We start from the raw sequence: 57,671 nt of genomic DNA, 5'->3' as shown, positions 1-57,671 counted from the left end.
TGTCCAGGGACCGCCCGGTGTGCAGCTGGACGTCGACCACCATGAACGGCTCGAGCCGCGCGCCGAACCGCGACGACGTGCGCCGCACCCCCCGCCCGACGGCGCGCACCTTGCCGTGCTCGCGCGTGAGGAACGTGACGATGCGGTCGGCCTCGCCCAGCTTGTGGGTGCGCAGCACGATCGCGTCGTCTCGGTACAGGGGCACGGGTCCATTATCGGCCATCCCGCCGACAGGGCGGGCTTCGGCGCGACACGGCTCGGGGATGTCGCCGCCGGAGGGGTTGTCGGAATACCTAGCGGGGGTATAGGTTGACGGAACCAGTTACCCCCAGGGGGTATTCGAGCGACGAGGAGATCACGATGAGCACGAGCGAGTTCCAGGTCACCGGCATGACGTGCGGCCACTGCGAGCTGTCCGTCCGCGAGGAGGTCGGCCAGGTCCCCGGCGTCGAGGAGATCGAGGTCAGCGCCCAGACCGGCAGGCTCGTCGTCTCCGGGTCGGAGACCGTCGAGGTGTCCAAGGTCCTGGCGGCCGTGGACGAGGCCGGCTATTCGGCGGTGCGAGTCGGATGAACGCCGCAGGACGACTGACCGCCTACGGGGCGGGCCTCGCCGTGGCGTTCGCGGGGGCGTTCGTCGCCGCGGGGGCCGTCGTCCCCGACGGCGCGGCCCAGCCACAGCAGGCGGCCCAGCCACAGCAGGCGGCCCAGCCACAGCAGGAGGTCGGAGGAGAGCAGATGGAGGATCACGAGGCCATGAGCGAGGACCAGGCAGGGCAGAGCCCGAGCACCGAGAGCCCGCACGGAACGGCGATCGCCCAGGACGGGTTCCAGCTGTCGCCCGTGCACGCCCCCGGGTCCGTCGACGAGGCCGGCGACCTGCGCTTCCAGGTCCTGGACGCGACCGGCGATCCGGTAACCCGCTTCCGGACGGCCCACGACAAGGACCTGCACCTGATCGTCGTCCGCTCGGACGGCAGCGAGTTCCGCCACGTGCACCCCGACCTCGATGCGGCAACGGGCACGTGGAGCATCCCCTGGGAGTGGGCCGAGGCCGGCACCTACCGGGCGTACGTCGACTTCGTCCCCGCCGCGGGCGACGACGGCCAGAGCGTCACGCTGACCCGCACGGTCCAGGTCGCGGGCGACTTCTCGCCCGTGACGCCCGAGCCCACCGCGACCGACGAGGTCGACGGCTTCACGGTCGAGCTCGCGGGGGACCTCGCGGCGGGCACGACCAGCGACCTCACCCTCTCCGTGAGCCGCGACGGTGAGCCCGTGACGACCTTGGAGCCCTACCTCGGGGCGTTCGGGCACCTCGTCGCCCTGCGCGAGGGCGACCTGGCCTACCTGCACGTCCACGCCGCCGGTGCCGACCCGGCCGAGGGCGACACCGCCGGCCCGGAGATTGCGTTCGCGGCCGAGGCACCCACAGCCGGCCGATACCTCCTGTACCTCGACTTCCAGGTCGAGGGCCAGGTCCACACCGCCCAGCTCGTGCTGGACGCCGGTCGCGGCCGCGCCGCACTCGACGCCACCGGCCACTCCGGTCACTGACCCCGCTGCCACGGCGCGACGACAGCACGACCCCGAGTGCGCCGACGCCGGGCACGCAGAGAGAAGGAAGACTCGAATGAGGACATCCGCACCCCCGGTCGGGGGACCCAGCGTCGAGCTGAACATCGGCGGGATGACCTGCGCCTCCTGCGCGATGCGGATCGAGAAGAAGCTCAACAAGCTCGAGGGCGTCTCCGCCACGGTCAACTACGCCACCGAGAAGGCGAAGGTCACCGTGCCCGACGGGTACGACCCGTCGCTGCTGATCGCCGAGGTCGAGAAGACCGGGTACACCGCGGCCCTGCCGCAGCCCACGCGGACCGGGAAGGAGTCGCGGGGATCCGGGGACGACCCAGAGGCCGACGCCGAGCTCACCTCGCTCCGTCAGCGCCTCGTCGGCTCGGTCGTGCTCACCCTCCCGGTGATCGCGATGGCCATGATCCCGGCGCTGCAGTTCACGTACTGGCAGTGGCTCTCGCTCGCGCTCGCCGCGCCGGTCGTCGTGTGGGCCGCGTGGCCGTTCCACAAGGCCGCGTGGACCAACCTCAAGCACGGCACCGCGACGATGGACACGCTCATCTCGATGGGGACGTCCGCCGCGTTCCTGTGGTCGCTGTACGCGCTGTTCCTCGGCACGGCCGGCACGCCCGGCATGACCCACCCCTTCGAGCTCACGATCGCGCCCTCGGACGGTGCAGCGAACCTCTACCTCGAGGTCGGCGCGGGCGTCACGATGTTCATCCTGGCCGGGCGCTACTTCGAGAAGCGGTCCAAGCGTCAGGCCGGGGCGGCGCTGCGCGCGCTCCTCGAGCTCGGCGCCAAGGAGGTCGCGGTGCTGCGCGGCGGCGTCGAGACGAAGATCGCGGTCGACGACCTGCAGGTCGGCGACGAGTTCGTCGTGCGCCCGGGCGAGAAGATCGCGACCGACGGCGTGGTCGTCTCCGGCACGTCCGCCGTCGACGCCTCGATGCTGACCGGCGAGTCGGTGCCGGTCGAGGTCGCCGAGGGTGACGCCGTCACGGGCGCCACGGTCAACGCCGGCGGCCGGCTCGTGGTCCGCGCCACGCGGATCGGGTCCGACACGCAGCTGGCCCAGATGGCCAGGCTCGTCGAGGACGCGCAGACCGGCAAGGCCGAGGTGCAGCGCCTGGCCGACAGGATCTCCGGCATCTTCGTCCCGATCGTCATCGCGGTCGCCGTCGTCACGCTCGGCGCCTGGCTGGGGGCGGGATTCTCCGCGACGGCGGCGTTCACGGCCGCGGTCGCCGTCCTCGTCATCGCGTGCCCCTGCGCCCTGGGCCTGGCGACCCCGACCGCACTGCTGGTCGGCACGGGTCGCGGCGCCCAGATGGGCATCCTGATCAAGGGGCCCGAGGTCCTGGAGTCGACCCGCAAGGTCGACACCGTCGTGCTGGACAAGACCGGCACCGTCACGACCGGCAGGATGACGCTGGTCGACGTGGTCACCGAACCGGGCACGGACCGGGCCGAGCTGTTGCGGCTGGCCGGCGCGCTGGAGGACGCCTCCGAGCACCCGATCGCGCAGGCGATCGCCAAGGGCGCCACGCAGGAGACCGGCGCCCTGCCGGCTCCCGAGGACTTCGCCAACATCGAGGGCCAGGGAGTCCAGGGCGTCGTCGACGGGCACGGCGTGCTGGTGGGCCGCGAGTCGCTGCTGGCCGAGTGGTCGCAGCACCTCAGCGACGACCTGGCCCGGGCGAAGGCCCGCGCCGAGAGCGAGGGCAAGACGGTCGTGGCCGCCGGGTGGGACGGCCGTGCTCGCGGCATCCTCGTGGTCGCCGACACCGTCAAGCCCACCAGCGCACAGGCGGTCGCCGAGCTCAAGGAGCTCGGGCTGACGCCGGTGCTGCTGACCGGTGACAACGAGGCCGTCGCACGGCAGATCGCCGCCGAGGTCGGCATCGACGAGGTCATCGCCGAGGTGATGCCCCGGGACAAGTCCGACGTCGTCCGGCGGCTGCAGGACCAGGGCAGGGTCGTGGCGATGGTCGGAGACGGCGTCAACGACGCCCCGGCCCTCGCCCAGGCCGACCTCGGCCTGGCGATGGGGACCGGGACCGACGTCGCCATCGAGGCGTCCGACATCACCCTGGTCCGGGGCGACCTACGCAGTGCCGTCGACGCGATCCGCCTGTCACGCAAGACCCTGAGCACGATCAAGACCAACCTGTTCTGGGCCTTCGCCTACAACACGGCGGCGATCCCGGTCGCCGCGCTCGGCATGCTCAACCCCATGCTCGCCGGCGCGGCGATGGCGTTCTCCAGCGTCTTCGTCGTCGGCAACAGCCTGCGGCTGCGCGGGTTCAGGAGCGTCGCCACCCGATGACGACGAGAGCCCCCGGGGACCTCCCCGGGGGGCTCTCGTCGTCGGTCCGCTGCCGTCAGGCGCGCGCGGCGCGGTTCACCGCGGAGACGATCGCCTTGAGGGACGCGGTGGTGATCGACGAGTCGATGCCCACGCCCCACAGCACGTCGTCGCCCACCTGGCACTCGACGTAGGCCGCGGCGGAGGCGTCGCCGCCCTCGGACAGGGCGTGCTCGGCATAGTCCAGCACCCGCACGTCGACGCCGTCCTTGCCGATAGCGTCGACGAAGGCCGCGAGCGGGCCGTTGCCCGTGCCCTCGAGGGTCACCTCGGAGCCGCGGTCCACGACGTCGACGGACAGCGTGGTCGCGCCGCCCTCGGACGCCGTCGTGCGCGTCTCGCGGAGCGTGAAGCGCCCCCAGTGCTCCAGCCCGCGGGCGTCCCCGGGGGCCACGGGCAGGTACTCGTCGCTGAACATCCGCCAGATGTCGGCGCCCGTGACCTCGCTGCCCTCGGCGTCGGTGTGCCGCTGCACGACGCCGGAGAACTCGATCTGCAGCCGCCGCGGCAGGTCCAGCGAGTGCTCCGTGGACAGCAGGTAGGCGATCCCGCCCTTGCCGGACTGGGAGTTGACCCGGATCACGGCCTCGTACGAGCGGCCGACGTCCTTCGGGTCGATCGGCAGGTAGGGCACGCCCCAGGTCAGGGCGTCGACGGGCTTGCCCTCGGCCTCCGCGCGCGCAGCCAGGTGCTCGAAGCCCTTCTTGATCGCGTCCTGGTGCGACCCCGAGAACGCCGTGAACACCAGGTCGCCGACGTACGGGTGCCGCTCGTGCACCGGCAGCTGGTTGCAGTGCTCCACGGTGCGGCGGATCGCGTCGATGTCGCTGAAGTCGATCTGCGGGTCGACGCCCTGGCTGAACAGGTTCATGCCCAGGGTCACCAGGTCGACGTTGCCGGTGCGCTCGCCGTTGCCGAACAGGCAGCCCTCGATGCGGTCGGCGCCGGCCTGGTAGCCCAGCTCGGCCGCGGCGACCGCCGTGCCCCGGTCGTTGTGCGGGTGCAGCGAGAGCACCACGTTCTCGCGGTGCTTCAGGTGCCGGTTCATCCACTCGATCGAGTCGGCGTACACGTTGGGCGTGGCCATCTCGACCGTGGCCGGCAGGTTGACGATCACCGGGCGCTCGGGCGTCGGCTCCATGACGTCCAGCACCTCGTTGCAGATGCGGACCGCGAACTCGAGCTCCGTGCCGGTGTACGACTCCGGCGAGTACTCGTAGTAGACCGTCGTCTCGGGGATCGTCTCCTCGAGCTTGCGGCACAGCCGAGCGCCCTGCAGGGCGATGTCGACGATGCCGTCCATGTCGGTGCGGAACACGACCTCGCGCTGCAGGATCGACGTCGAGTTGTAGAGGTGCACGATCGCCTGCTTGGCGCCGCGGATCGCGTCGTAGGTGCGCTCGATGAGGTGGTCGCGGCACTGGGTCAGCACCTGGATGACGACGTCGTCGGGGATGCGGTTCGTCTCGATGAGCATCCGCACGAAGTCGTAGTCGGTCTGCGACGCCGACGGGAAGCCGACCTCGATCTCCTTGTAGCCCATGCGTACGAGCAGGTCGAACATGCGCAGCTTGCGCTCGGCGTCCATCGGCTCGATCAGCGCCTGGTTGCCGTCGCGCAGGTCGACGGCGCACCAGCGCGGGGCCTTCGTGATCCGCTTGTCCGGCCACGTCCGGTCGGGGACGGAGACCTGGATCTGCTCATGGAACGGGGCGTAGCGGGTGTAAGGCATCCCGGAGGGGCGCTGCGGGTTGGCGCCGGCGATGCCGTGGGGGTGCGGGGAGGTCTGCATGGTGATGCGTCCTTCGGTGGGGCTCGGTGACCGCGTCCCGGATCGGTCCGACGGTCGTGACCTGTCGGCCGGCACACCAAAGCCTCCGCGGCGGGGTGACCGGCCTCTAGAGAGCCCCGCCGCGGCACCGAAGGAGAAGGCTCACCGCGCGATGCACGCTGTCACCGTACACCTTCGGGCCGGGGCGACACCCGGCGTCCGGGATGCGGCGCGCGCGCACAAGCGGGCCGGTTCGGCGGGCCGCGGACGGTCCCGCGGCTCGTCAGCGCCGGGCGCGCAGCGCGGCGTCGACGGCCGGGTCGCCGAGCGCCCCGAGCCAGTCCAGCAGGGCGGGGTACGTCGACGGGTTGGACGCCACGTGCGGCCGCAGGTGCGGCGACTCCTGGACGATCCGCGCCAGGTCGGCCAGCGGGGTCGTCGGGTCGAGCGCCTGCGCCGCGGACCACGGCGAGCCGGGGACGTCCGCCACCGGCGGCAGCACCTGCGTCGAGTCGCCGCCCGACCGACCGCCGGGCACCGCGCCCCACGAGGCGTCGCGCACCGGCTCGATCCGCTGGGTCGCATCCATCGGCGCGGCGGTCGCGTACGGCGTCTGCTGCGGCGAGGTCTGCTGCGGCGAGGTCTGCTCGTACGGCGCGGAGACCGTCCAGGGCTGGTCGACCTGGGCGAGCGCGCCGGTCGGCGTCTCCTCGACCTCGGCGGGCTCGTCGGGCTCGTCGGGCGCCTCCGGCTCGCTCGCGACCAGCTCGCGCACCGACGCGGGCACGAGCAGCGCGCCGAGGGCGACACCCGGCAGGGCGAACGTCACGAGCAGCTCCTCGACGTTCGCCTCCCACCCCCGCCCGGCCCGGGCGACGACGATCACCAGGCCCAGGACCACCAGGACGCACGCCGCACCGACCGCGGTGGTGTGCCCGCTGCGCGGGTCGCGGACCAGAGCCCGGCGCGCCACGAGCGCGACCACGACCATCAGCACGCCGACGATGAGGCGCAGCACGAGGCTGACCCCGAAGCTGCCCGAGGCGAGCCGCACCATGGCGACGAGCGCCACGAACGCCGCCACGAGCATCACGAGGTCGAGGCAGCGCACGGCGACGGACACCCAGCGCGCGGCGCGCACGTCCTGCGGATCGTCCGCGACCGCCGCGAGGTCGTCCAGCACCCGGCGCGCGCCGCACGCGGCGACGACGGGCAGGAGGAGGAGGCCGAGCCGCTGCCCGTGCACGCTCTCGAACCACGGGGACTCCTCGCCGCCGGCGAAGAGCACGAGCTCGACGGACACGGCCGCGCCCACCGCGAGCAGCACCACGCCGGCGACCAGGTCGCCGCGCAGGTACGACGCGGCGGTCAGCCACAGCACGCCGATCACCAGGACGGCGTTGAGCGCCCCGACCACGACCGCCGGCCACGCGTCGCCGGTGGCCAGGGCCATGACGGGTGTCGCCAGCGCACCCAGCCCCACCAGGGCGGCGACGACGGGCAAGGTCGGGCGCCACGTCGGCGCCAGGGCGAGCGTCGCGCCGGCGAGACCGAGCACCACGCCGGCCCCGACCTGACCCTCGCCGGCGTCGGGGCGCACGGCGTCGAGCACGAGGTAGGCGAGCGCCACCAGGAGGTAGGGGACACAGCCGATCGTCCGCCCCCGCGGCGTCGTCAGCGCGTCCCAGGACGGCGCGCCGAGCCCGGCACGACGCAGGTAGGGCACGGCGAGGACCAGCAGGGTCAGCACGGTCGCGAGGACGACCTCGATCCGGTCGCTGCCACGGTGGGTGAGGTCCCACGGCATCGGCAGCGCCACCAGCAGGGCGAGCGCGGCCACCACGTCGCGCACGACCTCCCGGGTCGCCGCGCCGGCGAACGGCGAGCGCGGTGCGTCGGGGGTGGCGTCGTCAGTCATGCGTGGGGTCTCCTCGGCTCGGGACGGTGGGCTCGGGTGCGCCCGCATCGTTTCTACCCGACGCGACCCCCGCACGACACGCGGGGCGCGCGCACGTCGGTCACACCGCGCGGGATCGGCGTCGCACGGGACGTCGACCCGGGCATCGACCGGGTCAGATCCCGAGCTGGTACACGCCCCAGTAGGCGAGCGTGAGCAGGAGGGCGAGCGACCCGGCGACGACGCACCAGAACGTGAGGTGCGCGGGCCAGCCGCGCGCGACGACGACCCCCGTGACCTCCTGGGCGCCGGCTCCGGCGGCACCGCCCGCGGTGGCTGCCTCGGCCTGGCGGGCCGACCGCGCGTCCGCGATCCGGCGCACGACGAGCGCACCCGCCACCGCCGTCGCGACCCCGAGGAGCCGCACCCCGACCCAGCCGCCCTGGACGACGAGGTCGTCGCGCTCGTAGTCGAGCGCGAGCCGTGCGACCGCGAGGAGGTAGGCGACGAGGGCGACCATGGTGGCGACGGAGCCCACGCCGAGCCCCGCCAGCGCCGGGCCCAGGCCGCGGGCGAGCCGTGGGGCCGGCGCGAGCGAGCGCGGGCGCACCAGCCGCCGCACCACCGCGTGCACCGCCCACACCAGCGGCCCGAGCACGAGCAGCCCCAGGCCGGCGAGCACCGCGCCCACGACGATGTCGCCGTTGCCCCACCACCGCGGCTGCGGCACGGCGGAGGCGAGGTACAGCTGGTTCGGCCGGTCGCCGGCGACCCGCGGGTCCGCGTCCGCTGTGCCGGGCATGCCCTGCACCCAGGTCGCGGCGTCGCGGGCGAAGTCGGGGTGCAGGTGGTACTCGGTCCCGCCGTCGGCGACGGGCGTCGGCACGTTGATGCCGTGGTTGGCTCCCGCGTAGAAGCGCACGGTCGTCGGCGCCTGGTCGCCGCCGACGGCGGTGTCGGCGATGATCTCGCGCGCCCCCTGCTCGACGGGCATCGACGGGTCCGCGGTGCCGTACACGACGAGCACCGGCGCGGTCTGCTGCTCGAGCCAGGGCCGGACGTCGAAGTCCGCGTACTCGAAGCCGCCGCCCGGAAGCTGCATCCCGACCGCGCGCGGGATGGCGCGGAAGACCTGCTCGGGCACGCCGGTGTTGCGCAGGTAGCTGTCGACGGCGAACGCCGCCTGCTGGCGCGGCGGGACCACCGGCGCCGAGACGAGGATCGTGAACGCGATGCCCGGGTCCTGGGCCTGCATCACGGGGACGATCCAGGTGCCCTCGGACTCGCCGTACACCCCGACGTGCTGCGGGTCCACGCCGTCGATCGTGCGCAGCAGGTCGACCGAACGCCCGTAGTCGCCGGCCATCGCGACGTAGTCACGGTCGCGCGTCGTGTAGGTGTCCAGGCGCTTGTCGGGCACCAGGGTGACGACGCCGGCACTGGCCAGCGCGGTGGCCGACTCCCTGAAGGCCTGGGTCGACTTGCCGGTCCCCGCGCCGTGCACGTAGACGACGCCGGGCCGGTCGGCCAGGATCTCGCCGCGGGCGTCGACCGGCTGGCGCAGCAGCCCGCCGACCTGGGTCCCGTCGAGCGGGACCGTGACCGGCGTCTCGCGCACCTCGTACTGCCCGACATCGCCGATCTGGTCGGCCACCGCGGGGTCGACGCCGTGGATCGACGTGTCGGCGGTCGCGGGCACCAGATGGTCGGACACCGGGACCGGGTCCCACTGCGGGCCGGCCACGGCGCCGGTCAGCGCCAGCCCCACGAGAATCGCCGCAGTCGTCGCAATCGTCCGGAACACCACGAAGAGCGATGCTACTCGGGCCCACGGACGCCGGCGCCGGGGCGTTCCCCCGCGTCACCCGGGGGAACGCCTCCGCACCGCGCCGGCGCAGGGTCGTCAGGGCCGGTCAGAACCCCAGTCGCTGCAGCTGCTTGGGGTCGCGCTGCCAGTCCTTGGCCACCTTCACGTGCAGGTCGAGGTAGACCCGCGTCCCGAGCAGCTTCTCGATCCCGCGACGCGCCGTCGTGCCGACCTCGCGCAGGCGCGAGCCGCCCTTGCCGATGACGATCGCCTTCTGGCTCTCGCGCTCGACGAACAGGTTGACGCGCACGTCCAGCAGCGGCGGGCGGCCCTTCGCCTCGTCGCCGGAGCCCTCGCGCTCGACGATCTCGTCGACGACGACCGCGAGCGAGTGCGGCAGCTCGTCGCGCACGCCCTCGAGCGCCGCCTCGCGCACGAGCTCGGCGACCATGACCTGCTCGGGCTCGTCGGTGAGCTCGCCCCCGGGGTAGAGCTCGGGCCCCTCGGGCAGGTGCGAGACGAGGACGTCGGTGAGCTCGCCCACCTGGTACCCGTCCTTCGCGGACACGGGCACGATCGCCGTCCACTCGCGGTCCAGGGACCGGGCCAGCTGGTCGACGGCGATCAGGTGCTCCGCGAGCCGGCCGCGGTCGACCAGGTCGGCCTTGGTGACGACCGCGACGACGGGCACCGCGCGGCGCCCCGACATCAGCGGGGCGAGCCGGTCGGCGATGAACTTGTCGCCCGGCCCGATCTTCTGGTCGGCGGGCAGGCAGAACGCGACCACGTCCACCTCGCTCAGGGTCTCGGCGACGAGGTCGTTCAGCCGCTGCCCGAGCAGCGTCCGCGGCCGGTGCAGACCCGGCGTGTCCACCAGCACGAGCTGGGCGTCGTCGCGGTGCACGATGCCGCGGATCGTGTGCCGCGTGGTCTGCGGGCGCGCCGACATGATGGCGACCTTCTCGCCCACGAGCGCGTTGGTGAGCGTCGACTTGCCGACGTTCGGCCGGCCGACGAGGCAGGCGAAGCCGGAGCGGTGCTCGGGCGCGGGGCCGGAGGTGGCGGGTCCCGAGGAGGTGGGGGTCATGCGTGTGCTTCCTTCTGGTCTGGCGGGACGACGGCGTCGCCCGCTGCTGGGTGGTCGGCGGTCGCCGGGGCGATCCGGCGCGCCAGGAGGGTCGCGAGCTTCTTGCGGCGGCCCTCCACGTGCTCGGCCTCGAGGTGCAGCCCGCCGACGTCGGCCGCCGAGCCGGTGAGCGGCACCTTGCCGAGCGCCTTGGCGAGCAGTCCGCCCGCAGTGTCCACGTCGTCGTCGTCGAGCCGCAGGTCGAAGAGGTCGCCCAGCTCGTCGACGGGCAGGCGTGCCGGCACGCGGAACGTGCCGTCGCCGAGGTCCTCGGGCTCGTCCTCACGGGCGGTGTCGTGCTCGTCGGTGAGCTCGCCGACGAGCTCCTCGATGACGTCCTCGACGGTCACCAGGCCCGCGATGCCGCCGTACTCGTCCACGACGACGGCGATGTGCGACCGGGACGCCTGCATGTCGCGCAGCAGGTCGTCGGCGGGCTTCGACTCGGGGACGAACACGGCGTCGCGCGCCACCTCGGCCACCGGCCGGCCGACGGCGCCGGGGTCGGCCTCCAGGACGCGGGCGACGTCCTTGAGGTAGGCGACGCCCACCAGGTCGTCGACGTCGTCGCCCACGACGGGCACCCGCGAGTACCCCGAGCGCAGGAAGAGCCGCATCGCCTTGCGCAGCGGCGTGGCGGCGGCGACCGTGACCATGTCGGTGCGCGGCACCATGACCTCGCGGGTCAGCGTGCCGCCGAGCTCGACGACGGAGCGGATGAGCTCCCGCTCGGCGTCCTCGATCGCGGCGTTGTCCCGGACGCGCTCCGCTACCTCGCGCAGCGCGTCCTCGCCGGGCGGCTGCTCCGCCTCGCGGTCACCGGTACGCACGGTGAGCCAGGCGGAGCCGCGGTGCACGACCGTCAGCGGCCCGGCGAGCGACACCAGCACCGCCAGCGGCCGTCGCAGCCCGAGCGCGCGCGGGCTGAGCCGCACGAAGACGACGCCGGCCGCGAGCCCCGCCACGCCCGCGCCGAGCAGCACCTGCCACCACGCGTCGAGCCAGTCGACGAGCAGCAGCGTCACCGACGCGAGGGCCACCGTCTCCGCGACGACCCGCACCAGGGCGAACGTCGCGACGGCGGCGGGCGGGTCCTCGACGAGCGCCTGCACGGACCGCAGCCGTGCCAGGCGCGTGCGCCGGGCGGTGTCGGTGAGGCCGGGCGACGTCTCCGCGTCGGCGAGCGCGTCCGCGACGGCCGACCGCGTGACGCGCAGCGCGGCCGCCTCGCCGGCCGAGAGCATGCCCGCCAGCGCCAGCGCGACGAGGCCGACGACGGTGAGGAGCAGGTCCGGGGCGTCCATGACGCCGCTCAACGGCCGGCGAGGAACGTGAGCAGGAGGCGGCGCTGCAGCGCGAACATCTCCTTCTCCTCCTCCGGCTCCGCATGGTCGTACCCCAGCAGGTGCAGGATCCCGTGGGTGGTCAGGAGCAACAGCTCCTCCACGGTGGAGTGGCCCGCCACGACGGCCTGCTCGGCGGCCACCTCGGGGCAGAGCACGATGTCGCCGAGCGTGCCGGCCGGGGTCTCGTCGCCCTCGCGGCCGGGCCGCAGCTCGTCCATCGGGAACGACAGCACGTCCGTCGGACCGGGCTCGTCCATCCACTGCACGTGCAGCTCGGACATCACCGTCGTGTCCACGAACAGGATGGACAGCTCGCTCTGCGGGTGCACGTGCATCGCGTCGAGCACGTAGCGGCCGAGCGCGGCGAACTCCGCCTCGTCGACCTCCACCCCCGACTCGTTCGCAATCTCGATGCTCATTCGGCGATCACCGACGTCCTCCTCGCTCGTGCTGCCCGCGGCCCTGCCGGCGCTGCTCCGGCCGGGCGGTGGCGACGTCCCAGCGGCCGTAGGCGTCGATGATGTCGCTGACCAGGCGGTGCCGCACGACGTCGGCTGACGTGAGCCGGCAGAACTCGACGTCGTCGACGCCGGTGAGGATGTCCTCGACGACGCGCAGGCCGGACGTCGTCCCGCCGGGCAGGTCGACCTGCGTCGCGTCGCCGGTGATGACCATCGTGGAGCCGAATCCTAGGCGCGTGAGGAACATCTTCATCTGCTCGGCGGAGGTGTTCTGCGCCTCGTCAAGAATAATAAAAGAATCGTTCAAACTTCTTCCCCGCATGAACGCCAGCGGCGCCACCTCGATCGTCCCGGCCTCGACGAGCTTGGGGATCGCGTCGGGGTCCATCATGTCGTGCAGCGCGTCGTACAGCGGCCGCAGGTACGGGTCGATCTTCTCCGTCAGCGTGCCGGGCAGATACCCGAGCCGTTCCCCCGCCTCCACCGCGGGCCGCGTGAGGATGATCCGGTTGACCCGCTTCGCCTGCAGCGCCTGCACGGCCTTGGCCATCGCCAGGTACGTCTTGCCGGTGCCGGCCGGGCCGATGCCGAACGTGATGGTGTTCGCGTCGATCGCCTCGACGTAGCGCTTCTGGCCGAGCGTCTTGGGGCGGATCGTGCGGCCGCGGCTCGACAGGATGTTGAACGTCAGCACCTCGGCCGGGCGCTGCGCCGTCGCCGCCGTGAGCATGCGCACCGAGCGGGTGACGACGTCCGGCGTGAGCGGCGTGCCCGCCTCGACGACCTCGACCAGCTCGTCGAGCAGCCGCGCGACGAGCGCGACCTCGCCCGCCGGGCCGCGCACCGCGATCTCGTTACCACGGGCGTGCACGTCGACCCCGGGGAACCCTCCCTCGACGGCCCTGAGCACCGAGTCCCCGCTGCCGAGCAGCGCCACCATCGGCACGTGCGCCGGCACCACGATGCGATGCTCGCTGGAACGCTCGCTGGGCTGTGCGCTGCTGTGCTCCGGAGGGGGCGAGGCGTGCGGTGTGGATGTCATGAGCCGGCTCGCGCCTCGGCACTCCTTCTCGGGCAGGTGGTGGGTCTCGCGGGCGCTCGATCGCCCGGTGCCCAGTCTATCGACGGCCTCAGGCGGGGCTCCACCCCAATTGCGTCCCCGCGAGGACGTGCCCGTGCACGTGGAAGACGCTCTGCCCGGCGCGGGGGCCGGAGTTGAAGATGAACCGGTACTGGCCGTCGGCGAGGTCCTGCGCCACGCGGTCGGCCACCTCGACGACCTCCGCGAGGAGCTCCGGGTCCGCGGCCGCCAGGACGGAGACGTCGCCGTGGTGCTCCCTCGGCACGACCAGCACGTGCACGGGCGCCTTGGGGTCGATGTCCCGGAAGGCGATGATCCGCTCGGTGCTGGCGACGACGTCGGCGGGGACGTCGCCCGCCACGATCTTGCAGAACAGGCAGTCGGCGGCGGCGTCGTTCCCGGGGCTGGTCATGCAGGCACCGTACCGCCCCGGGTGGCCGGGTTCAGCCCCAGCGGCCGAGGCGCTGGCTGAGCAGCGCGATCGCCACGGGCCCGGCGGTCGACGTGCGCAGCACGTGCGGGCCCAGTCGAGCCGGGACGGCCCCCGCCCCGGCGAGGGCGGCGACCTCCGCGTCGGAGATCCCGCCCTCGGGCCCGACGACGACGAGCAGCTCGGGTGCCGCGGCGGGCCCGGAGGTCCCGGCGGGCTCGACCGGCGAAGCGGGCAGCGCGACGTCCGCGAGCGGAGTCGTCGCGTCCTCGTGCAGCACGACGACGGCGCCGCCGCCCGCGACCACCGCGCGCGTGCGGTCGGTGAGCTGCCGGCTGGTGAGCGGTTCGGCGACGGGCGGCAGGCACGCGCGCCGCGCCTGCTTGACGGCGGAGCGGACCGTGGCCACCCATTTCGCGCGCGACTTCGCCGCGCGCTGCCCCCGCCAGATCACCACCGACCGCTCCGCCTGCCACGGCACGACGGCGTCGACCCCCACCTCGACGGCGGCCTCGACCGCGAGCTCGTCACGGTCGCCCTTGGCGAGCGCCTGGACCAGCGTGAGCACGACGGCCGGCGCGGGCTCGACGACCACCTCGTCGACGCGCAGGTGCACCTCGGAGCCCACGACCGACTCGACGACGCAGCACAGCCGCAGGCCGGCCCCGTCCACGACGTCGATCCGCTCCCCCGGGGCGCGCCGCTGGACCACCCCGGCGTGCCGACCCTCCGCGCCGTCGAGCACGTAGCGTGCTCCGGGCGCGAGCGCGCCCAGGTCGCCGCCCTCCGCGAGGAAGACGGGGGCGCTCATCGCGTCGCCCCGGGGAGCGTCGACCCGCCGGAGCTCACCGGCCGCTCAGCTTGTCCCGCAGCCGCGTGAACACGCCCGGGTGCGCCGACGCCAGGCGCGGCTCTGGCCGCTCCTCGCCGCGCAGGGTGGCGAGCGAGCGCAGCAGCTCGGTCTGCTCCTCGTCCAGGGCCGTCGGGACCTGGACGTCGACGTGCACGTTGAGGTCGCCGCGGCCGCCCGCGTGCAGGTGCCCGACGCCGAGCCCCTTCAGCGTCACGACCTGCCCCGGCTGGGTGCCGGGCCGCAGGTCGATCTCCTGCGGGCCGTCGAGCGTCTCCAGGTCGAGCACCGTGCCGAGCGCGGCGGCCGTCATCGGGACGGGCAGCGTGCAGTGCAGGTCGTCGCCGCGCCGCACGAACACCTCGTGCGGCTTCTCGCGGATCTCGACGTACAGATCGCCCGCGGGGCCCCCGCCGGGGCCGACCTCGCCCTGCGCGGTGAGCTTGATGCGCGTGCCGGTGTCGACGCCCGCGGGGACGTTGACGGTCAGCGTCCGGCGGGAGCGGACGCGGCCCTCGCCCGAGCAGTCGGGGCACGGCTCCGGGATGACGGTGCCGAAGCCCTGGCACGCCGCGCAGGGGGCCGTCGTCATGACCTGGCCGAGGAACGACCGGGCGACGCGCTGCACGTTGCCGCGACCCTGGCAGACCTCGCAGGTCTTGGGCGAGGTGCCCGGGCGGCAGCCGTCGCCGGCGCAGGTGCCGCAGACCACGGCCGTGTCGACCTGGAGCTCGCGCTTGGCGCCGAACGTGGCCTCGGCGAGGTCGACGTCCATGCGCACCAGGGCGTCCTGGCCGCGTCGCGCGCGCGGCACGGGCCCGCTGGGCGCGCCCCCGCCGCCGAAGAACGTCTCGAAGATGTCTTGGAAGCCGAAGCCGTTGCCGAACCCGCCGCCGGCGCCGCCGCCGGGCGCGGTGGGGTCCACTCCCATGTCGTACTGCTGGCGCTTGTCCGGGTGGGACAGCACCTCGTAGGCGCGGGCGACGTCCTTGAACCTCTCCTCGCCGGCCTCGCCGGCGACGTCGGGGTGCAGCTCGCGGGCGAGCTTGCGGTACGCCTTCTTGATCTGCTCGGCCGAGGCGTCGCGCGGGACGCCGAGGGTCTCGTAGTAGTCGGTCACAGGTCTCTCTTGGTCAGGTGGTCGGTAGAGGTCAGTTCGGCAGCACGCGGGACAGATAGCGGGCCACCGCGCGCACGGACGCGATCGTGCCGGGGTAGTCCATCCGGGTGGGGCCGATGGAGCCCAGGATGGCGACGGTGTCGCCGTCGGTGCCGTACCCGGACGCGACGACGGAGGCTTCCGTCAGCCCGTCCAGGCGGTTCTCGTGCCCGATGCGGACGCCGACGCCGGCCCCGCCCGGCGGGTCCGTCGCCATCTCGGTGAGCAGGCCGAGCAGGACGACCTGCTCCTCGAGCGCCTCCAGGACGGGGCTGAGCGCGTGCTCGAACCGCATGTCGGCGCGCGCGAGGTTCGCCGTCCCGGCCAGGACGATGCGCTCCTCGCTCTGGGTGCCGAGCGTGTCGACGACGAGGTCCGCGATCCCCCGCGCGAGCGGGACGAGGTCCGGCGCGACCCCGGCGACGACCCGACCGAAGGCCTCGGGCAGCTCCGAGAGCCGCTTGCCGGCGGCCGCCGCGTTGAGCCGTGCCCGCAGCTCGCCGAGCGAGCCCTCGTCCGGGATGCCGGGGTGGTCGGCCGCGACGTCGGGGGCGGGCGACTCGACCGACGCGACCGTCGGCTCGGCGTCGGCGGCGCCGGTGACGTCCAGGTAGCGCTGCTCGACCCGCCCGGTGTCCGTGATGACGACGACGAGCAGCCGCACGCCGCCGACCGGCACCAGCTCCAGGTGCCGCAGGCCGGACAGCCGCAGGGACGGGTACTGCACCACCGCGACCTGGCCGGTGAGCTGGGCGATGAGGCGCCCGGCGCGGCCGAGGATGTCGTCCAGGTCGACGGCCTCGGACAAGAACGTCTCGATCGCCCGCCGCTGGGGGGCCGTCAGCGGGCGCACCTCGGCGAGGCGGTCGACGAAGAGCCGGTACCCCTTGTCGGTGGGCACGCGGCCCGCCGACGTGTGCGGCTGCGCGATGTACCCGGCCTCCTCGAGGGCGGCCATGTCGTTCCGGATGGTCGCGGGCGAGACCCCGAGGCCGTGCCGCTCGGTGAGCACCCGGGAGCCCACGGGCTCGCGGGTGTGGACGTAGTCCTCGACGATCGCGCGCAGCACCGCCAGACGACGCTCCTCGCTCACGCGTGCTCCCCTCGTGCCGTCGGTTCTGCGTGCCGCCGGTCCTGAGTGCCGTGCCGCCGCCCGCCCGGGGCCGCGGTCACTTAGCACTCTGAAGTCCCGAGTGCCATCCTACGCGGCGCCGCGCCCGGTCCGCCGAGCGGCCGGCGTGCCGCGCACCACGTCTGAGGTACCTCACCCGCGTCCGAGGCATGCCGGGGGCCGAAGATGCGGCGGCTGACCGATCCGCCGGCGTACCTCAGGAGCCGAGGGTGGAACCACCGCCGGGCACCCGGCCCCGCGGCGAGGGAGGACGACGATGAACGAGTTCCTGTTCTTCGAGCAGCACCGCGAGCGCGAGGCCGAGCTGGTCCGCGCGGCCGAGCAGCGGCGGCGGGATGACGCGGCGCGGGAGCGCGCGGCGCGGCCCTTCACCTCGCCGCGGCCGGCCCGGCGCGCACCGCGTCTGGCCTCCGCCTGGCATCGCGCCGCGTGAGCTCGGCGCCGGCCGCGCCGGCCGCTCCCGGTCCCACCCGCGCGGCGGTGACCACCCCGACGACCTGGCACGATGGCGAGGTGCCCGTCCACAGCCTCGAACCTTCCGCCCCGTCCGGGTCCCGCGCACCCATGGTGGGGCGCACGGCCGAGCTCGCCGTCCTGCGCGACGCGTACGCGGCCGCCCGGGACGGCGCCGGCGGGGCCGTCGTCGTCGGCGGCGAGGCCGGCATCGGCAAGACCCGGCTGGTCGAGGAGTTCCTCGCCACGCTCGCCGGAGCGCGGGCCCGCGCCGACGACGCCGCGTCGGACGTGCTGGTCCTGCACGGGCAGTGCGCCGACTCCGGGTCGGGCCCGATCCCGTACGCCGCGCTGACGGGCCTGCTCGCGGACGTCGTCGACGCGCTCGGCCCGGAGGCCACCCTCGAGGCCGCCGGGCCGGCGGCCGACGCCCTGGGCGTCCTCGCCCCCGGGCTGGTCGACGTGCGCCGCGACGTCGACACCGGGCGCCTCCCCGAGGTGCTGGCCGACCTGGCGTCGACCCTGGCCGACGACCGTCCGGTCGTGGTCGTCGTCGAGGACCTGCACTGGTCGGACGGCATCACGCGCACCGTCCTCGCCCGGCTCGCCCGCCGCGCCGGCTGCCACCGGATGCTCGTGGTCGGCAGCTACCGCAGCGACGACGTCGGCCGCCGGCACCCGCTGCGCACCACGCTTGCGGAGCTGGAGCGGTCCCGGCGGGTGCTGCGGGTCGAGGTGCCCCGGCTCGACGCCGGCGAGGTCGCCCAGCTCGCCGCCGCGCTGGTGGACGACCGGCCGCGGCCCGGGCACCTCGCCGACGAGGCGGGCACGGCCACGATCGACCGCGACCTGCTGCGCGACGTCGTGGAGCGCAGCGAGGGCGTCCCGTTCTACGTCGAGGAGCTCACCGAGTTCGCCGGCACGGCCGTGCCCGACTCCCTGCGCGACGTGCTGCTGCTGCGGTACTCCACCCTGAGCGACGCGGCCCAGACCCTGTGCCGGACGGTGGCGGCCGCCGGCCAGCACGCCTCCTACGACCTCCTCGCGTCGGCACTCGGCGACGACGCGCTCGCCGCCGCGGAGGGCGCGGCCCGGGAGGCGGTCGACGCGCACGTGCTGCGCGCCGACACCGGGGGCTACCGCTTCCGGCACGCCCTCATGCAGGAGGCGGTCGCCGAGGAGCTCCTGCCGGGCGAGTCCCGTCGGCTGCACTCCGCGTTCGCCCGCGCGCTCGAGGCGGGGCCGGACACGCTGGCGACCCAGGCCGCTGCCGCGGACCACTGGTGGCGCGCCCGGGTGGTGGACCGCGCGCTCGCCTCGGCCGTCCGGGTCGCGGCGGCCGCCGAGGCCGACGCCGCGTCGTCCACCGCCATCGCGATCGGCGAGCGCGCGCTCGAGCTGTGGGACCTCGTGCCGGACGCGGAGACGGTCGCCGGGGTGACGCGGCCCGAGCTGCTGCAGCACGTCGCGGCATCGCTGCGCCTGGCGGCCAGGCTCGACCGCGCCGAGGCGATCGCCCGGGAGGCGGTCGACACCTGGCCGGCGGACGACCCCGCCGGGCAGGCCGGGGCGCTCGCGACGCTGGCGCACATCGTCGCCAAGGCGGGCAGCCCGGAGTCCGACCCGCTCATCGCCCGCGCCCTCGACCTGCTGCCCGCCGACGACGCGGCCGGCCGGGCCCCGCTGCTGCGCCTGCGGGCCCGCAACGCGATGATCGACGGCCGGTACGACGAGGCGATCGAGTCGGCCGCCGCCGGTTACGAGGCCGCCATGTCCGTCGGGGACACGCGGAACGCCTCCATGTGCGTCAACCTCAGTGCCACGAGCCGCATCGACCTGGGCGACCTCGACGCCCTCGCCGAGCTCGACCGCGCGCGCGAGCTCGCGGGCGACGACTGGTTCCCGCTGAGCCACTACTACACCAACGCCTCGGACGCGCGCATCAAGCTCGGCGACTTCCGCCGGGCCGCGGAGCTCGCCGAGACCGGCGCGGCACGGGCCCGGGCCCTGGGCGCGGGCTGGGCGTCCCGGTCGATGCTCGAGGGCAACGTGGCCGAGTCCCGCCTGGGCCTCGGGCAGTGGGCCGAGGCCGAGGCGTGGTACGAGCAGTCCGTGCCACTCATCGACCCCAGCGACTACGCCGTCTACCAGCAGGAGCGGGCCACCTGGCTCGCCATGTGGCGGGGCCGCCTCGACACGGCGCAGGAGCAGGCCCGGAGGCTGCGCCCCACGTGGGAGCGGTACGCCCGCCTGGAGATGCAGATCCGCGCGCGCACCGCCGCGACGCTCGGCGAGCTGGCGCTGCTGCGGGACGACCTCGACGACGCCCTCGGCCTCGTCGCGGTCGCGGCGGACCCCGGCGCGCTCACGCCGAGCTACCGTCTCCCGCTGCTCGGCGTCGCGGCCCGCGCGATCGGGCGCGCCCGCGCCGACGGGCGCGACGTGGACGACACCCCCTATCGCGCGTCCCTGGCCGGGTGCACGGGGTGGCCCACCTATCCGGTCTGGGCGGCGCTGTTCGCCGCCGAGCTCGGCGACGGGTCGTGGGAGGCGGTGGCCGAGGCCGACGGCCCGGCCCACCTGCGCCCGTACGCGCTGTTCCGGGACGGCCGGTCGCTCCTGGCCGCCGGCGACCGACCGGCCGCGCGGGCGCGGCTGGAGGACGCCGTGGCGGCCGCCGAGGAGATCGGGTGCGGGCTGGTCGCCGACCAGGCGCGCGAGCTGCTCGCGGGCGCGGGCCTCGCCCGGCACGCCGCCGGGCCCGACGGCGCGGGGCGGGAGAGGTCGTCCGCGATCGACCGGGCCCTCACCGACCGCGAGCGGCAGGTGCTCGAGCTCGTGGCCGACGGCCTGACGAACGGGCAGATCGCGGAGCGTCTGTTCATCAGCCGCAAGACGGCGTCGGTGCACGTGTCCGCCATCCTGCGCAAGCTGCAGGTGGCGAGCCGTACCGAGGCCGCCGTGCTGGCGCGCGCCCACGGCGGCTGACCCGGCGTCGTCCCGCGCACGGACCCATGCCCCGAGCAGGCGTGTACGGACCGGCGCGGCGCCGCCTCCCCCTTGACGAGACACCTTCCCCGCGGGCAGCGCGGGGGGTGCGCACGGCAGGGCCGTCGGCCCGCCGAACCGCCGCCGACGCGGCGGCCCCGTCAGGAGGACACCATGGACGCCCACGTGTACGACATGCTCTTCGAGCACCGGCAGGCCGAGCTCGAGCGCGAGGCCGCTCTGCGTCGCCTGGCGCACGAGCTCCGCGCCGCACGCCGCGCCCTGCGGCACACCGCCGGCGCGGCCGAGCCCGAGCCGCTCCGGCGCCCGGCGTTCGGTGGGCTCCGGCCGGCGCACGACGGCCACGTCTGAGCCCCACGACCGACCTCGTGCCGAACGTTCTGCGGCCCGGCGCGTGTCGGGCCGAGCCCGTGCACGACGGCGACCCTAGGCTCGCCGTCGTGCACGACCGTTACGGCTCCGACATCCTCGCCCCCGCCTCCGACCGCCGCCCCGGTGCGCCCGACGGCTCGGCGCACCACCGCCGCCGGCCGACATCGGTCCCGCGCGCGGCCGAGCCCGGCCTGGTCGTCGAGGAGGTGACCTCGGGCTGGGTCGGCGCCGTCGTGCGCGTGGAGAAGTCCGGCGGTGTACACCTCGTGGTGCTGGAGGACCGCCGCGGCAAGCTGCGCGCGTTCCCGCTCGGCCCCGGGTTCTGGGTGGACGGGAAGCCGGTCGAGCTCACGGCACCGGTCACGTCGCGGGCGCCGGTCGTCCCCACGCGGACGGCGTCGGGCTCCGTGGCGGTGCACGGGCAGCGGGCCCGGGTGGCGCGCGGGAGCCGCATCTGGGTCGAGGGCAAGCACGACGCGGAGCTGGTCGAGAAGGTGTGGGGGGACGACCTGCGGGTGGAGGGGGTCGTCGTGGAGCTGCTCGACGGCGTCGACAACCTCGCCGACGCGCTCGCCGACTTCGGCCCGACGCCCGACCGGCGCGTCGGGGTGCTGGTGGACCACCTGGTGCACGGCGCCAAGGAGCGGCGGCTCGCCGACGCGGCGCTGCGCACCGTTCCCGCCGGCACGGTGCTGGTGCTCGGCCACCCGTACGTCGACGTCTGGCAGGCCGTGAGGGCCGAGCGCGTGGGCCTGACCGCCTGGCCGACGATCGAGCGCGGCACCGAGTGGAAGCGCGGCATCCTGCGCGAGCTCGGCTGGCCCTCGTCGTCCACGCAGGACGTGGGTCGCGCCTGGCAGCGGATCCTGGGCACCGTCCGCGACTACCGCGACCTCGACCCGGCCCTGCTGGGCCGGGTCGAGGAGCTCATCGACTTCGTGACGGCCTGAGGACCGGCCGCACGAGGATCAGGAGACGCCGTCGCGCTCGGCGTAGCGGTTGACCTTCTCGGACACGTTGATCACCGCGACGAAGAACTCGAGGGTGATCCTCGCGAGCGCGAGATAGACGAGCGCGACGATCCAGGCCAGGAGCAGGTAGCCGATCCCCACGCCCACGCTCACCTGGAACGCCGCGACGATCCCGAACAGCCACGCCAGCGCGACCAGGATCGTCACGATCACGTACACGACCTTGACGATGGTCGGCGTGATGTACCGGGTGAACGAGTAGTCGAAGAGGGCACCGAGGAAGCTGCCCGCGCCTGGCGCGGGCCGCGCGGACCGGTCCGGCGGGTACTCGTTGCCCGGGTAGAGCCCCGGGTCCGGGGGCGGCTGGATCGGCGGCTGGCCGGGCTGCTGACCGTACGGCTGCGGCTCGTAGGACTGCTGTCCGTAAGGCTGCTGGCCCGGCTGCTGACCGTACGGCTGCTGGGGGTACGGCTGCTGGGGGTACGGCGGCCGGTGCGGCTCGCCTGCCTGCGGCGGCTGCGGTTCCTGCGGGTTCTCGCTCATCGTTCCTCCTGGTCGTGACGGTGGACCGGTCGGTGACAGGTCAGGCGGGCTGCTGCCCGATCAGCCGCCGGAACGCGAAGCCGACGGCGACGTAGCTCAGCGGGATGGTCAGGAACAGCCCCAGCCCGAACGGGATGGCGCCGAGGATGTTGACGCCCAGCAACGTGAGCAGGAGCAGGAAGACCGACCCGAAGCTCTTGCCCACGAGCGAGAAGCTCGACGAGATGGCGGTGAAGGCGCCCTCCCGGCGCTCGAGCGCGAAGTAGTAGACGAACGCCGAGAAGATGATGACGACCAGCCCCGGCAGGATGCACAGGATCAGGCCGATCGTCGTGAGGATGGTCACGACGAACGCGGCCAGCACGACCTGGAACCCGTTGCTGATCCGGAAGAAGTCCCCGACGCCGGGCTTGCGGCCGGTGGTCTCGTCGAGGGCGCCGCGCGTGAGGAACGCCGTGATCAGATAGCTGATGATCGAGCCGACGAGCGACACGAGGGCCGCGACGGCCGCGTCGCCGCCCATCTGCGGCATGGCGACGGTCGCGCCGTTGACGTCGTACATCTCCTGGTACCGCTCGAAACCCCCGGTGAGCCACGTGTAGAGCACGTTCACGCCGAGGAAGACCAGCGCCACGAGCAGCCACGCGCCGAAGTTCGACGTGACCTTCCGCCAGCCGTACGACACCGCCTCCCCCACCCGGAACGACGGGGCGCCGCCGGGTCCCGTCGGTCCCCCCGGACCGGACGGGCCCGACGGCGGGGGCGGGAAGCCGCCCTGGGCGTACGCCCCGTACGAGGGGGGGCCGGTCGGGGGCTGTGGCCCGCCCGGCGGGTTCGCGGGCGGCTGACCGTACGGCGGCTGACCGTACGGCGGCGGCAGAGCAGGTCCGGGCTGACCGGTCTGTCCGGGATCCTGCTCGTCGGGGTCGTGCGGCGGACGTCCGCCGGTGTTGTCGCTCATCGGTCCCTCGTCTCGTCGTCGCAGGTCACGCGCACGCGCTATCCACTGTCGTGGTAGGGGCGTGCCAGCGCCAGCGCACACGCCGCATCCCGTGACCACGGCATTTGCGCGATCATGGGGGTATGAGCCAGCCTCCGCAGGGACCGCCGCCCGGGCAGCCGCCGTACGGGCCGCCGGGCCAGCCGCCGTACGGCGGGCAGCCGCCCCACGGCGGGCAGCCGCCCCACGGCGGGCAGCCGCCCCACGGCGGGCAGCCGCCCTATCCGCCGCCCGGGTACGGCCCGCGGCCGCTGACGCCTCAGGACGAGCGGACCTGGGCGATCGTCGCGCACCTGGGGCCGCCGGTGCTGGCGCTGCTGACCTTCGGCGTCCTCGCCTTCCTCACTCCCCTGGTCGTCTGGCTCGTCTTCCGCGACCGCAGCGCGTTCGTGGCCGACCAGGCCAAGGAGTCGCTCAACTTCCAGATCACCCTGCTCATCGCTTACGCGGTGGGGTGGATCCTGCTCATCGTGATCGTGGGCGCCGTCATCCTGGCCGCGGCGTGGGTGATCTCCATCGTCTTCGGCATCCTCGCCGCGGTCGCGGTGAACCGCTTCGAGCCGTACCGGTACCCGATCAACATCCGCGTGATCTCGTAGGGGTCCACCGACTGCACGAGTGCGGCCCACTCTTGGGCCGTCGTCGACGGGACAGTCCTGCTGGCCGGCCAGCCCCGCGACGCCGCGGGCAGGCTCATGCGGTGACGGCGGGACCCGCGGCCGCCACCCGCGCGATCGGGCCGCGCGGTCAGTCGGTGAGTTCGCGCACCACGGCGTCGGCGAGCAGCCGGCCGCGCCGGGTGAGCACGGCCCGGCCGCGGACGGCCGACACGCCGTCGAGCAGGCCACGCGCGACCAGGCCCGCGACCGCGCGACGGCCGGCGCCGTCGAGCACGGCGAGGTCGAGGCCCTCCGCCAGCCGGACACCGAGCATCACCCGCTCGAGGTGCGCCTCGGCGGCGGTCAGCAGCTCGCGCCCCGCGCCCGGAGACGTGCCCGCCTCGAGCATCGCGGCGTAGCGACGCGGGTGCTTGACGTTCCACCAGCGCACGCCGGCGGAGGCCTCGACGCCACCGGTGGCCACGGCAGGCTCGACCGTCGACCCCGCGGCGGCCGCCACGTACGAGTGCGCGCCCGGGCCGATGCCCCACCAGTCGTCGCCGCGCCAGTACGCGAGGTTGTGCCGGCAGGCGTGCTCGGGGCCGCGCGCCCAGTTGCTCACCTCGTACCAGCCGAGGCCGGCCGCGGTGAGGAGGTCGTCGGCGAGCTCGTACTTCGCGGCCTGGTCGTCCTCGTCGGGCAGGGTGAGCTGCCCGCGCCGCACCTGCGCGTGCATCTTGGTGCCCGGCTCCACGACCAGCGCGTACGCCGACACGTGGTCCACGCCGGTGGCCAGCGCCGTCTCGACGGACGCGCGCCAGTCGTCGAGGGACTCCCCCGGCGTGCCGTAGATGAGGTCGAGCGACACGTCGAGGCCGGCGTCGCGCGCCCAGCCCACGACGTCGGGGATGCGGCGCGGGTCGTGCGTGCGCTCCAGCGTGGCCAGCACGTGGGGCACCGCCGACTGCATGCCGAACGACACGCGCGTGAAGCCGGCGTCGGCAAGCAGCCGCAGCGACTCGGGCGTGACCGAGTCGGGGTTGGCCTCGGTGGTCACCTCGGCGCCGCGCGCCAGCCCCCAGGCGTCGCGGACGCCGCCGAGGATCCGCACCAGGTCGGCGGCCGGCAGCATCGTCGGCGTGCCGCCGCCGAAGAACACCGTCGAGACGGGGCGTCCGCCGAGGCCCGCGTCGTCGAGCACCCGCGCGGCGAGGCCGACCTCGCGCAGCGCCGTCGTCGCGTACTGCGCCTGGGAGGCGCCGCCGCCCAGCTCGGACGCGGTGTAGGTGTTGAAGTCGCAGTAGCCGCAGCGGACGGAGCAGAACGGCACGTGGACGTAGACGCCGAAGGCCCGGGTCTCGCTGGTCGAGCCTGTCGAGACCCGGGTCTCGACAGGCTCGACCGCCGTGAACGGCAGCGCGCCGTCGTCCGGCACCGGGACGCCGTCGGGGAGCGCGGGCACTACTTCTTCTTGTCCTTGGCGTCCTTGGCACCGCCCGCGTCGGAGGAGAGCGCGGCGATGAACGCGTCCTTCGGCACCTCGACGGAACCGATGTTCTTCATGCGCTTCTTGCCCTCCTTCTGCTTCTCGAGCAGCTTGCGCTTACGGCTGATGTCGCCGCCGTAGCACTTGGCGAGCACGTCCTTGCGCATGGCGCGCACCGTCTCGCGCGCGATGACGCGGGCTCCGACGGCGGCCTGGATCGGCACCTCGAACTGCTGGCGCGGGATGATCTCCTTGAGCTTGGCGGTCATCAGCACGCCGTAGTCGTACGCCTTCTCGCGGTGCACGATGGCGGAGAACGCGTCCACCTGGTCGCCCTGCAGCAGGATGTCGACCTTGACGAGGTCGGCCGCCTGGTCGCCCGCGGTCTCGTAGTCGAGCGACGCGTATCCGCGGGTGCGGGACTTGAGCTGGTCGAAGAAGTCGAAGACGATCTCGGCCAGCGGCAGCGTGTAGCGCAGCTCGACCCGGTCCTCGGACAGGTAGTCCATCCCCTGCATGGTGCCGCGGCGGTCGTTGCACAGCCCCATGACGGTGCCCACGAACTCGCTCGGGGTGAGGATCGTGGCCTTGACGACCGGCTCCCGCACCTCCTTGATCTTGCCGACCGGGAACTCGCTCGGGTTGGTCACCTTGACCTCGGTGCGGTCCTCCAGCGTCACGTCGTAGACGACGTTGGGGGCGGTGGAGATGAGGTCGAGGTCGAACTCGCGCTCCAGGCGCTCGCGCACGATCTCCAGGTGCAGCAGGCCGAGGAAGCCGACGCGGAAGCCGAAGCCGAGCGCGACGGACGTCTCGGGCTCGTAGTTGAGCGCGGCGTCGTTGAGCTTGAGCTTGTCCAGGGCGTCGCGCAGCACCGGGTAGTCCGAGCCGTCGATCGGGTACAGCCCGGAGAACACCATCGGCTTGGGCTCGCTGTACCCGCCGAGCGCCTCGGACGCGGGCTTGGCCGCGTTGGTGACGGTGTCGCCCACCTTGGACTGGCGCACGTCCTTCACGCCGGTGATGAGGTAGCCGACCTCGCCGACGCCGAGGCCCTTGGTGGGGTGCGGCTCGGGCGAGATGACGCCGATCTCGAGCAGCTCGTGCGTGGCGCGGGTGGACATCATGGCGATCCGCTCGCGCGGGTTGAGGTCGCCGTCCACGACGCGCACGTACGTCACGACGCCCCGGTACGTGTCGTACACGGAGTCGAAGATCATCGCGCGGGCCGGGGCGGCGGCGTCGCCCACCGGCGCGGGGATCGTCCCGACGATGCGGTCGAGGAGGGCCTCGACGCCCTCGCCCGTCTTGCCGCTGACCTTGAGCACGTCGGCCGGGTCGACGCCGACCAGGTGGCCGATCTCCTCGGCGTACTTCTCGGGCTGCGCGGCGGGCAGGTCGATCTTGTTGAGCACCGGGATGATCTCGAGCTCGTTCTCCATCGCCAGGTACAGGTTGGCGAGGGTCTGCGCCTCGATGCCCTGCGCGGCGTCGACCAGCAGGACGGCGCCCTCGCACGCGGCGAGCGAGCGCGACACCTCGTACGTGAAGTCCACGTGGCCCGGGGTGTCGATCATGTTCAGGGCGAACGCGTCGTCGCCCACCTGCCACGGCATCCGCACGGCCTGCGACTTGATCGTGATGCCGCGCTCGCGCTCGATGTCCATCCGGTCGAGGTACTGCGCGCGCATCGCCCGCGCCTCGACGACGCCCGTGAGCTGCAGCATGCGGTCGGCCAGCGTGGACTTGCCGTGGTCGATGTGCGCGATGATGCAGAAGTTGCGGATCAGCTCGGGCGCCGTGGAGTTCGGCTGGATGCGCGCGCTGAGCGCGGGTCCGGGGATGGGCAACGCGATCTCGCTCCGTCGGTGTGCGGGGGGCTGAAGGCCAAGGGCCCGGCCATTGTCCCACGGCACGCGCGTGCGACCCGCGTGCCGTGGCGCCGCTGCGAGCACGGCACGCCGCTGCCTATGGTCGTCGAACGCCGACGAGAGGAGCGGATCATGGCCGACCTGACCGGCAAGCGCGTGCTCGCCATCGTGACGAGCTACGGGGTGGAGCAGGACGAGCTCGTCGTGCCCGTGGAGCACCTGCGCTCCGCGGGCGCCGAGGTGGTGGTGGCGTCGACCGAGCCGGGGGCGGTGCAGACCCTCGTCGGCGACAAGGACCCCGGCCGCGAGGTTCCGGCCGACACCACGCTCGACGCCGTCGACGCCGCGGGCTTCGACCTGCTGCTCGTGCCCGGCGGGACGATCAACGCCGACACCCTGCGCCTGCAGCCGGCCGCGGTGCGCCTCGTCGACGCGTTCGCCGCCGCAGGCCGGCCGGTCGCCGCCATCTGCCACGGCCCGTGGGCGCTCGTGGAGGCGGGCCGCGTCGACGGCGCGACCCTGACGTCGTGGCCCTCGCTCGCGACGGACGTGCGCAACGCCGGCGGGACGTGGGTGGACCGGCCGGTGGTGCTCGACGACGGCGCGGGCTTCCCGCTCGTGACGTCGCGCAAGCCCGACGACCTGGACGACTTCCTCGAGCAGGTCGACGCCACTCTCGCGGGCTGAGCGGCCGGCGGCGTCGCGGTGGCTAGCATGCCTCCGTGACCCTCCCGCACCAGGACTACCTGCCGCTGCTGGCGCGCCTGCAGGACGACTTCCTCGCCGGCGTCGGCGACGCCGCGCCCGGCGCCCTCGTCCCTGCGTGCGGCGCGTGGACGGTCCGCGAGCTGGTGCTGCACCTCGCCGGCGTGCACCGCTGGGCCGCCGGGATGGTGCGCGGCGAACGGGTGAGCGACGTCGTCGACCCGGCCGGGCGGGATCTCGCGGACGTCTACGCCGACTCCGCGCGGGAGCTCCGCGCGACCCTCGCCGCCACGCCGCCCGACGCCTCGGTCCGCACGCTGGTCGGCGCCGGCCCCGCCTCGTTCTGGCACCGGCGACAGGTGCACGAGACGCTCGTGCACCTGCACGACCTGCGGGCCGCCGCGCTCGGCTCCGGACCCGCCGTCGTCGCGGGCCGCCCGATCGACGTCGCGCCCGGCGTCTGGGCGGACACGGTCGACGAGGTCGTCACGACGTTCCAGCCGCGCCAGGTGCGGCTGGGTCGGATGGCGCCGCTCGCGCGTCCCGTGCGGCTCGAGGCATCGGACGCGGGCGGCTCGTGGGTGCTCGGGACCCCGGCGGGCACCGCGACCGCGGCGACGGCGACCGCCCCCGCCCGGGAGCTGGCGCTCCTGCTCTGGCGTCGGCTCACCCCCGCCGAGGCGGGCGTGCGGGTCGACGGCGACGCGTCGGCCCTCGACGACGCCCTCGCCGCCGCGATCGTGCCCTGACACCCGATCGTGCCCTGACGCGCGATCGTGCCGGCGCCGATGAGTCACCGCGACCGGCCCGGTCCACCTGGCATGGCTGACGACACGTACCCCACCGCACGCTCCACCACGACGACCGCGACGGCCTCCAGCACGCGGGGCGACCGCGTCGCGTACGACCTGCGCGGCTCCGGCCCTGCCGTGGTCTTCGTCGCCGGCGCCGGTCCTTCTCGCGCCACGGACCCGGTCACCACCGAGACGGCCGAGCGCGCGGCGGCGCTCGGTCTGACCACCGTCGTCTACGACCGGCTCGGACGCGGCGACTCGCCCGCCTCGGGCCGCCTCGACCTCGGCCGCGAGCTGGACGCCCTCGCCGCGGCCCTCGACGTGGCGGGCGGGTCCGCCGTGCTGTGCGGGCACTCCTCGGGCTGCGCCATCTCGCTCCGAGCGGCGGCGGAGGGACTTCCGGTCGCCGGCCTCGCGCTGTTCGAGGCGCCCCTCGAGACGAGCGCCGACGAGACGGCCGCCTGGGCGGCGGAGATCGAGCGGAGGATGGACGCCGGCGACCTCGAGGGCGCGACCGAGCACTTCATGAAGGACATGCCGCCCGAGTGGCTGGCAGGCGCCAAGGCGTCCCCGGACTGGCCCGCCATCGCCGCCTCCGTCGTGTCGCAGCGCGCGGACGCCCAGGCGCTGACGTGGGCCACACGCGCCCTCGAGGACGGCGGCCTGCGCGACATCGACGTCCCCGTGCTCGCCATGACCGGCGAGCAGACGTTCCCCGGCATGCCCGAGGCCGCACGCCGTCTGGCCGCGACCGTCCCCGACGGCGCCGCGGAGACGGTGGCCGGCGCCGGCCACTCGTGGGAGCCGGAGTCGATGGCGGCGCGGCTGGCTCGCTTCGTGCGCGGCTGAGCCCCCGAGCGGCGGAGCAAGCGGCGCCCGCGCGACCGCTTCGTGCCGGTGCGGGCCCACTAGGCTGACGGCCGTGGCGAACCGATGGCTCCACCTGCTGGTCGACGTGCTGCGCTCCGCGACGGGCGCGTCCCGGCGCTCCGCTCCCTCGCGCCGTCCGGGCGGGACCGCGCGCGGGAGCGCGCCGACCGCCGCCCGCTATCCGGGGGACTTCACGGGCAGGGTGAAGGCCGTCTACGCGCCGCGCCTGGACGGCGACCCGGACCCGGGCGAGGTCGTGTGGACCTGGGTGCCCTACGAGGAGGACCACGCCCAGGGCAAGGACCGGCCCGTGCTGCTCGTCGGCCGCGACGGCCCGTGGCTGCTCGCGCTGCAGCTCACCAGCAAGGACCACGACCGCGACGCCGCGCAGGAGGCCCGCTACGGGCGCCGCTGGATGGACGTCGGAAGCGGCACCTGGGACGCCCGCGGCCGGCCCAGCGAGGTGCGGCTCAACCGCGTGGTCCGGGTCGACCCCCGCGCGGTGCGCCGCGAGGGCGCGGTCATGGACCGGCGCACCTTCGACGCCGTCGTGCACGAGATGGCGCGCGCACGCCGCTGAGAGCGTCGTCACCTGCGGCACGGGTTTCGTCAGTGGCGAGGCCGCTGGTATCGTTGGCCCTTGCGTGTCCGCCCAGGTCGGCGGGCACAGCCGCAGATCCTCTCCACGGGTTCCCCACCCCAGTCCCGGAGCTGCGGCCGCCCTCTACGACCTATCCGCTCGCCGGCAGGCGAACACACCAGGAAGTCCACACGTGGCAAACATCAAGTCCCAGATCAAGCGCATCAAGACGAACGAGAAGGCGCGCCTGCGCAACAAGGCCGTCAAGTCTGAGCTGAAGACCTACGTGCGCAACGTCCGCAAGGCCGTCGCCGCGGGCGACAAGGAGGCCGCGACCACCGCGCTGCAGGCCGCCTCGCGCAAGCTCGACAAGGCCGTCTCGAAGGGCGTCATCCACGCCAACCAGGCCGCGAACCGCAAGTCGGCGATCGCGAAGTCGGTCGACGCGCTCTGATGCACCCGCCGAGGTAGAGCACGCTCTGCCGAGGTCGAACGCCCCTCCCCGCCCTGCGGCGGAGGGGCGTTCTCGCGTTCCGGCCGGCATACCCCGAGCGCAGTCCGCGCCCGCGTCACCGCCTGGCTCAGCGCCGGGTCAGCGCCGGGAGCGGGCGATGGCGAGCACGGCCGTCTCGACGGCGTAGACCGGGTCGCGACCGCCGCCCTTGACGTCGGCGTCGGCCTGCGCGACCGCGCCGATCGCGGCCGCCAGCCCCTCCGGCGTCCACCGCGACAGGTCGCGCTGGGCGTTGCGGACCTGCCAGTCCTGGAGCCCGAGCTCGCGCGCTGTGACCGCGCCGCCGCGGATCGCCGCGACCCGCGCCAAGGTACGCAGGCGCAGCGCCAGCGCCGCGACGATCGGCACCGGGTCGGCGCCGGTGGCCAGCGCGTGCCGCAGCAGCGCGACGGCTCCCCCGGCGTCGCCGGCCACGGCCGCGTCGGCCACCTTGAACCCGGTCGCCTCCACGCGTCCGCCGTAGTAGCGGTCGACGACCCCCTCGGTGATCGTGCCCGCCGTGTCCGCGACCAGCTGCGCGCACGCCGAGGCGAGCTCCCGCAGGTCGTTGCCGAGCGCGTCGACGAGGGCCCGGACGGCGGCCGCGTCGGCGCGCCGTCTGGCTGCCCGGAACTCCGCGGAGACGAACTGGACCTTGTCCGCGTCCTTGGCGATGGCGTCGCACTCCAGCACCGGGGCCCCGCTCGCCAGGATGGCGTCGAGCATCTTCTTGCCGCGCTGCCCGCCGCCGTGCACCACGACGACCACCGTCTCGGGGTCGGGGGCGGCGACGTAGCCGACGACGTCGGCGACCAGGTCCTCGGTGGCGCCCTCGGCCCCGCGCACCACGACGAGGGACGACTCGCCGAACAGCGAGGGGCTCGCGGCGACGGCGAGCTGGCCGCCCGCGTACGTGCCGCCGTCGAGCTCGGCCTTCTCCACCTCGGCGTCCCGCTCGCGCGCCAGGCGCAGCACGCCGTCCACCGCCCGCTCCGCGAGCAGCCCCTCCGGTCCGCGCACCAGGACCACGGGCGCGAGCGTCGGGTCGTCCCAGGGCCGGCTGTTCGCGGCGGGCCTGGCCCCGCGACGGGTGGGGCGGGAGCTGCGCTGGGTGGAGGAGGCGGGTGGCACGGGGCCAGCCTGCCACGAGCGACGGACACCGGACGCTGCACCGGCGACGGCCCCGGGGCTTGCCGGCGGGATGACGGGCCCGGTCACGAGCACGCGAGGCCGATCTCACCGGACCGCACGACGAGCGCGGCCGTGCCGCACTCGTCCGTGCGCACCAGGGCGGAGCCCGTGCCCTCGTAGAGGTCGACGGCGGCGTCCGTGGGGTGCCCGTAGGTGTTGTCGGCGCCCACGCTCACCAGCGTCACCCGCGGCGACAGCCGCGCGGCGAGCCCCGCCGACTGCGAGCGGGACCCGTGGTGCGCCATCTTCACCACGTCGACGTCGGTCGCGTCTCCGGAAGCCCCCAGCGCGCCCAGCAGCGCCTCCTGCCCCGGCTCCTCGAGGTCGCCGAGCGCGACGACGTCGAGCCCGCCCGCGGTGCGCAGGTGCAGCGCGACGCTCGCGTCGTTCGCGCCGTCGCCCTCGGCGCTGCCGCCTCCGGCGCCGCCCGCGTCCGCCCCGAGCACCTGCCAGCTCGCGCCCCCGGCGACGCCGGCGTCTCCCCTGGCGGCGGTCCGTACGGGCACCCCCGCCGCCGCGAGCGCCGCCCGCGCCCGCGCCGCCTGGTCGACAGGCTCGTCGAGCGGCGAGACGAGCGCCGCGGTGACGGCGCGTCCCTCCAGCACGGTGTCCAGCCCGCCGACGTGGTCGGCGTGGAAGTGGCTCAGCACGAGCAGGTCGACGCGGTCCACGCCCAGGCGCTCGAGGCACCTCCCCGCCAGGTCGCCCGCCGGCCCGACGTCGACGACCACCGCGGACGCCGGGCCGCTGCGCACCACCAGGGCGTCGCCCTGCCCCACGTCGCAGGCCACCACCTCCCAGTCCCGCGGCACCGCACCACCGCCCGCGCCGGGCAGACCGGCCCACCGCGACACGAGGACCGCGACGACCAGCGCCAGGGCGCCGGCACCGAGCCCCACGAGCAGGCTGTGCGCCCGCGTCGTGCGGCCACGGTGCCGTGACCCCGCCCGCCGTCGCACCGAGGCTCGCGCCCGCCGTGCGGCTCGCGTCCCGGTGTCGCGCCAGCTGCGGGGCCACCCGTCGCCGGGCGGCCGGCGCAGCACCACGGCCAGGCCCGCCGCCGTGACCAGCCCGAGCGCGATCGCCCCGCCGGGCCCGCCCGGCCACGGCAGCCCCGCGCCGGGCAGGTCCGCGAACCAGCCCGCCACCGCCGCGATCCACGCCGTCGCCAGCCCGGCGAGCCAGGCGACCGCCTGGGCGAGGCCCGGCGCCCAGGGTGCGAGCACGGTCGCGACGAGCCCGAGGACGGTCGCGGGGACCAGTGCCGGACCCGCGAGCAGGTTGGCAGGCACGGACACGAGCGCCACCCGAGGGTCGAGCAGCACCAGCACGGGCCCGCACGCCGCCTGCGCCGCCCACGGCACCGCGAGCGCGAAGGCCAGCGGCCGGCCCGTCCACGGCGCGAGACGGCGGGCCAGCGGACCCGCGAGCAGCACCAGCCCCGCCGTCGCGGCGCACGACAGCACGAAACCGTACGACCGGGCGAGCCACGGGTCGACGACCAGCAGCGCCGTCGCCGCCGCCGCCAGCGCCGGGAACCCGGCGGAGCGACGGCCGAGCGCCAGGCCCAGCAGCGCGACCGCGCACGTCCAGGCCGCGCGCAGCACGCTCGGCTCGGGGCGCACGAGCGCCACGAAGCCGAGCGAGACCAGGGCCACCGCCGCGATCCGCACGGCGCGCGGCAGCCGGAACGCGGCGCACAGCGCGGTGAGCGTCGCGACGACGATCGCGAAGTGCCCGCCGGAGACGGCCGTGACGTGCGTGAGGCTCGTGGTGCGCATGGCGTCGGCCAGCTCGGCCGGCAGGCGCGAGGTGTCGCCGACGGCGACGCCGGGCACGAGCCCGCGGGCCTGCGGCGACAGGGGCTCGGTGACGTCCAGCAGCGCCGCGCGCAGGGTGTGGGTCGCGCGCAGCACCGCGCCCGGCGGTTCGCGCTCGGGCACCGGCGCCGCTGCCGTGGCACGGGCGAGCACGCCGTCGCCCGGAGGAGTCGCCTGCAGCACCCCCGTGACGTCCACCGCCGCCCCGAAGCGCGGCGGCGGGCCCGGCGCCGTGACCTCGACCTGCCCCGCGGTGCGGGTCGTGACGCCGCGGGCCGACACGGCCCGCACGGCGAGCACCCAGCGTTCGCCCTCGCCGAAGACCGCCGGGCGCGGCTCGGAGGCGACCCGGCCGGACAGGCGCGCGAGCGCCCCCTCGTCCGCCGCCCCGGACAGAGGCTCCTGCTGCGCGGTCTGCACCGCCGCGCCGGCACACACCGCCACGACGCACGCGATCACCAGAGCGACGTGCGTCGCGGTGCCGCCCGCCCGGTTCACGCCCGCACGGTTCACGCCCGCACGGTTCGCGCCCGCACGGTTCGCGCCCGCACGGTCGACGTCGGCGGGCCCGGCCACGCGGGCCAGGCGGCCGCGATGGCCGCGAAGGCCGCGGAGGCCGCGGCGCTCGGAGGCTCGCCCCCGGAGGACCGTCCGGACCACGCCCAGCACGGCGAGGGCGCCCGTCCCGGCGGCGACGACGACGGGCGACGCTTCCCCCGCCGGCCCCGTCACCAGCCAGGCGACGCCCAGCGTCGCCAGCAGCGCCGGCACGAGCCGCAGGTCGGCGCCCGGCCGGGCGCCGACCGGAACCGGGGCCGCGGCCGTTGCCATGGCCGTGGCGACCGGGCCGTCCCCCGTCACACGCGGACCAGGTCGCGCACCTGCTCGAGCACGGACGGCCCGATGCCGGACACCTCCTCCAGCTCGTCCACGCTGGTGAACGACCCGTTGTCGTCCCGCCAGGCGACGATGCGCTCGGCGAGCACCGGGCCGATGCCGGGCAGGGCGTCGAGGTCGGGAGCCTGGGCCGTGTTGAGGTCCAGCACGCCCCCGGCCGCTCCGGCCGTACCGCTCGCGCCCACCCCGTCCGCGTCCGCGTCGCCCGAGGACGACGCGCCGCCGCCGGGCACCGCCTCGCCGGGTTCGGGCACCACGATCTGCTCCCCGTCGACGACCGCCCGTGCCAGGTTGAGCGCCGCCGTGTCCGCCTGGCGGGTGGGCCCGCCGGCGGCCTCGACCGCGTCGGCGACGCGCGCGTCCGCCGGCACCGTCACCAGCCCGGGCTCGCGCACCTCGCCGACCACGTGCACCACCGCCTGCCCCGGCGAGGCGGCGACCGCCGACCCGGCCTCGGGGTCGTCGCCCTCGGCCTCAGCGACCGACGACCCGGAGGCCGCGGCGTCCACGGGCGCACCGGCGGCGCTCGGGCCGGGCGAACCCACGGCGCCGACGTCCGACCCGGCGTCGGTGCCCGCGAGGGTGATCACGTCGTCCGGCCGCAGGAGGGCGACCACCGAAGCGCCGACCGCGACCAGGAGCACGGCAGCCGCTGCGACGATCGCCGTCCGCAGGCGCAGGCTCCAGCGGCGGCGTCCGTCCGCGCCGTCGTCCGCGGCGAGGGGGTGGCCGTGCGCGGCCGAGTACGCCGCGGCGACGTGCCGGGCCGTGCGCCCGGCTTCCCGGCGCGCCCGCAGCCGTCCCGCGAGATCGTCCGTGCCGTCCGGGTCCCGGGCCCCGACGACGCCGTCCGTGGCGACGCCGGGCCCGTCGGGCGCGACGTCGTCGAGCGCGGGCCCGGCGGCCGTGGCGTGCCACGCCCGAAACCGTGACGCGGCGGCGGCGAGGTCGTCTGCGGCCGGGCCGTCGTCCGGGTCGTCAGCCAGGTCGCCGGGCGGGCCACCGGCAGCGCCGTCGGGCGCCGGGAAGGGGGACACGTTCGAGGTCACGCCGCGACGCTAGGGCCGCTGTCGTCGCCGAGGTCCGCACCCGGCCCGTCCTGGGGACGGCACGTCCCTGGGGACAGGGTCGGTACCCGTCGGCGCGGTTACCAGGGCTGGTCGTGCGTGTGACCGCCGAGGTCGACGACCGCGACGGCGAGCGCGCCCGGCCCCGCGTGGGCGCCGAGCACGGCGCTCACGGGCGTCACGACCGGCGTCGCCCCGGTGCGCTCGGCCAGCCGCGCCGCCACCTCGGCGGCGCGCTCCGGCGCCCCCAGGTGGTGCACCGCCACGCCCGGCGACTCGCAGCCCTCGGCCCGACGCACCGCGAGCTCGACCAGCCGGTCCGTGGCAGCACGTCGCGTGCGCACCCGCTGGGCGAGCTCGATCCCGCCGTCGCGCACCGCGAGGATCGGGCGCACCCCGAGGGCCGTGCCGAGCGCCGCCGCCGGGCCGGACAGCCGCCCGCCCCGGCGCAGGTGGTCCAGGGACTCCACGAGGAACACCGTCTCGCTCGACGCCGCGACCTGGGCCGCCCGTTCCGCGACCTGCCCGGCGTCGTGCCCCGCGGCGGCGCACCGCGCGGCCTCGGTCGCCGCGAAGCCGAGCGCCATCGCGACCGTCCTCGAGTCGACCGCCCGCACGGGCAGCATGGCGCGCTGGCCAGCCCTCGCCGCCACCTCCACCGTGCCCGACAGGACGCCGGACAGGTGCACCGCCACGACGGCGCGGGCGCCGTCGGCCGCCAGGTCGCGGAAGACCGCGGCGAAGTCCTCCCCGGGCGGCTGGGAGGTGGTGAGGCGCTCCCCCGCGCCGATGCGCGCCGCCACCTCCTCGGGTGTGATGTCCACGCCCTCGCGCCACGCGCGATCGCCCGCCAGCACCCGCAGCGGCACGACGACGGGGCCGCCGGCGTCGGCGGCCCCGTCGGGCAGGCAGGCGGTCGAGTCGGTCACGACGCGCACCGCGGGAGCGTGGGTGGGCATGGGCCCAGGAGTCTAGTGCTCAGCGGTCGTGGCCGTGATCGTGGCCTGGATCGTGGCCGTCCTCGTGGCCCGCCACGTCGCCGGAGACGCCGGCGAGCTCGTTGGGCACGACGTCCAGCGCGGCCGATCGCCACACCTCGCCGGAGGTGACGTCGACCGCGTGCACCGATCTCCCTGCGGGGTCCGTCACGTAGACCGATCCGTCCAGCGCGAGCACCGCCGGCCGCGGCTGCTGCCAGTCCACCGGCTCGGTCCACGGGTCGAGCACCCGGATCGAGCGCTCGAGCCTCCCGCTCTCCGGGTCGACGACGTGCAGCTTCCCGTCCGTGCCGAGCACGAGCGCCTCGCCGTCGGCGCCGCGGGCCAGCGAGCGGAAGGTGTAGCTCGAGGGCAGGTCCACCAGGCGGAGCTCGCCCGTGCGGGTGTCGATCAGGGACACGCGCGTGGGCTCCTCCAGCTCGGCGTCCGGGTCGACCTTGTAGTCCCCGAGCACCACCGGGGACGCGTCGGAGCCCGCCTGGTTGCCGATGCGCCCGTAGGGGTCGGGGGCCTGGACCTTGGTGATCGCCCCGTCGCGGTAGACCAGCGCGCCGTCCTCGCAGCCGACGACGACGGCCTCGCCGGCTGCCACGGCCTCGCCGTGCACGCCAGGGCACTCGTCGCTCGCGGCGACCTCGTTCCCGTCGCCGTCGAGCACGCGGACGCCGGTGCGCTCGTCCTCGGTGCCCTCCGACACCACGAGCGCGTGGTCCGTCAGCTCGACGGCGACGCCGTGGTGCGGGCTCGGGGTGGCGACCTCGCGGGCGGTCGCGCCGGCCTCGGCCACGCGCGCGGAGTCGAGGACGCGCACCAGGCCCGTCGCGTCGTCGAAGAGCGCCGTACGGCCCTCGTGGACCACGACGTGGCCGGGGTGCTCGGCCGGGTAGGTGACGTCCGTGAGCCGCGGCTCGGCCGTCCAGTAGTGGCGGTGGTTGCCGTGCGGCTCGCCCCACGCGCCGGCGTCGAGCACCCGGAACCCACCGGTGGTGGAGGCGAGCAGGTGCCGGCCGTCACCGGCGGGGTTGAGGCGGGTGAACCCGTCGACGGGAAGGTCGGCGACCTGGTCGAGCGTCTGGGCGTCGAGGACGACGATCCCGCCGTCGTACGTGAGCGCCAGGCGGGCGGTCGGCCCGGCCGCCTCGGTCGGCGCGGGGGTCTCGGCGGGCGCTGTCGTCGGCGATGCCTTAGACGACGGCGAGCCGCCGCTCGCGGCGGTGCCGGAGGCGCACGCGGCGAGCACGGCCGGGACGGCGAGGGCGAGGACGAGGGCGGGCAGCCGTCGGCGGCTGCGGTTCAAGGAGGGCATGGGTCGCTTCCGGCGTCGTGGCGGCCGGCAGGCCGCGGCGTCTGGGGCCAGAACGGCGAATGAGAATCATTCCCGTCTGTGCGACCAGTGAAGCAGATGTGAGAACGGTTCTCAACCGATCGCCACGGCCTCTCCGCGCGGCGCGCACGACGAAGGCCGGCGCACCGCAGGGGTGCACCGGCCTCAGGGCCTCGGGCGAGGTGCCGCCTCTCGGCGTCCGTCACCCGTCCATGGGCGCGGCGTGCCAGATGCGGTCGAGGTAGTCGCGCATCGACCGGTCCGAGGAGAAGAACCCGGAGCGGGCGACGTTGAGCACCGCCGAGCGGCTCCAGGCCTCGGGGTCGGCGTACGCGGCCTCGACGCGCTCCTGCGCGTCGAGGTACGACTGGTAGTCGGCCAGCACCATGAAGCGGTCCTCGGCCAGGAGGTTCGACACCACCGGCTCGAACACCGTGGCGTCGCCGCCCGAGAACGCCCCCGACGCGACGAGGTCGAGGGCCCGGCGCAGGGACGGGCTCTCCTCGTAGTACGACGACGGCCGGTAGCCCGCCTCCGCGACGGCGCTCGCCTCGGGCTCGGTGAGGCCGAAGAGGAAGAAGTTCTCGTCGCCCACCAGCCGGCGGATCTCGACGTTCGCACCGTCGTCGGTGCCGATCGTCAGCGCGCCGTTGAGTGCGAACTTCATGTTGCCCGTGCCCGACGCCTCCTTGCCCGCCAGCGAGATCTGCTCGGACAGGTCGGCCGCCGGGACGAGCGTCTCGGCCACGGTGACGTTGTAGTTCGCGGGGAACGCCACCCGCAGCACCCGGGAGACCTGCGGGTCGGCGTCGACCACGGCGCCCACGTGGTTGATCAGCGCGATGATCTGCTTGGCCATCACGTACCCCGGGGCCGCCTTCGCGCCGAAGACGACGGTGCGCGGGGTGACGAGGTCGGCGCTCAGCTCGCCGGAGGTGATCCGGTCGTAGAGCGTGACGACGTGCAGCAGCTTGAGCAGCTGGCGCTTGTACTCGTGCAGCCGCTTGACCATGACGTCGAGCATCGTGCCGGGGTCGACCTCGATGCCGTCGCGCCGGGCCAGCATCGCCACCAGGCGGTCCTTGTTCGCCGCCTTCACCTCCCGGAAGCGGCGCCGGAACTCCGCGTCGTCCGCGAGGGGCTCCAGCTCACGGAGCCGGTCCAGGTCGGTGACCCACCCGTCCCCGATGGCCTCGGTGATCAGCGCCGACAGGCCCGGGTTGGCGAGCTTGACGAAGCGTCGCGGCGTCACGCCGTTGGTCACGTTGGTGAACTTCTCGGGCCAGAGCGCCGCGAAGTCCGCCAGCACCTTGTCGCGCAGCAGCTGCGAGTGCAGCTCGGCGACCCCGTTGACCTTGGTGCCGCCCACCGTGGCGAGGTACGCCATGCGCACCGCACGCTCGGGGTGCTCCGCGATGATCGACATGCGCCGCACCAGCAGCTCGTCCCCGCCGGAGCTCTCGCGCACCTCGGCGAGGAACTCCTCGTTGATCCGGTAGATGATCTCGAGGTGCCGCGGCAGCAGCCGCCCGACGAGCTCGACCGGCCAGACCTCCAGCGCCTCCGGCAGCAGCGTGTGGCAGGTGTAGGCGAAGCACCGGCGGGTCACGTCCCACGCCTCGGCCCACTCGAAGTCGTGCTCGTCCACGAGGACGCGCATCAGCTCCGGGATCGCGATGACCGGGTGGGTGTCGTTGAGCTGGAAGACGATCCGCTCGGGCAGGCGGTGCAGGTCGAAGCCTGCCGGCAGCAGCTGGTCGATGAAGTCGCGGATCGAGCACGCGACGAAGAAGTACTGCTGCTGCAGGCGCAGCTCCTTGCCCTGCGGCGTCGAGTCCTCCGGGTAGAGCACCTTCGAGATGTTCTCGGCGAACGTCTGGGCGCGGACCGCCTCGGCGTAGTCGCCGTAGTTGAAGATCTTGAGGTCGAAGGCGTGCGTGGCCCGTGAGCTCCACAGCCGCAGCGTGTTGACCCGGCCGTTCTGGTAGCCCGGCACCATGTAGTTGTACGGGACGCCGAGCACCTGCCAGCCAGGCACCCACCGCATGCGCTCGCGCCCGTCGTCGCCGGTGTACTTCTCGGTGTGCCCGCCGAAGCCCACAGTCACCGCGTGCTCGGGGTGCGCGAACTCCCAGGGCGCTCCCCCGGCCAGCCACGTGTCGGCCTCCTCGACCTGCCGACCGTCCGTGAACGTCTGCCGGAAGATGCCGTACTCGTACCGGATGCCGTACCCGATCGCCGGGACGCTCATCGTCGCCAGCGAGTCGACGAAGCATGCGGCCAGGCGCCCGAGACCGCCGTTGCCGAGGCCGGGCTCGACCTCCGCCTCCCGGAGCTCCGCCAGGTCGAGGCCGAGGCTGGCCAGGCCCTCCGTCGCGATCTCCACCAGGTCCGAGGCGATGAGCGCGTTGTCGAGCTGGCGGCCCAGCAGGTACTCCGCCGACAGGTACGCCACGGCCTTGGGCTGGGTGACGATGTGGTCGACCGTGGTCTGCATCCACCGCGCCATGAGGTAGTGCCGCACCGTGCGGGCCAGTGCCAGGTAGGTGTCGTTCACCGTGGCCCGCTCCAGGACCGTGCCCTGGCTGAAGTTCAGCTCGCGCAGGTACTCGCGCACGAACCCCTCGACGGAGTGCTCCGGGCTGGTGATCAGAGGCGTGGTCTCGGTCACGTCACGACAGTACACACGCGCCCCCGGCTCAGCCCGCCAGCCCTCACCGTCCGACGAGCGTCACCAGCCGCGACCTGCCGCTCGCGTCCTTGATGGCCTGCAGCACGACGTCGGCGTGCGGCTCCAGCGCGCTCACCTTGTCCAGCGGCGCGCCGACGACCAGCTGGAAGCCGAGCCCACGCCAGGCCCCGACGGCGCGGCCGGCGAACCGGGCGTCGGCCTTGATGAACGCCTCGTCGAGGAAGACCGGCGCGTACCGGGGACGCTCGGCACCGGCGTCGCCGAGCTGGTAGCGCAGGGCGGCGCCCACGATGAACGCGACGAGCTCCTGCGACTCGCCGCCGGACTTGCCGGCGATGTGGTCGTAGACGCTCACGTGGTTGCCGTCGAGGTCCACGCACTCGGCGCTGATGCGCACGTGGTCGCGCACGTCGACGAGCCGGCGCCGCTCGGGGCTGTCCGGGCGGATCCGGTCGATGAGCCGGACCATCCGGGCGTACCGCCGCTCGTGCTCGGCGAGGGGCACGTCGCCCGCCGGCGTGGTCGCGAGCTCGCGCAGCAGCCGGCGGAACGACGCGACGTCGTTCCCCTCGAGGGGGGTGGCGGTGATGCGCAGCCGGTGGACGTCGTCGCGGAACGGCAGCGTGGCCAGGATCGCGTTGACGGGCTCCATCCGGTCGCGGATCTCGGCGACCGCCTGGGCGATGCCGTTGTTGAGCCGGGTGAGCTGGTCGCCGGACATCTGCCGCAGGTGCACGGACCACTTGTCCCGCAGCCGGTAGAGCTGCTGGTACTCCAGCTCCTCGTAGATCCGCAGGAAGTCGGCGTACGCGGCGTCGGGATCGGCGCTGCGGTTCGGGTCGGGCCAGCTGTCGTCGAAGCGCTCGAAGAGCGTCGCCAGGGCCGCGCGGGCCGCGCGCTCCGCCTCTTCGGCGGCCTGGAGCTCGTGGCTCAGCTCGCGCACGACGGCGGCCACGGCGGTCGTGAGGTCCGCGAGCCCGCTACCCGGCGTGCCGGCCACGCCCGACCATCCGACCTGCGTCATCAGCTCGGTCAGGCGCCGCTCCTGCTCCGCCGTCGGTTCGATCCCCTCGGCGTCGGCCTGCTCGACGGCGTCGGCCACCTGGTCCACCTGGTCGCCGATCTGCTCCCACGACGCGCCGAGCTCGGTCACGCGGTGCTGCGCCGCGGCGCGCTCGCGGTACAGCTCGTCGACGCGCGCCCGCAGCCCGTCCTCGTCCGCCTTGAGCGCGCGCAGGACGTCGGAACCGGCGACGAGCGTCCCGAGCCGCTCACGCCGCTCGGCGAGCCGCGCCTCCGCGCCGCGCACGTCGAGGTCGTCCCACTCGGCGCGCAGCGCCTGGCTGTAGGCGACGAAGTGGTCGGCCTCCCCCTTCTGCCGCAGCCGCGCCCCGGCGAGCGCCTCGGCGGACCGGCGCAGCTCCTGGTGGGCCACGCCGATCTGCTCGGCGAGCTGCTCCAGGCGTCGGTGGTTGCTGAACCCGAGCGCCGACGCGCGGCCCTGCCCGCCGTGGGCGCCGCGCCGGCCCTGTGCCGTCTGCCCGGCGCGGGTGAGCGCCAGGTCGTGCCCGGCCAGCTCCGCCGGGTCGTCGACGCAGACGTAGGCGAACCGCTCGGCGAGCCGCCCGGCGAGCCAGCCGCCGAACGGACCGGCCTTGACCTCCAGGCGCCCGGGCAGCAACGACCGGTCCGCCTCCTCGTGCAGCGGCAGGCCGGTGGTCACGCCCTCGTAGTGCACCCGCACGGGCGAGCGGACGCCGTCGACGGCGGCGCGGAACGCCTCCAGCCGGGTCTCGTCGACGAGCAGCGTGACGGCGAACCCGCCCAGCGCGAGGCCGATCGCGTCCCGCCAGGGCTCGTACTCCCCGCGCACCTCCAGCAGCTCGCCGACGAACGGCACGTCCTCGACCCGCAGGCCCGCGGCCCGGGCGAGCGCCTCGCGCGCCTCGTGCAGCTCGCGCGGCACGTTGCCCCGGCGCGCCTTCAGCGAGGCCTCCTCACGCTCCAGGTCTGCCAGTGCAAGGCCCGCCTCCCGCTCGCGGGCGGCGGCCTCGACGACGGCCTCGGACAGCGCGTCCGTGTGCCGGTCCCGCTCCTCGCGGTACGCCTTCGCGTCGGCGTGCAGCCGCTCCAGCTCGCGCCGGGAGGCGACCTCACGCTCGAGGGGCGCCAGGTGCCCCTCGAGCTCCGCGCGAGCCCGCCGCACCTCGGCGAGACGCTGCTCGGCGGTGCGCACCTCCCGCTCCGCCGCCTCGATCGCGTCGCCGCCGTTGCGCCGCTGGTCGGCCCGCACCTGCTCCAGCTCGGCGTCCGCCGCGGCGAGCCGCTCCTCGGCGACGGCGACGCGCTCGGCCGCGGCCTTGTGCTGCGCCCGGTTCTCGCCCTCGGCGGCACGCAGCAGGTCGAGCTGCGTGCGGTCGCGCCAGGCCGTGAACGGCGTGACGCCGCCGTCGGGCGCGCCCTCCGGGCCGAGCTCGTCGACCCGCCGCCGCGCGGCCGCGGCCGAGTCGATCGCCGCCCGGTGGGTCAGCATGGGGCGCAGCACGTCGACCTGGCGCTGCGCCGTGTCCATCTCGGCGCGCACCTCGCTGAGCTCGTCGAAGTGCTCGACGGCGCGCTCGGCCACCCGGATCGTCTCCGGCTCCTCCAGCACCATCGCCTTGTACAGGGAGTCGACGGTGGTGATCTGCTGGCCGGCCTGGATGCGGCCCAGCAGCTGCATCGCCTTCTCGCCGTCGCCCGCCGCGCCGATGCCGAGCGCCGCGTGCAGTCGGGTCGCGAACGCCTTGTCCGTGTCGAACGCCGTCAGGCCCGCCGCGGTGAGGCCGGACCTGGCGAAGCGCTGGGCCACCAGCGGCTCGAGCTCGCGCAGGGACACGTCGCGGTCGGCGACGGCGCGCACCGCCACCGTCTCGTCGGTGCGGTGGACGCCCCGCGGCACGTACCAGGCGCGAAGCGCGGTGAACCGCTCGCCGGCCTGCGACGACCACGTCATCGCGATCGCCGACCAGGTGTCCGACGTCTCCCCCCGCAGGACGCGGTCCTTCGCCGTCGCCGCCCCGGCTGTGCGCTGCTCGTCGAGCTTGCCTCGCGCGTACGAGACGACGTTGCGCTGCTCCTGCCCCCGCGCCCGACCGCTCGTCGCCGTGTTCGAGGCGCCGTTGAAGGGCGTGGTGTGGCTCATCATGAGCGCGATGTACGCGTCCAGCAGGGTCGACTTGCCGGAGCCGGACGCCCCCGTGAGCAGCGTCGTCGTGCCCGCGAACCGCACCTCGTGGTACCCGTGGTACCCGCCCCAGCTCACCAGCTGCATCGACCGGGCCGTCCACTGCCGCCCGTCCGACGCCGTCGGGATGAGCCCGAACAGCGACTGCTGCATGCGCGGTGCGGCGACCTGCTCCGCCGGGTCGCTCGTGATCGTCATGCCGGGGCCTCCTCGTCCTCGTCGACCGCGTCGGAGGCGTCGTCCGTCTCGTCGTCCGGCTCGTCGTCCGTGGTCCCGACCGGCGCGACCGACGGGTTCCGGAGCCATGCCGTCAGCGCCCGCAGCCGCTCGACCGGCAGCAGGATCTCGACGACGGGCTGCACCCGGAACCGGCCGTCGGCGACCTCGTCGAGCACGTGCTCGCGCACCAGCGCGCCGATGGCGTTGTCGATCTCGCGGCGCCGCGCCGCGAGGTTGGTCTCGCCCGCGGCCAGGAAGCCGAGGGCGTAGTCCACCAGCTCCTCGGCGTCCACGTGGGCGGCCCGCTCCCCCGCGCCCTGCTCCTGCCGGAACCGGTTGCGCGCGAACAGCATGAGCAGCGTCTCGACGCGCTTGTACGGCTCGTCCTTGAGCAGCACGGGGATGCTCAGCCCCGCCTCCCGCACCTGCCGCTTGTACGCGATCTCGTAGTCGCGGTCCACGACCAGCTCGACGAACATGTCGTGGCAGCGCGACGCGAGCACGTTCTGGTGCGCGAGCAGCGCCCGCCATTCCGCGGGGTGAGCCGCGGCCGACAGGTACCGCCGCTGGAGCACCAGCGCCAGCGCCCGGCGCGCGTCGTACGGCAGCACGCCCAGGTCGCCGGCGAACAGTGCCGCGACGTCGTCCTCCATGCCGGCCGGCTCGACGAACGTGCCTCCGGGCGCGACCTCGGTCATGCGGGGGTCTCCCTCTCGTCGGTGGGCCCGTCAGAGGGCTCGTCAGCGGGCTCGTCGGTGGGTCCGTCGCTGCCCGGCATCTCGATCGCCACGGCCGGCAGCACCAGCTCGCGGGTGCTGCCGTCGGCGCGGACGGCGGTGATGCGCCGCAGCCGCGCGGGCGGCACGTCGCCGTCGGCGAGCACGGCCTCGAGCCCCTCGGGGGCCGCGAGCTCGAGGTAGCCGAGCAGCTCCACCGGCCGCCGCAGCTCCGGCGGCGCGGCGGCGAACACCTCGTCGACGGTGGCGCCGCCGCGCTCGCGCAGCACGCGCGCCGCATGAGCGGTCGTCTCGGCGTAGCGCGGGCCGCCCATGCCCAGCAGCCCGCCGAGGAGCGTTCCCGGGTCGGCGCCGGGGTCATGGTCCGCGGGGTCGAGGTCGGCGAGGGCGTCGGGCAGCGTGTCGGGCTCCAGGTCGTGCAGGTGGGCGCGGAACCGCCCCAGGCGGGCGCGCTCCAGCCAGCGCAGCGGCTCCACGCGGGCCGCCCGTCCGGACGTCGGGAACCAGTCGGCCATCGCGGCGGTCGCCTCCCGCAGTGCCGCGTCGAGCTCGCGGTCGCGCAGCGGGTTGTGCACCGTGAGCTGCTGGGTGATGGTCCGCGAGGCACGCGCCTGGGCGTCGAGCACCCCGTCGACCGCGGCCAGGAGCTGGGCGTACAGGGCGCGCACGGACTCGCGCCGCTCGGCCGGGAGGTCGTGGGCGAACGGGTGGGCGAGCACGGCGCGCACCCGCTCGTCGACCTGTCCGAGCAGCCGCGGGTCGCGCAGCAGCTCCATCGCCCCGGCGAACGCGCGGCCCTCGGGGGTCCGCTGCATCAGCGTGTCGGAGGCGTCGAGGTAGGCGCCGAGCACCTCGCCCGTCGGGCGCTCGTCCTGCCGGAGGCTGGTGACGATGCTGCGCTGCAGCTCGGCGATCGACTCCGCCACGCGCGCGAAGTCGGCCGGCAGCTCGCGCACCAGCGCGGCGACGTTGTCGAACTGCTCGACGAGCCGCTCCGCCGGCGCCTGGACCACCGGGCCGCCGGCCTCCAGCCGCGCCAGCTCGGCCTGGGCCGCGGCGATCTCGTCGTGGGCCCGGGCGACCTGCTCCCGCAGCGCGCGCTGCTGGGACTCGCGGTCGGGGCGGGCGTCGCGCGCCAGCCCCTCCAGGGCCACCAGCAGCGTGCGGATGCGCGACTCGCTCACGAGCGCGCGCGCACCCTGCGTCCGGTCCACGAACGCCAGCGCCTCGGCGGCGTGCGAGCTCACCTGGTACTGCTCCGCGCCGTCGTCGTCGAGCGCCCGCACCAACCACCGGCCCGCCACCCAGCGCGAGCACAGCGCCCGGGCGGCGTCGTCGGGCACGTCGTCATGACCTGCGGCCCGCGCCTCGGCGAGCAGGTCGTCGACCTCCACGTGCATCTGCTCCGTGGGCACCGTGGCCCGGCCCGGCGAGAAGATCAGCGACAGCAGCGCGACGACGAGCGGCCCCTCCTTGCGGTGCAGGAGCGCGAGCGCGGGCGTGCCGAAGGCGCCCTGGCTGCGCGCCAGGGCGCCCTCGAGGCGGGAGGCCGCCACCCGGGGTCGCGACAACGGGGTCGACAAGCTCAGACGACGATGTTCACGAGCTTGGGCGCGCGCACGATCACCTTGCGCACGGCCGCGCCGTCGATCGCCCGGACCACGTTCGGCTCGGCGAGCGCGGCGGCCTGCAGGTCGTCGTCCGAGATGGACGGCGGCACCTCGAGCCGACCGCGCACCTTGCCCTTGACCTGCACCACGCAGGTCACCGTGTCCTCGACGAGGTACTGCTCGTCGGCCGTCGGGAACGGCTCGCGCGCCAGGGAGCTCCCGTGCCCGAGCCGCTCCCACAGCTCCTCCGCGATGTGCGGAGCGATCGGCGCGACCATCAGCACCAGCGGCTCGACGGCGGCACGCGGCACCCGGTCCAGGCCGGTGAGGTGGTTGTTGTAGGTGATGAGCTTGGCGATCGCCGTGTTGGGCCGCATGTGCTCCATCTCGACGCGCACGTCGGCGACGGCGCGGTGCAGCGCGCGCAGGGTCGCGACGTCCGGCTCCTCGTCCGTCGCCGTGACGGCTCCGGTCTCCTCGTCGACGACGTTGCGCCACAGCCGCTGCAGGAAGCGCTGCGAGCCGACCACGGCGCGGGTCTCCCACGGCCGCGACAGGTCCAGCGGGCCCATCGACATCTCGTAGACCCGGAAGGTGTCCGCGCCGTACTGCTCGTACATCTCGTCGGGCGTGACGACGTTCCGCAGGGACTTGCCCATCTTGCCGTACTCGCGGTTCACCGCCTTGCCCTGGTACGTGAACCCGGTCTGCTCGTCGCCCTCGACGTCGGCCGCCGGGACGTACGCGCCTCGGTCGTCGGTGTACGCGTACGCCTGGATGTAGCCCTGGTTGAAGAGCGTGCCGAACGGCTCCAGCGACGTCACGTGGCCCAGGTCGAGCAGCACCTTGTGCCAGAACCGCGCGTACAGCAGGTGCAGCACGGCGTGCTCGACGCCGCCTACGTACAGGTCGACGCCGCCCGCCGGGCCCGACGTGGCGTTGTGCCGCGGGCCCATCCAGTACGACTCGAGCTCCGGGTCGACGACGGCCGTGCCCGCTGCCGGGCCGTCCGTGGAGTCGGTCGGGTCGAGGTAGCGCAGGTAGTACCAGCACGACCCGGCCCAGTTGGGCATGGTGTTGGTGTCGCGGCGGTAGGTCTTCGGCCCGTCGCCCAGGTCGAGCGTGACGTTCACCCAGTCGTCGTTGCGACCCAGCGGCGCCTCCGGGGAGGAGTCCTTGTCGTCGGGCTCGAAGGTGCGCGGCGCGTAGTCGGGCACGTCCGGCAGGTCGACGGGCAGCATCGCGGCGGGGACGGCGACCGGGCGGTCGTCGGCGTCCCACACGATCGGGAACGGCTCGCCCCAGTACCGCTGGCGGCTGAACAGCCAGTCGCGCAGCCGGTAGGTGGTGGTGCCCTCGCCGGCACCCTTGGACTCGAGCCAGTCGACGATCTTGGCCTTGGCGTCGGCCACGCCCAGCCCGTCGAGGCTGATCTCGTCGTTGGCGGAGTTGATCGCCCGGCCCTCGCCGCCGAAGGCCCCGGTGAACCCCTCGGGGAAGCCGTCGGCCGGCTCGACCGTGTAGACCACCGGCAGGTCCAGGGCCTCGGCGAAGTCGAAGTCGCGCTGGTCCCCGCCGGGCACGGCCATGATCGCGCCGGTGCCGTACCCCATGAGCACGTAGTCGGCCGTGAATACCGGGACCGCCTGGCCGTTCACGGGGTTGACGGCCAGGTGCCCGGTGAAGACGCCCGTCTTCTTGCCGGCGTCGGCCTGGCGCTCGACGGACGTCTTCGCGGCGGCCTCGCGCCGGTAGGCGGCGACGGCCTCGACGGGGCTCGCGTGCCCGCCGGTCCAGGGCACGCGGGTGCCCTCCGGCCACGCCGCCGGCACCTCGTCGAGCAGCGGGTGCTCCGGCGCGACGACCATGAACGTGGCGCCGAACAGCGTGTCGGGCCGGGTGGTGAAGACCTCGACCTGCTCCCCCGCTCCGGCGGCGTCGTACTCGGCGGTGCCGACGACGTCGAAGCGCACGTTCGCGCCCGTCGAGCGGCCGATCCAGTTGCGCTGCATGGACTTGACCTTCTCGGGCCAGTCGATGAGCTCCAGGTCGTCGGTCAGGCGGTCCGCGTACGCGGTGATGCGCATCTTCCACTGCCGCAGGTTGCGGGTGAAGACGGGGAAGTTGCCGCGCTCGGAGCGCCCGTCGGCCGTGACCTCCTCGTTGGCCAGCACGGTGCCCAGCCCGGGGCACCAGTTCACCGGCGACTCGTCGACGTAGGCCAGGCGCTGCGCGTCGACGACGTCACGGCGGGCGCCGGCGTCCAGGTCGGCCCACGCGACGCCGCCCGGCACCTCCCGCGTGCCGGCGGCGTACTCGGCCTCGAGCTCGCTGATCCGCCGGGCCTTGTTCGCACCCGCGTCGTACCAGGAGTCGAAGATCTGCAGGAAGATCCACTGCGTCCAGCGCACGTACTCGGGGTCGATCGTGGCGAACGTGCGCCGCGAGTCGTGCGCCAGTCCCATGCGCCGCAGCTGGCGCTTCATGGTGACGATGTTCTGCTCGGTCGTGGTGCGCGGGTGCTGCCCCGTCTGCACGGCGTACTGCTCGGCCGGCAGGCCGAAGGCGTCGTAGCCCAGGGCGTGCAGCACGTTGTCGCCGCACATCGAGCGGAAGCGGCCGACGACGTCGGTGGCGATGTAGCCCAGGGGGTGCCCGACGTGCAGGCCCGCCCCCGAGGGGTACGGGAACATGTCCATGATGAAGAACGGCCGGCCGGCGCCGGCGTTCTCGCCGTCGCCGTCCGTGAGCGCACCCTTCGGGTTCGCGGCCCAGAACGTGCCCCGCTCCTCCCACCGGTCCTGCCAGCGCTCCTCGATCTGCTGCGCGAGGGCGGGCGTGTAGCGGTGTGCCGGCTCGTTCTGGACCGGGCTGCCGGCGGCGGAGGGGGCGGAGTTCTCGGGCGTGCTCACCCGCGCGAGTCTACCGGCCGTCGCCCGAGGCCCCGGCAGGTTTTCGGGGGTCGCTCAGACGCCGAAGGAGCGGAACAGCGGGCCGCCCACGGCCAGCAGCAGCCACCCCACGGCGACGACGTACCCGATGATCAGCACGAGGCCCCGGTTGCCCACGACGGCGCGCCGCAGCCCGTCCGACACCCGCAGGTGCCCCTCCTGCACGGCGCGCACGACCTGGAACCACAGCAGCGGCCACATGATGGTCCACACGACCATGCAGGCGGGGCAGAGCTTGACCAGCACGTAGAAGCTCGTCCACATGAGGAAGAACACCAGGAGCTGGCCGAGGACCGACCCCGCAAGCAGGCTCAGCCAGTACCACCGCGGGAGCCGGGCGCCCGTGAGCACCACGACACCCGTGGTGATCACCACGGGGAACGCCGCCAGGCCGAGGAACGGGTTCGGGAACCCGAGCAGCGACCCCTGCCACGAGTCCATCGCGACGCTGCAGGACAGGAAGATGTTGATCGTGCAGCTCGCGACCCGGTCGGGGTCGAGGAAGCTCTCGATCTTCTCGTAGGAGAGCCAGAAGGAGCCGGCGAATCCGATCGCGCCCAGCACGGTCAGCAGCACGCCGAACGTGCGCGCGGACAGCCCGCGGGGGCCGGCCGCCAGGGCGTCGTCGTCGGGGGTCGTCTTGTCGCGCACCGTGGGGCTCACGGCGCGACGGTACCGCACGCCTCCGCCTCAGCCCGGTCATCGCCGGCCGCCGCAGGAGTCTGCGGCACCGCTGCCCGCTGCCGGCCGAACGCCAGCACCATCGCCAGGCCGACGAGCGTCAGCGCGAGACCGACCCACGCGGGCGCCAGGTAGCCCCACCCGGCCGCGATGACGAGCCCGCCGAAGAACGCCCCGCTCGCGTTGCCGAGGTTGAGCGCCGAGTGGCACAGCGCGGCGCCGAGCGACTGCGCCCGCGGCGACAGGTCCATGAGCCGGGTCTGCATCGCCAGCCCCAGCACCTGCGACGTCACGCCCAGGGCGAAGAGCGCCACGACGGCGGGCACGGGCATCGTCCCCACGAGCGCGAACACCACGAGCGAGACCGCCGTCGCGACGAAGCCTCCGATCACGGTGCGCAGCACGTTGCGGTCGACGAGCCGCCCGCCGAGCAGCGTGCCCACGGTCATGCCGACGCCGAACACGGCGAGCACCCACGGCACCGCGCTCTCGGGCATCCCCGTCACCGTCGTGACGGTCGGCGCCACGTAGGTGTAGACGGCGAAGAGCCCGCCGAAGCCGATCGCCCCGGCCGCGAAGGAGATCCACAGCGGGCCGTTGCGCAGCGTGCCCAGCTCCCGGCGCACGCTGGAGTCCACGGGGCCGTGCTCGGGCACGAACCTCCAGACGCCGAGCAGCGTCACGGCGCCCAGCAGCCCGATCACCACGAACGCGACCCGCCACCCCAGCGCCTGACCCACCGCCGTCGACAGGGGCACGCCCACGACGTTCGCGACCGTCAGCCCGGTCATCATCATCGACACGGCGTGCCCGCGACGCCCCGGCCCGGCCACGACCGCGCCGACGGCGGCCCCGACGCCGAAGAACGCGCCGTGCGGCAGCCCGGCGAGGAACCGGCCCGCGACCAGGGTCTCGATCGAGGGCGCCGCCGCGGACAGCACGTTCGCGACGGTGTAGGCGCCCATGAGCCACAGCAGCAGCCGGCGCCGCGACATCCGCGCGGCGGCCACGGTGAGCAGCGGCGCGCCCACGACGCCGCCGACCGCGTACGCGGTGATCGCGTGCCCGGCGACGGGGTCGCTCACGCCCAGGTCCGCGCCGATCTGCGGCAGCAGCCCCATCGTCGCGAACTCGGTGGTGCCGATGGTGAACCCGCCGAGCGCGAGGGCGAGCAGCGCCAGGGTCACGGGGTGGGGTCGTCGCACGCGCAGCCTCTCGAAACGATTCGACGGCGCGGCACGAGAACCGTGCGCACGCCGTCGGGGAACGAGGGGAAGCCTACGCGGGGACCACCCAGATGCGCGACGCGGCCAGCAGCCCGAGGTCGACGGCGACGGGCACCCCGTCGCGCTCCCAGGTCACGCCGACGGTGCCGGCGAACTCCCGGCGCTCGGTGACGGCGAGCGGCAGGTCGAGCGCCAGGCCCAGGCCGGCGAGGTAGCGCAGCGCCTCCGGGTCGGCGTCCGAGATGCGCGCGACGACGCCGCGGCCGCCGGCGTCGAGTTCCACCAGCGGCACGGCGGCCGGGCGCACGACCCGCCCGTCCGGCCGCGGGATGGGATCGCCGTGCGGGTCGCGGTCCGGGTTCCCGAGCCGCGCGGAGATCCGCTCGACGAGCCGGTCGGAGACCGCGTGCTCCAGCACCTCGGCCTCGTCGTGCACCTCGTCCCACGCGTAGCCGAGGTCGCGCACCAACCAGGTCTCGAGCAACCGGTGCCGGCGCACCATCACCAGCGCGTACCGCCGGCCCAGGTCGGTGAGCCACACCCCGCCGTAGGGCTCGTGGCCCAGCAGCCCCTGGGCGGTGAGGCGCCGCACCGTCTCCGAGACGGTCGACGGCCCGACGCCGAGGCGGTCGGCGAGCAGCCCCGTCGTGACCTTCTCGTCGGACCACTCGCGGGCGGACCAGACCGCCTTGAGGTAGTCCTGGGCGACCGGGGTGAGCTCGGCGGGGTCCACGAGCGCGGACGGCGCGGCGTCCGGCGTGGGCTCGGAGGGCGGGGTCTCGGCGGGCACGCGTCGAGCCTACGGTGCGGGCGACGCGTCGGGCCCGTCCTCGTCGTCGCGGGGCGCGACCCCCGAGGACGAGAGCACGTCCTCGGCCGGCGGCTCCACCTCCGGCACGGGCTGCCGGTAGTGCACGGTGGCGTGGCCCGACGGCTCGACCTCGACGAGCTGGGTGTCGACGACCCGCCGGTTCTGCGGGTCGAAGCGCAGGAGCGTCATCTCCGCCGTCCCCCGCAGCGGCCCCACCGTCGGCTGGTTCGGCGCCGCCCCCGCGGTCGACGAGCTGACGTACCGGATGCCCTGGCCCACCTGCTCCGGCCCGGAGCGCCGGTGGGTGTGCCCGGACACCTGGAACGGCACGCAGCCGGACTCCATGGCGTCCAGGCCCACGGGTGGCGTGTGGATCAGGAGCAGGTCGACGGCGCCGTCCTCGCACGCGGCGGCAGCGAGGGCCGCGCCCTGCTCTTCCGGCGTCTGCTCGCGGGCGACGGCGGTGCCCGACCCGACCCGGGTCTCGAGCGCGTCGCGGTCCCCGAGGATCCGCACCCCGGCGACCTCCACCACCTCACCGTCGAGGATCACCTGACCGTGGGCGGCCTCCTGGGCCGAGGTCACCTGCGAGTCGTGGTTGCCGTCCGCCACGACCATCCGGGCGCCGCGCGGCACGGCCGCCGCGAACGCGTCGACGCACGCCTTCTCGACCGACGTGCCGTTTGTCGTCGTGTCGCCGGCGTTGAGGACGATCTCGGCGCCCGACCGTTCCGCGACGGTGCGGATCAGCGGCGCCATCCCCGTGTTGCAGTGCAGGTCGGAGACCACCAGCATCGTCACCGACTCCTCGGGCTCGGCCGACGGGGTCCTCGACGGCGGGGCGGGCGGCGTGCCAGGGTTGCCGTCCGCCGGCCCCGCCTGGTCGGCCTCCGCGGGCGTGCCGTCGCGCACGGCCTGCCCGATCTCAAACGCGTTCCACGAGTCCACGAGGCTCGCGTCGGCGGCCGCGTAGAACGCCTGGTTCTCCTCGTACAGCCCGATGAGCTGCCCGCCGTACGTGTCGATGACGCCGGCGAGCCGGCCGGTGATCCGCGCGCCCTCGAGGGCCGTGCCGGCGAACACGGGCGACGCCGGCACGCCCTGCGACGCCGGGACGACGCCGCCGGAGGCGACGGTGGTCATGACGAGCCCCACCACCGCGACGCCCGCCGTGATCTCCCACGTGCGGGGGCCGAGGACGGCGGCGAGCTCGCGCCGTCGGGTCGCGCCGAGCAGCACGCGGACGGCGAGCCCGACCACAGCGAGCGCCGCCATGGCGAGCAGCGTGCGCCGCAGCGCGTCCACCGCGAGCGCCCACGCGACGCTGCGCACCGCGACGTCCGGGCTCGAGAAGAACTGCAGGTAGCTCTCGAGGTCGGCGCCGAGCGCGTCGAGCGTGCTGGCCGCCGTCACCGCGGACAGGTCGGCGGGGATCTCCTTCACCGTGACGTCCACGCCGAGCCCCAGCGGCAGGGGCGAGTCGATCTCGAGCGTGCCCAGCGGTCCGAGGTCGACGACGACGAGGCCGTCGGTGTCGACGTCGTAGGTCGCCTCGTGCGGGCCGAAGCCGAGCTCCGCGGTGGCGCTCGTGACCCCGAACGCGAGGCAGGCCAGCCCGGCGGCCACGCCCGCCAGCGTCCAGCGCACCCAGCGCGGCGGGGTCCGGCGCCCGCGGGCCGGCGTCCCGCCCGGCTGCCCGGCGCCGGGGTCGACGGCGGGGTCGGTCGCGGGCTCGGTGGCGGGCCGGTCGGGGTGCTCAGGGTGGTGCGCGGTCATCGCCCCCCACCCTGGCGGAACGCGCCGGGCGGCGCCACCTTCGGGCGACGCCGCTCGGGGCCGACCCGGGTTAGGACCGCACGTCGCGCAGCATGGTCAGCGCGATCCCGGCCGCGACGAGCACGGCCACGAGGCCGATCGCCGACGTCACGACGACGCCGCTGCCGAACGCCGCGTGCGCGGAGTCGAGCAGCGCGCCCGCCTGGTCGGCCGGCAGCCCGGCCGCCACGCTCGTCGCACCGCCCAGCGTCTCGGTGGCGGTCACGGCGTCGGCGGCCGGCACGCCGTGCGGCACGACGACCGACGCGGAGTAGGAGGCCGTGAGGATGCCGCCCAGCACGGCCGTGCCGAGCACGGCACCGACCTCGTAGGCGGTCTCGGAGATGGCGGACGCCGCGCCGGCCTTCGCCGCCGGGACGGTCGACACGACGAGGTCGTTCGACACCGTCTCGGCCGACCCCACCCCGAGCGCCAGCACGACGAACGCGAGCCCGATCCACGCGACCTCGCCCCGCCCGGCGGTCAGCGCCGTCACCAGGTACCCGACCGCGGAGAGGCCGAGGCCCGCCGCCACGACGTGCGCGGGCCGCACGCGGCGCACGACCCTGACGACCGAGAGCCCCGCGATCACCATCGCGATCGTCCCGGGCAGCAGGACCAGCCCCGCCTCGACCGGCGACAGCCCGATGACGAGCTGAAGGTCCTGGGAAACGAAGAACAGGAAGCCCACCAGAGCGAAGACGGACAGCAGGTTGACCAGCACGCTGCCGGTGAACGCCGGGACGGCGAAGAGCCGCACGTCGAGCATCGGGTCGGGCCGCCGCAGCTGGCGGCGCACGAACAGCACACCCATCGCCACGCCGCCGGCGATCGCCGCCAGGCCGAGCGCGCCCGCCCCGCCCTTGGCGAGGGTCTTGATCCCGTAGACGACCGGCGTCATGGCCGCCATGACCAGCACGATCGAGACGACGTCGAGCCGCCCGGGCGCGGGGTCGCGGGACTCGGGCACGAAGATCGGCGCGAGCACGAGCAGCAGCGCGAGCACCGGGACGGCGAGCAGGAACACCGAGCCCCACCAGAAGTGCTCGAGCAGGACGCCGCCCACGATCGGCCCGACCGCCGACCCCGCGGCGAAACCGGCCGCCCAGATCGCGATCGCCAGTCGCCGCTCCTCGCGGTCGGTGAAGACGTTGCGCAGCAGCGACAGCGTCGAGGGCATGAGCATGGCGCCGAAGAAGCCGAGGCCGGCGCGCGCGGCGACCAGGGCGCCCGCCGTCGGGGCGAACGCGGCCACCGCGGACACGGCCGCGAAGCCGACCGCGCCGACGAGGAGCAGCCGGCGCCGGCCGACCCGGTCGGCGAACGAGCCCATCGGCACGAGCAGGCCCGCGAGCACCAGGGGGTACACGTCGACGATCCACAGCAGCTGGGTGCCCGACGGCGCGAGCGACTCGGAGATCTGCGGCAGCGCGAAGCTCAGCACCGTGTTGTCGATGGACACGAGCAGCACGGGGAGCATGAGGACGACGAGCGCCGTCCAGCGACGCCAGGCCGGGCCGGGGGTCTCGCCGGGCGCGGGGCGCGTCTGCTCCAGGAGAGAGGTCATGAGGGTTTGCCTTTCGTGCACGCCTGGGCGGTCGGGGCGACGTGGTGACGTCGAACTTCCGCACCGTCCAGCCGGTACAGTAACAGCCCGCCACTAGGCTTGTCACATGCCTCCGCCCCCCGCCGCCCGTGCCAAGGTCCTGCGCGCTTTCGCCGAGCTCCTCGTCGAGTCCGGGGAGCGCGCCGCGACGCTCGAGGCGGTCGCCGACCGGGCCGGGGTCTCCAAGGGCGGGCTGCTCTACCACTTTCCGTCCAAGGACGCCCTCGTCGACGGGGTGCTCGACCATCTGAGTGCGCTCACCAGCGCGGACGTCGAGACGATGCGCGCCGCCCCCGAGGGCGCCGCCGACTACCTGCTGCGCACCTCGACCGTCATCGACGGCGAGTTCGGGGTGGTCTACCTCGCCGTCTCGCGCCTGGCGCAGGGCCCGTACCCGCGCGCCCGCGACGTCCTCGACGAGGCGCAGGCCGCGTGGACGCAGACCGTGCGCGAGGAGCTCGGCGACCCCGTCCTCTCGCGGGCCGTGTCGCTCATGGGTGAGGGCCTGTACGCCCTCGCCTCGTTCGGGGCGACCGGCCTCGGGGACCGTGAGATCGACGACCTGCTCGTCCTGGTGCGCGACGTCGCGGCGGCACGCGCCACGACCGCGCGCCCCCGCGCCTGACTGGGCGCGTCAGCCGGTCTTGCGCCGGGAGGTCCCGGAACCCGTCTTCGCGGCCGGCGCCTTTTTCGCCGGCGCCTTCTTCGCGGGCGCCTTCTTCGCGGGCGCCTTCTTCGCGGGCGCCTTCTTCGCGGGCGCCTTCTTGGCCGGAGCCTTCTTCGCCGCCGGCTTCTCGTCCTCGTCCTTGGCGCCCTTCGACCCCGAGACGCTGCGCCGCAGGGCCTCCATCAGGTCGATGACGTCCGCTTCCTGCTTCTCAGGCTGCTCGCCGAACGTCTCCGACGTGTCCAGCGCCTCCCCCTGCTCGATCTTCGCGTCGATGAGCTGGCGCAGCTGCACCTGGTACTCGTCCTCGTACTCGTCCGGCGTGAAGTCGGCCTCGTAGCTCTCGACGAGCTGGGCCGACATCGCGAGCTCCTTGTCGGACACCGTGACCGAGCCGTCCAGCGACGGGAACGCCGCCTCGCGCACCTCGTCCGCCCACAGGAGCGTCTGCAGCACGAGCACCTCGTCGCGCACCCGCAGGGCCGCGAGCCGCGTCCGCTGGCGCAGCGCGAACTTCACGATCGCGGTGCGGTCGGTCTCCTCCAGGGTGCGGCGCAGCAGCACGTAGGCCTTGGGGCTCTTGGAGTCGGGCTCGAGGTAGTAGGTGCGGTCGAGCATGATCGGGTCGATCTGGTCGCTCGGCACGAACTCGACGACCTCGACCTCCCTGTTCGCCTCCGCCGGCAGCGCGCCGAAGTCCTCCTTGGTGAGCACCACCGTGCGCTCGCCGTCGTCGTACGCGCGGTCGATGTCCTGGTAGGCCACCTCCTCGCCGTCCAGCTCGCACACCCGCCGGTAGCGGATCCGCCCGCCGTCCTTGTCGTGCACCTGGTGCAGGGGCACGTCGTGGTCCTCGGTCGCGCTGTACAGCTTGACGGGCACGTTGACGAGCCCGAACGTCACGGCACCCTTCCAGATGGCCCTCATACGTCCATGGTCACGCGACCTGCGACGACGCGCCAGCGCCGGCGATCTCCCGCCGGAAGCTCTGAACCGGCGGCGGATATGAACAAGGGTTCTGACGGCGTGTCAGAGCGCTCCAAGGCGGGAACACGGAGCGCACCAGAAGCGGTGGCGGTCTCAACCCGCCGTCGATTCTGGAGCCTGGTACGTCTTGCGCCGAGGCCGAGGTGGGCGATACGTTCCCCGCCATTCGTGAGTGAGTCGGTAGCCCCTTCTGGCACGCAGGTCCCGCGACCGGAGAACCAAGGTCGGCGCCGGTCCTCGTTGACGTCCCGCGGCACGCGGCCGCGGTGAACCCTGACCCGTTCCTCACCGCGGCGTCGATGACGCCTCCCCGTCACGCAGGAGATTCATGTACGACCAGCTCGCCGTCATCAACACCCGGCCACCCCTCTACGCCACCCTGACGACCCCAGAGCTGT

Annotated in this window: 46 protein-coding genes (1 of these 46 only partly in view); 14 read left to right on the top strand and 32 right to left on the bottom strand. The window is 74.5% G+C overall.

The genetic code is table 11. The features are described 5' to 3' along the window. On the bottom strand, positions 1-205 hold the 5' end (the start) of the coding sequence (gene recO / locus ABD254_RS18630; RefSeq protein ID WP_344250259.1) for a DNA repair protein RecO. It extends 530 nt beyond the left edge of the window; 205 of the gene's 735 nt are visible here — the first part of the coding sequence; it begins with the start codon at positions 203-205; its stop codon lies off the left edge, out of view. A 155-nt stretch (positions 206-360) separates the two neighbouring features. On the opposite strand from recO, the gene ABD254_RS18625 reads away from it, so the two are divergent. The 3 genes from ABD254_RS18625 (at position 361) to ABD254_RS18615 (ending at position 3,903) form a co-directional block, all read left to right on the top strand. After that, on the top strand, positions 361-573 hold the full coding sequence (locus tag ABD254_RS18625) for a heavy-metal-associated domain-containing protein (RefSeq protein WP_344250257.1): 213 nt from the start codon (positions 361-363) through the stop codon (positions 571-573). Further along, entirely contained in the window at positions 570-1,556 is a 987-nt protein-coding gene (locus ABD254_RS18620) for a heavy-metal-associated domain-containing protein (protein WP_344250256.1), read from the top strand. Before ABD254_RS18625 ends, ABD254_RS18620 begins: the two co-directional genes overlap by 4 nt. Before the next feature lie 76 nt (positions 1,557-1,632). Continuing rightward, positions 1,633-3,903: a heavy metal translocating P-type ATPase gene (locus tag ABD254_RS18615; RefSeq protein ID WP_344250255.1), complete on the top strand. Its 2,271-nt coding sequence runs from the start codon at positions 1,633-1,635 to the stop codon at positions 3,901-3,903. A gap of 55 nt (positions 3,904-3,958) precedes the next feature. Here the strand turns inward: ABD254_RS18615 and leuA are convergent, their stop codons facing one another. The 11 genes from leuA to ABD254_RS18560 all read right to left on the bottom strand — a co-directional run bounded on the left by leuA (position 3,959) and on the right by ABD254_RS18560 (position 16,963). Next, positions 3,959-5,734 (bottom strand): 2-isopropylmalate synthase, encoded by a 1,776-nt coding sequence (gene leuA, locus ABD254_RS18610; protein ID WP_344250254.1) that lies wholly within the window; start codon positions 5,732-5,734, stop codon positions 3,959-3,961. A 262-nt stretch (positions 5,735-5,996) separates the two neighbouring features. Then, complete coding sequence (locus tag ABD254_RS18605) at positions 5,997-7,631, bottom strand: DUF7937 domain-containing protein (RefSeq protein ID WP_344250253.1); 1,635 nt, start codon at positions 7,629-7,631, stop codon at positions 5,997-5,999. A 154-nt stretch (positions 7,632-7,785) separates the two neighbouring features. Next, positions 7,786-9,414 carry an alpha/beta hydrolase family protein gene (locus tag ABD254_RS18600; protein WP_344250252.1) on the bottom strand — a complete coding sequence of 543 codons (1,629 nt, stop codon included), beginning with the start codon at positions 9,412-9,414 and terminating at the stop codon, positions 7,786-7,788. A gap of 109 nt (positions 9,415-9,523) precedes the next feature. Next, positions 9,524-10,504 (bottom strand): GTPase Era, encoded by a 981-nt coding sequence (gene era, locus ABD254_RS18595; protein WP_344250251.1) that lies wholly within the window; start codon positions 10,502-10,504, stop codon positions 9,524-9,526. Beyond that, positions 10,501-11,847: a hemolysin family protein gene (locus ABD254_RS18590; RefSeq protein ID WP_344250250.1), complete on the bottom strand. Its 1,347-nt coding sequence runs from the start codon at positions 11,845-11,847 to the stop codon at positions 10,501-10,503. The genes era and ABD254_RS18590 overlap by 4 nt, the downstream gene beginning before the upstream one ends. Positions 11,848-11,855: 8 nt before the next feature. Next, complete coding sequence (ybeY, locus tag ABD254_RS18585; RefSeq protein ID WP_344250249.1) at positions 11,856-12,308, bottom strand: rRNA maturation RNase YbeY; 453 nt, start codon at positions 12,306-12,308, stop codon at positions 11,856-11,858. Positions 12,309-12,315: 7 nt separating this feature from the next. Then, complete coding sequence (locus ABD254_RS18580) at positions 12,316-13,392, bottom strand: PhoH family protein (protein WP_344250247.1); 1,077 nt, start codon at positions 13,390-13,392, stop codon at positions 12,316-12,318. A gap of 88 nt (positions 13,393-13,480) precedes the next feature. After that, entirely contained in the window at positions 13,481-13,843 is a 363-nt protein-coding gene (locus tag ABD254_RS18575) for a histidine triad nucleotide-binding protein (protein ID WP_344250246.1), read from the bottom strand. A gap of 31 nt (positions 13,844-13,874) precedes the next feature. Continuing rightward, on the bottom strand, positions 13,875-14,672 hold the full coding sequence (locus ABD254_RS18570) for a 16S rRNA (uracil(1498)-N(3))-methyltransferase (protein ID WP_344250244.1): 798 nt from the start codon (positions 14,670-14,672) through the stop codon (positions 13,875-13,877). Positions 14,673-14,706: 34 nt separating this feature from the next. Further along, positions 14,707-15,831: a molecular chaperone DnaJ gene (gene dnaJ, locus ABD254_RS18565; protein WP_344250242.1), complete on the bottom strand. Its 1,125-nt coding sequence runs from the start codon at positions 15,829-15,831 to the stop codon at positions 14,707-14,709. 31 nt (positions 15,832-15,862) lie between these two features. Continuing rightward, positions 15,863-16,963, bottom strand: coding sequence for an HrcA family transcriptional regulator (locus ABD254_RS18560; protein ID WP_344250240.1), 1,101 nt, complete (start codon positions 16,961-16,963; stop codon positions 15,863-15,865). A 295-nt stretch (positions 16,964-17,258) separates the two neighbouring features. Between ABD254_RS18560 and ABD254_RS18555 the strand changes: the two genes are divergently transcribed. From ABD254_RS18555 to ABD254_RS18540, 4 genes are all read left to right on the top strand, one after another. Then, a complete protein-coding gene (locus ABD254_RS18555) occupies positions 17,259-17,435 on the top strand; it encodes a hypothetical protein (RefSeq protein ID WP_344250238.1) in 177 nt (58 codons plus the stop codon). 80 nt (positions 17,436-17,515) lie between these two features. Next, entirely contained in the window at positions 17,516-20,443 is a 2,928-nt protein-coding gene (locus ABD254_RS18550) for an ATP-binding protein (protein WP_344250237.1), read from the top strand. Positions 20,444-20,617: 174 nt separating this feature from the next. Continuing rightward, entirely contained in the window at positions 20,618-20,815 is a 198-nt protein-coding gene (locus ABD254_RS18545) for a hypothetical protein (RefSeq protein ID WP_344250236.1), read from the top strand. 89 nt (positions 20,816-20,904) lie between these two features. Then, positions 20,905-21,786: a DUF3097 domain-containing protein gene (locus ABD254_RS18540; protein ID WP_344250234.1), complete on the top strand. Its 882-nt coding sequence runs from the start codon at positions 20,905-20,907 to the stop codon at positions 21,784-21,786. A gap of 18 nt (positions 21,787-21,804) precedes the next feature. Here the strand turns inward: ABD254_RS18540 and ABD254_RS18535 are convergent, their stop codons facing one another. Next, positions 21,805-22,350, bottom strand: coding sequence for a DUF4282 domain-containing protein (locus ABD254_RS18535; protein ID WP_344250232.1), 546 nt, complete (start codon positions 22,348-22,350; stop codon positions 21,805-21,807). Between the two features lie 40 nt (positions 22,351-22,390). Further along, positions 22,391-23,311 (bottom strand): DUF2189 domain-containing protein, encoded by a 921-nt coding sequence (locus ABD254_RS18530; protein WP_344250231.1) that lies wholly within the window; start codon positions 23,309-23,311, stop codon positions 22,391-22,393. Between the two features lie 122 nt (positions 23,312-23,433). Between ABD254_RS18530 and ABD254_RS18525 the strand changes: the two genes are divergently transcribed. Then, a complete protein-coding gene (locus ABD254_RS18525) occupies positions 23,434-23,949 on the top strand; it encodes a DUF4870 domain-containing protein (RefSeq protein ID WP_344250229.1) in 516 nt (171 codons plus the stop codon). Between the two features lie 148 nt (positions 23,950-24,097). On the opposite strand, the gene hemW is transcribed toward ABD254_RS18525, so the two are convergent. Both hemW and lepA read right to left on the bottom strand, forming a co-directional pair. After that, the gene (gene hemW / locus ABD254_RS18520) at positions 24,098-25,411 is read right to left on the bottom strand and encodes a radical SAM family heme chaperone HemW (protein ID WP_344250227.1); all 1,314 of its coding nucleotides are present in this window, start codon (positions 25,409-25,411) and stop codon (positions 24,098-24,100) included. Next, the gene (gene lepA, locus ABD254_RS18515; protein WP_344250225.1) at positions 25,411-27,285 is read right to left on the bottom strand and encodes a translation elongation factor 4; all 1,875 of its coding nucleotides are present in this window, start codon (positions 27,283-27,285) and stop codon (positions 25,411-25,413) included. Before lepA ends, hemW begins: the two co-directional genes overlap by 1 nt. A gap of 153 nt (positions 27,286-27,438) precedes the next feature. Between lepA and ABD254_RS18510 the strand changes: the two genes are divergently transcribed. The 5 genes from ABD254_RS18510 (at position 27,439) to rpsT (ending at position 30,709) form a co-directional block, all read left to right on the top strand. After that, the gene (locus ABD254_RS18510; protein ID WP_344250223.1) at positions 27,439-27,993 is read left to right on the top strand and encodes a type 1 glutamine amidotransferase domain-containing protein; all 555 of its coding nucleotides are present in this window, start codon (positions 27,439-27,441) and stop codon (positions 27,991-27,993) included. A gap of 35 nt (positions 27,994-28,028) precedes the next feature. Continuing rightward, complete coding sequence (locus ABD254_RS18505; RefSeq protein WP_344250221.1) at positions 28,029-28,760, top strand: maleylpyruvate isomerase N-terminal domain-containing protein; 732 nt, start codon at positions 28,029-28,031, stop codon at positions 28,758-28,760. A 72-nt stretch (positions 28,761-28,832) separates the two neighbouring features. Beyond that, positions 28,833-29,654, top strand: a complete 822-nt coding sequence (locus ABD254_RS18500; protein WP_344250220.1) for an alpha/beta fold hydrolase — start codon at positions 28,833-28,835, stop codon at positions 29,652-29,654. A gap of 73 nt (positions 29,655-29,727) precedes the next feature. Beyond that, entirely contained in the window at positions 29,728-30,255 is a 528-nt protein-coding gene (locus ABD254_RS18495; RefSeq protein ID WP_344250218.1) for a type II toxin-antitoxin system PemK/MazF family toxin, read from the top strand. Positions 30,256-30,448: 193 nt separating this feature from the next. Further along, positions 30,449-30,709 carry a 30S ribosomal protein S20 gene (gene rpsT, locus ABD254_RS18490; RefSeq protein ID WP_344250216.1) on the top strand — a complete coding sequence of 87 codons (261 nt, stop codon included), beginning with the start codon at positions 30,449-30,451 and terminating at the stop codon, positions 30,707-30,709. A gap of 138 nt (positions 30,710-30,847) precedes the next feature. On the opposite strand, the gene holA is transcribed toward rpsT, so the two are convergent. The 15 genes from holA to ABD254_RS18415 all read right to left on the bottom strand — a co-directional run bounded on the left by holA (position 30,848) and on the right by ABD254_RS18415 (position 55,580). Then, positions 30,848-31,879 carry a DNA polymerase III subunit delta gene (gene holA / locus ABD254_RS18485; RefSeq protein ID WP_344250214.1) on the bottom strand — a complete coding sequence of 344 codons (1,032 nt, stop codon included), beginning with the start codon at positions 31,877-31,879 and terminating at the stop codon, positions 30,848-30,850. A gap of 83 nt (positions 31,880-31,962) precedes the next feature. Then, entirely contained in the window at positions 31,963-34,590 is a 2,628-nt protein-coding gene (locus ABD254_RS18480) for a ComEC/Rec2 family competence protein (RefSeq protein ID WP_344250212.1), read from the bottom strand. 26 nt (positions 34,591-34,616) lie between these two features. Beyond that, positions 34,617-35,705 carry a helix-hairpin-helix domain-containing protein gene (locus tag ABD254_RS18475; protein WP_344250210.1) on the bottom strand — a complete coding sequence of 363 codons (1,089 nt, stop codon included), beginning with the start codon at positions 35,703-35,705 and terminating at the stop codon, positions 34,617-34,619. 98 nt (positions 35,706-35,803) lie between these two features. Then, positions 35,804-36,682: a DegV family protein gene (locus ABD254_RS18470; protein ID WP_344250208.1), complete on the bottom strand. Its 879-nt coding sequence runs from the start codon at positions 36,680-36,682 to the stop codon at positions 35,804-35,806. Positions 36,683-36,701: 19 nt separating this feature from the next. After that, entirely contained in the window at positions 36,702-38,027 is a 1,326-nt protein-coding gene (aztD, locus tag ABD254_RS18465; RefSeq protein ID WP_344250206.1) for a zinc metallochaperone AztD, read from the bottom strand. A gap of 220 nt (positions 38,028-38,247) precedes the next feature. Next, complete coding sequence (locus ABD254_RS18460; RefSeq protein WP_344250204.1) at positions 38,248-40,716, bottom strand: glycogen/starch/alpha-glucan phosphorylase; 2,469 nt, start codon at positions 40,714-40,716, stop codon at positions 38,248-38,250. A 43-nt stretch (positions 40,717-40,759) separates the two neighbouring features. Then, positions 40,760-44,161 carry an ATP-binding protein gene (locus ABD254_RS18455; protein WP_344250202.1) on the bottom strand — a complete coding sequence of 1,134 codons (3,402 nt, stop codon included), beginning with the start codon at positions 44,159-44,161 and terminating at the stop codon, positions 40,760-40,762. Next, the gene (locus tag ABD254_RS18450) at positions 44,158-44,880 is read right to left on the bottom strand and encodes a DUF4194 domain-containing protein (protein ID WP_344250200.1); all 723 of its coding nucleotides are present in this window, start codon (positions 44,878-44,880) and stop codon (positions 44,158-44,160) included. The genes ABD254_RS18455 and ABD254_RS18450 overlap by 4 nt, the downstream gene beginning before the upstream one ends. Next, positions 44,877-46,475 (bottom strand): DUF3375 domain-containing protein, encoded by a 1,599-nt coding sequence (locus tag ABD254_RS18445; protein WP_344250198.1) that lies wholly within the window; start codon positions 46,473-46,475, stop codon positions 44,877-44,879. The genes ABD254_RS18450 and ABD254_RS18445 overlap by 4 nt, the downstream gene beginning before the upstream one ends. Before the next feature lie 29 nt (positions 46,476-46,504). Then, positions 46,505-49,441: a leucine--tRNA ligase gene (gene leuS / locus ABD254_RS18440; RefSeq protein ID WP_344250196.1), complete on the bottom strand. Its 2,937-nt coding sequence runs from the start codon at positions 49,439-49,441 to the stop codon at positions 46,505-46,507. A gap of 54 nt (positions 49,442-49,495) precedes the next feature. Then, entirely contained in the window at positions 49,496-50,143 is a 648-nt protein-coding gene (locus ABD254_RS18435) for a vitamin K epoxide reductase family protein (RefSeq protein WP_344250194.1), read from the bottom strand. Continuing rightward, positions 50,140-51,366 (bottom strand): MFS transporter, encoded by a 1,227-nt coding sequence (locus ABD254_RS18430; RefSeq protein WP_344250192.1) that lies wholly within the window; start codon positions 51,364-51,366, stop codon positions 50,140-50,142. The genes ABD254_RS18435 and ABD254_RS18430 overlap by 4 nt, the downstream gene beginning before the upstream one ends. A gap of 73 nt (positions 51,367-51,439) precedes the next feature. Further along, entirely contained in the window at positions 51,440-52,177 is a 738-nt protein-coding gene (locus ABD254_RS18425; RefSeq protein WP_425553860.1) for a metal-dependent transcriptional regulator, read from the bottom strand. 9 nt (positions 52,178-52,186) lie between these two features. Further along, complete coding sequence (locus ABD254_RS18420) at positions 52,187-53,974, bottom strand: metallophosphoesterase (protein ID WP_344250191.1); 1,788 nt, start codon at positions 53,972-53,974, stop codon at positions 52,187-52,189. Positions 53,975-54,044: 70 nt separating this feature from the next. Further along, entirely contained in the window at positions 54,045-55,580 is a 1,536-nt protein-coding gene (locus ABD254_RS18415; RefSeq protein WP_344250190.1) for an MFS transporter, read from the bottom strand. A gap of 106 nt (positions 55,581-55,686) precedes the next feature. Between ABD254_RS18415 and ABD254_RS18410 the strand changes: the two genes are divergently transcribed. Further along, on the top strand, positions 55,687-56,244 hold the full coding sequence (locus ABD254_RS18410) for a TetR/AcrR family transcriptional regulator (RefSeq protein ID WP_344250188.1): 558 nt from the start codon (positions 55,687-55,689) through the stop codon (positions 56,242-56,244). A gap of 9 nt (positions 56,245-56,253) precedes the next feature. Here the strand turns inward: ABD254_RS18410 and ku are convergent, their stop codons facing one another. Continuing rightward, positions 56,254-57,213, bottom strand: a complete 960-nt coding sequence (gene ku / locus ABD254_RS18405; protein ID WP_344250186.1) for a non-homologous end joining protein Ku — start codon at positions 57,211-57,213, stop codon at positions 56,254-56,256. Positions 57,214-57,671: the final 458 nt, after the last annotated feature.

The organism is Isoptericola hypogeus, assembly GCF_039531145.1.
In the GTDB taxonomy this organism is placed as follows: Bacteria; Actinomycetota; Actinomycetes; order Actinomycetales; family Cellulomonadaceae; genus Isoptericola; species Isoptericola hypogeus.
This window is presented reverse-complemented; position numbering and strand designations above follow the sequence as displayed.

Coding starts and splice junctions, on each gene's coding strand:
- ABD254_RS18625 (WP_344250257.1), top strand. CDS start 361: ATGAGCACGAGCGAGTTCCAGGTCACCGGCATGACGTGCGGCCACTGC.
- ABD254_RS18620 (WP_344250256.1), top strand. CDS start 570: ATGAACGCCGCAGGACGACTGACCGCCTACGGGGCGGGCCTCGCCGTG.
- ABD254_RS18615 (WP_344250255.1), top strand. CDS start 1,633: ATGAGGACATCCGCACCCCCGGTCGGGGGACCCAGCGTCGAGCTGAAC.
- leuA (WP_344250254.1), bottom strand. CDS start 5,734: ATGCAGACCTCCCCGCACCCCCACGGCATCGCCGGCGCCAACCCGCAG.
- ABD254_RS18605 (WP_344250253.1), bottom strand. CDS start 7,631: ATGACTGACGACGCCACCCCCGACGCACCGCGCTCGCCGTTCGCCGGC.
- era (WP_344250251.1), bottom strand. CDS start 10,504: ATGACCCCCACCTCCTCGGGACCCGCCACCTCCGGCCCCGCGCCCGAG.
- ABD254_RS18590 (WP_344250250.1), bottom strand. CDS start 11,847: ATGGACGCCCCGGACCTGCTCCTCACCGTCGTCGGCCTCGTCGCGCTG.
- ybeY (WP_344250249.1), bottom strand. CDS start 12,308: ATGAGCATCGAGATTGCGAACGAGTCGGGGGTGGAGGTCGACGAGGCG.
- ABD254_RS18580 (WP_344250247.1), bottom strand. CDS start 13,392: ATGACATCCACACCGCACGCCTCGCCCCCTCCGGAGCACAGCAGCGCA.
- ABD254_RS18575 (WP_344250246.1), bottom strand. CDS start 13,843: ATGACCAGCCCCGGGAACGACGCCGCCGCCGACTGCCTGTTCTGCAAG.
- ABD254_RS18570 (WP_344250244.1), bottom strand. CDS start 14,672: ATGAGCGCCCCCGTCTTCCTCGCGGAGGGCGGCGACCTGGGCGCGCTC.
- ABD254_RS18555 (WP_344250238.1), top strand. CDS start 17,259: ATGAACGAGTTCCTGTTCTTCGAGCAGCACCGCGAGCGCGAGGCCGAG.
- ABD254_RS18545 (WP_344250236.1), top strand. CDS start 20,618: ATGGACGCCCACGTGTACGACATGCTCTTCGAGCACCGGCAGGCCGAG.
- ABD254_RS18535 (WP_344250232.1), bottom strand. CDS start 22,350: ATGAGCGAGAACCCGCAGGAACCGCAGCCGCCGCAGGCAGGCGAGCCG.
- ABD254_RS18530 (WP_344250231.1), bottom strand. CDS start 23,311: ATGAGCGACAACACCGGCGGACGTCCGCCGCACGACCCCGACGAGCAG.
- ABD254_RS18525 (WP_344250229.1), top strand. CDS start 23,434: ATGAGCCAGCCTCCGCAGGGACCGCCGCCCGGGCAGCCGCCGTACGGG.
- ABD254_RS18510 (WP_344250223.1), top strand. CDS start 27,439: ATGGCCGACCTGACCGGCAAGCGCGTGCTCGCCATCGTGACGAGCTAC.
- ABD254_RS18500 (WP_344250220.1), top strand. CDS start 28,833: ATGGCTGACGACACGTACCCCACCGCACGCTCCACCACGACGACCGCG.
- ABD254_RS18480 (WP_344250212.1), bottom strand. CDS start 34,590: ATGGCAACGGCCGCGGCCCCGGTTCCGGTCGGCGCCCGGCCGGGCGCC.
- ABD254_RS18470 (WP_344250208.1), bottom strand. CDS start 36,682: ATGCCCACCCACGCTCCCGCGGTGCGCGTCGTGACCGACTCGACCGCC.
- aztD (WP_344250206.1), bottom strand. CDS start 38,027: ATGCCCTCCTTGAACCGCAGCCGCCGACGGCTGCCCGCCCTCGTCCTC.
- ABD254_RS18455 (WP_344250202.1), bottom strand. CDS start 44,161: ATGACGATCACGAGCGACCCGGCGGAGCAGGTCGCCGCACCGCGCATG.
- ABD254_RS18450 (WP_344250200.1), bottom strand. CDS start 44,880: ATGACCGAGGTCGCGCCCGGAGGCACGTTCGTCGAGCCGGCCGGCATG.
- ABD254_RS18420 (WP_344250191.1), bottom strand. CDS start 53,974: ATGACCGCGCACCACCCTGAGCACCCCGACCGGCCCGCCACCGAGCCC.
- ABD254_RS18415 (WP_344250190.1), bottom strand. CDS start 55,580: ATGACCTCTCTCCTGGAGCAGACGCGCCCCGCGCCCGGCGAGACCCCC.
- ABD254_RS18410 (WP_344250188.1), top strand. CDS start 55,687: ATGCCTCCGCCCCCCGCCGCCCGTGCCAAGGTCCTGCGCGCTTTCGCC.
- ku (WP_344250186.1), bottom strand. CDS start 57,213: ATGAGGGCCATCTGGAAGGGTGCCGTGACGTTCGGGCTCGTCAACGTG.